A 56,619-nucleotide genomic window follows, 5' to 3' on the forward strand; every position below is an offset into this window, starting at 1 on the left:
GGTGTTGCCAGCCGGACCAAGCTGACGGCGGCGCGCCAGTTGGGGATTCCGGTGTTGATGATCGCGCGCCCTCCTGCTGGGAACTGGCCTGTCGTGTCGACCGTTGCGGAAGCCTTGGATTGGGTGGCTGGCCTGTGACCGAACGCGTGATCATAGGGCATGACTGCATTGAGGAAGGTGTCGATTACCTTTGCGCAAAAGAGCCGCGCTTTGCCGTTGTGATGCAGGATCTGCCGCCTTTGCCGCTGCGATTGAAACCCGACGGGTTCGCGGCCTTGCTCAGCGCGATCATCAGTCAGCAGGTCAGCGTGGCCTCGGCCAATGCGATCTGGGGGCGGATGGCGGATGCAGGGATGACCGACCCGGCCACTGTTGCCGCAGCTGATGTCACGGACCTGCGCGCATTGGGGCTGAGCCGCCAGAAAGCCCGCTATGCGCAGGCGCTGGCACGGGCCCGGATCGACTATGACGCCTTGCGGGACGCGCCCACAAGGGATGTCACCCGGACCCTGACCGCCGTACCTGGTATCGGCATCTGGACGGCGGAAATTTACGCGATGTTCTCGCTGGGCCGGGCCGATGTTTTCGCCCCCGGCGATCTGGCCCTGCAAGAAGCGGCAAGGCTTATTTTCGAACTGCCCGACAGGCCCGGGGAACGCGTATTACGTGATATGGCGCAGAATTGGTCGCCGTGGCGGTCGGTTGCAGCGCGGATCATGTGGGCCTACTACGGGCAGAGCAAACAAAGAGAAGGTATCCGATGACACGCGCGTTAGAAGCACAGCGGCGCGAGCCCGCATCCGGCGAAACACGATCCTGCGTGGTGTTTCTGCATGGCTACGGGGCCAATGCGGCTGACTTGATGGGTCTGGCCGATCCGCTGGCTGAGCATATGCCCGACACGCTGTTCATCGCCCCAGACGCGCCAGAGGCCTGCGCAGGTGCGCCGATGGGGTATCAATGGTTCCCGATCCCATGGATCGACGGGTCAAGCGAGGAAGAAAGCCGCACAGGCCTTGACCGGGCTGCGGCCGATCTGGATGCGTTTCTGGATGGTGTCATGGTCGACGAGGACCTGTTGCCCGAACAGGTCATGGTGCTGGGCTTTTCCCAAGGCACGATGATGGCGCTGCACGTGGTCCCCCGCCGCGAGGACCCGATTGCGGGTATCGTTGCGTTTTCAGGCCGCTTGCTGGAACCTGAATTGCTGTCCGAGTCTGTTGTCAGCCGGCCGCCTGTGCTGTTGATCCATGGCGATCAGGATGATGTCGTGCCGCCGCAGTCGCTGCCGCAAGCCGCCGAAGCGCTGCAAGAGGCCGGTTGGAAAGAGGTGTACGGCCACGTCATGAAAGGCACAGGCCACGGGATTGCGCCTGATGGGCTGTCTGTTGCGCTGGCGTTCATGCAACAGCGGCTGGGCCTGGCATAGGATTGCCGGGCCCGGTTTAACGGAATGGCAAGACGCAGAAGGGATAAGGGTCATGCTGCCCCCGTTTCCTTGCTATGCGAGCCACAAATTTGTCTGTCTGGTCCCGGAAATTTTTTGTGCCACGCCATGGAATCGGACCGGTGTGGCGGCTGGCCATCTTTACGGCCTGCGGGCTTGGGCTTTGGGCGATGCTGCATGCCGTCGCACCTGCGTGGATCAAGGGTGGAACAGGTCACGTGCTGCTGGCAATGGTGGCAGTGTGTTTCCCGATTGCGCTGGGCCTGTTCCGGACGTTCGCCCGCGCTGGCCGCATAGAGCGGCGGCTGATGTGCCTGCTTGATCGCGACGCGCTAACGTGCCTGCCCAACAGGGCGATGTTCATGGCCCGGACCCAGCGCGCCCTGCCGCAAAGCGGGGCACTGCTCTTGTTCGATATCGACGATTTCAAGTCATTCAATGCGGTGCATGGACACCGGGCAGGTGATATATGCCTGATGGCGCTGGCACTGCGGGTGCGCGAATTGACCAGCCCGACGGATATACCGGGGCGACTGGATGGGGCCGTCTTTGCGGTCTACCTGCCCGGTGCGCCGACGGAAATCGTCCACGATATCGGCGACCGGCTCAGCATGGGGCTGCACATCATACGGGACGGCGCCATCTTGCGGGTCACGGTGTCGGTCGGCGCGGTGTTGGCAGACGGGCGAACCCCGCTTGCGTGTCTTTTGCGCGATGCGGACAGGGCGCTGAACCGCGCAAAACAGCAGGGGCGCGCACGGCTGGTGCTGGACGGTTTGACAGCAGCTGCCTGACCGTCCGCGCCGGCCGGCATATTTTGACGCACATTGTGGGGCTTGTCACATTTCTGACGCGAGATATAGTGATATTCAACATGACTGCGGGAGCGCCGCGTTTGCACAGTTTCCGCACCTTGGGCGTGTAGGATGTAGGATATGACGCAGACTGAATTCAGAACTGATTTCGTGCGCGCGCCGGGGGCGCTCAAACACTATCCGGCGCTGGTCTTGAACGCCGATTACCGGCCTTTATCCTACTATCCCCTGTCGCTGTGGCCCTGGCAGGAAGCGGTCAAGGCGGCATGGCTGGACCGGGTCGATATCGTCAGCGAATACGACGAGCTCGTGAGGAGCCCTTCGACCGAGATCCGCATTCCTTCCGTGGTCGTCCTAAAGGACTATGTCAAACCGCAAAAACGGGTGGCGTTCACGCGCTTCAACCTGTTTCTGCGCGATGAATTCTGTTGCCAGTATTGTGGGGCCAAGGGCGATCTGACCTTTGACCATGTTGTGCCACGGGCCAGTGGCGGCGTCACGAGCTGGGAAAATGTTGTTGCGGCATGCAGCCCGTGCAACCTGCGCAAAGGGTCCAGGTCATTGCGACAGTGCGGTTTGTCCTTGCGCAAGCCGCCGCGTCAGCCAGCACCAGAGCAGTTGCACAACGTCGGCCGCAAGTTCCCCCCCAATCACCTGCATGAAAGCTGGCTTGATTTTCTGTATTGGGATGCAGAACTGGACGCCTAGGCTCTTGATCTTGCGAACCATCGCCCGCGCAGTCGCTTGTTGGATTGCACTGTCAGTTGCGCCGCTTTCGCACCAATGTTGCCATAGCGGCAGCGGCGTTTTGCGGCCTCTTTCGGCTGCGACATGATCCCGACGAGGAACTGTTCCAATGCGGGTATATACGGGTCCGCAGCATCGTGCCGGGGCGCTGCATTGACCATCGCAAGCCAGGCGTCATCGTCCGCATCGATGCGCATCACCTCATCGACCAGCGCGTCCAGGGTGTCAAAGTCATGACCGTTAATGAAGGCGCTTGGGTTGAAATCTTCGGTGACGCGGGGATTGCCAAGATAGATGGGCACTGCGCGCGCGGCCAATGGCTGCATGATCTTTTCAGTCGTGTAACCGGGATGTAGGGAATTTTCAAAGGCGATGCAGAACTTGCTGTTTTGCAGCAACGCCACTTTGGACTGCACAGGGGTCATCCCTGTGTCACTCTGCAGTTGTTCCAGGGCGTCGCTGTTGCGCAGGTGCCGCCCGGTAGAACACACGGGCTTGCGTGCGTTCAGCATATGGAAAAACCGGTCACGGTCCGGCATTGCATTGTTGTTTGAATAGGTGAAGTTGCAAAAACTGTCGCGCGCCGCAAGGTCCGTCAGGGTGACAGAAGGCCGTGGTCCGTGCAGCTGGGCATATTCCGCATAAACCACGAAATGCGGCAGCCTGAGATAGCGATCCCCGAAAGAAAGATGATCGCACGCAATGCCATAATCGCAAAAGTTCAGGTCGGGCAGAAAGTTTTCGCCCGAATACATGATGCGCACGGCATCGGGGTAACGGTGGTATTCTGCCGGCAGAAAACCGGATCTTTTGTCAAACTGCTCTCCGAAGACGGAACAAAACACATAATCAGGGTCTTGTGCTGTCACGATGACGTCGAAATTTCGGGTGATGATATCATGAAACATATTGCCCGTCGTCAGATCAAAGTCCGCCCACATGTCGCAATAGTTCAGCTTGATTTGTTTCATTGGCAAGAAATGTTACCCTTTTATACTCTCGCAGGTTTACCATGATGGGGCCAATGGACAATCGTTGAAATCGTGTGGACATGAGGGCGCGGATCAAGTAGCCAATGCATCGTTAGCGCTAACGCATTCAAACACACAGCGGAGTAAACCATGGTTTCGCGCGTCATTCCGGTTGAAACATTTGATCTGGTCATCTTCGGCGGGACGGGCGACCTTGCCCGGCGCAAGATTTTTCCGGGGTTGTTTCGGCGGTTCCTGTCAGGCCAGATGCCTGAAGAATCGCGGATTATCGGCGCTGCCCGCTCTGACTTGGACCAAGCCGGGTATCGCGACATGATTGCCAAGGCCATATCGGAATTCGGTGGTAAAGAGTCGCACGATAAGAAAGGGTTAGAATCCTTTCTTGATTGTCTTGACTACGTTTCCATCGACGCGAGGGGCGATGGCGGTTGGTCCGAATTGGGTGAAAAAGTCCGCCAGGATGTTGTGCAGGCATTTTATTTTTCAGTGGCTCCATCTTTGTTCGGCGATTTGGCAGAACGGCTCCACACCAACGAGATCGCAAACGCCAGCAGCCGGATCGTGGTCGAAAAACCCTTTGGCCGCGATCTGGAAACGGCGCGCGCCCTGAACGATACGCTTGCCGCCCATTTCCACGAAAGCCAGATCTACCGGATCGACCATTATCTGGGTAAGGAAACCGTGCAGAACCTGATGGCCGTGCGTTTCGGCAATATGCTGTTCGAACCCCTGTGGAACAATCACTACGTCGATCACATCCAGATCACCGTCGCTGAAACCGTCAGTGTCGAAGGGCGCGGCGCTTATTATGACAAGTCGGGCGCGATGCGCGACATGGTGCAGAACCACCTGATGCAGTTGTTGTGCCTGATTGCGATGGAACCACCCAGCCAGTTCGGCGCGGACGAGGTGCGAGATGAAAAGCTGAAAGTGATCCGCGCCTTGCAACCGGTAGAGCCGCACCACATCGTGCGCGGCCAATACGACGCCAGCGCCAGCGGTCCGAGCTATCGCGAGGATGCCGAAAACCCGCGCAGCTTTACCGAAAGCTTTATCGCGATGAAGTGTGAAATCGCCAACTGGCGGTGGGCGGGGGTGCCCTTCTACCTGCGCACGGGCAAGCGGATGAAGGCGCGGGTTTCTGAAATTTCGGTCGTTTTCAAGGATCTTGGCCATTCCATATTCGAAGGCGACAAGGCCCGCCATCGCAATATCCTGTCAATCCGCCTGCAACCCAACGAGGGCATGGATCTGCAGGTCACGATCAAGGAACCGGGTCCGGGCGGTATGCGCCTGATCGATGTGCCGCTTGACATGAGCTTTGCCGACGCGCTTGGTCCCGATGCCGAAGAGGTGCCGGATGCCTATGAGCGTCTGATCATGGACGTGATCCGCGGCAACCAGACGTTGTTCATGCGCGGCGATGAGGTCGAGGCCGCGTGGGCCTGGACCGACCCGTTGATTCAGGGTTGGGAGGCACGGGGTGATGTGCCAAAATTGTATGATGCCGGGTCGGCAGGGCCAGAGGATGCCATGATGCTGATGCACCGTGACGGTCGCAAGTGGCGCGAGATCAAGGGCTGATTGATCCTGTGCAGCGCATGCCGGTCTGGTGCTGATAGAGTGCTGAAACGTTTTGAGCTGAAACTGAAAAAGGGGGCTAACCGATGCAGATAATCGAATACCCTGATGCCGAATTGATGATGATGCGCATTGCCGATGTGCTGGCGGGTGAACTTCGGTTTGCACTGTCGGCCCAGGACCGAGTGTCCTTTGCCGTGCCGGGTGGGACGACGCCTGCGCCCATTTTTGACACGCTGTGTGCCGTCGATCTGGATTGGAGTCGCGTGCATGTCATGCTGACCGACGAACGCTGGGTGCCCGATACCCATGAACGGTCCAATACAAGGTTGCTGCGTACACATCTGCTGACCGAAAAGGCCGCGGCGGCGCATCTTGTGCCACTTTATGCCGATGCGGCCACACCCGAGGAGAAACTGGATGAGCTGTCCGCCGCCGTGGCTGCGGAACTGCCGCTTTCTGTGGTTCTTTTGGGGATGGGAACGGACATGCATACCGCGTCGATCTTTCCCGGTGCCGACCAGCTGGATCGCGCCTTGCAAGGCGATGATCCACTGGTTGCGATGCGCGCGCCCGGCGCACAGGAACCGCGCATCACCCTGTCGGCCAAGGTGCTGAAACAGGCGATGCATCGTCATATCGTGATCGTGGGGCCTCAGAAACGCGCGGCCCTTGAAAAAGCGCGTAACCTGCCCCCCGAAGAGGCGCCGGTCGCGGCGGTTCTGGGTGGCGCGACTGTGCATTGGGCGGAAAGTTAAGCAATGTGGCAAAACCTGAAGACGCATCACGCGCAGGTCGCAGACCGGCGGTTCGAGACTATGCTGGATGCATCCCGTGCGGCGGCGTTTTCCGCCCAGGCGGGGGATCTGCGGCTGGATTACGCCAAGACGAACATTGATGCGACGAGCCGTGCGCTGTTGATCGACCTTTTGGAACAGACCGGCGTGGCGGGCAAGCGTGACGCGATGTTCGCCGGTGCGGCTATCAATGAAACAGAAGGCCGCGCTGTGTTGCATACCGCGTTGCGCAATCTTGATGGCGGACCGGTCCTTGTTGACGGTGTCGATGTGATGCCAGAGGTGCTGGAGACGCTGGCGCGCATGGAACGCTTTGCCGCCAACGTGCGCGACGGCCGGTTCACGGGGCAGGGCGGCAGGATTACCGATGTGGTGAATATCGGCATCGGCGGGTCCGATCTGGGCCCGGCGATGGCGACGCTGGCGCTGGCACCATATCACGATGGTCCGCGCTGCCATTTCGTCAGCAACGTTGATCCGGCGGATATCGCTGGCGTGCTGCGGGTTTGTGACCCGGCAACGACGCTGGTGATCGTTGCCTCCAAGACATTCACGACGATCGAGACGATGACCAATGCGCGCACCGCGCTGGCGTGGATGGGCGAAAGCGTTGACAGCCCTGCCGCCCAGTTTGCGGCCCTGTCCACCGCTGCCGACAAGACCGCCGATTTCGGGATCGACCCGGGCCGCGTCTTTGGTTTTGCCGATTGGGTCGGGGGGCGCTATTCGATGTGGGGGCCGATTGGCTTGTCTTTGATGATCGCCATCGGACCGGATGCGTTTCGCGCGTTTCTGCGCGGCGCGCAGTCGATGGATGTGCATTTCAAGGCCGCCAAATGGGATGAAAACCTGCCCGCCTTGCTGGCGCTGGTGGGTATCTGGCACAATCAGGTCTGCGGTCATGCGACCCGGGCCGTGCTGCCTTATGACAATAATCTCAGCCGCTTGCCTGCGTATCTTCAACAGTTGGAGATGGAAAGCAACGGCAAGGGTGTCAGCATGGATGGGGCGCCACTGCAGGTGCATTCCGGCCCCGTTGTCTGGGGCGAACCGGGCACGAACGGGCAACATGCGTTCTATCAGCTGATCCATCAGGGCACGCGCGTTGTGCCGTGCGAATTTCTGGTCGCGGCCCGCGGGCACGAGGACGAACTGCACCACCAGCACCAGTTGTTGGTCGCAAATTGCCTTGCACAATCCGAGGCGCTGATGCGTGGCCGCACCTTGCAAGAGGCACGCTCAAAAGTGGCTGACACATTCTCGGGCGATGAACTGGATAGGCAGGCCAGGCATCGGGTTTTCCCCGGCAACCGGCCATCCATCACCATCGCCTATCCGCAGCTGACGCCGTTCACATTGGGCCAGATTGTGGCCCTTTATGAACACCGGGTGTTCGTCGAAGGTGTCGTGTTGGGGATCAATTCTTATGATCAATGGGGCGTTGAACTGGGCAAGGAACTGGCGACCGCCTTGCAGCCCGTCATCGAAGGGCAGGACGGGACAGCGGGCAAAGATGGCTCAACTGCCGCACTTGTTGGGTATTTGCAGGCGCATGGGGTGTAAGTTTCCCGGCAGCCTGCCATATCTTGCGCCGGTAACCCTCACAAAGAAAGACCTGAGATGATTGCGCAATATGTGCCCTATGCCATGGCCGCGGTTTTGGTGGCCGCGATAGTGATCGAACTGCGTACCGGGAAAATTCCTAATTGGCTGACGCTGGTGCCGTTCTTGCTGTTCATCGTTGTGGCAGCCAACACCGACGACCGCGCCGCACTCGGCTGGCAAATGGGATTGGCCGCCGCAGTTTTCGCGTTCGGCATCCTCGCTTTCATTTTCGCGGGTTTCGGCGCAGGGGCTGTCAAGCTGATGACCGGCATTGCGTTGTTTGTGCCGTTGAATTTGGGACTAAAGGCCATTTTCGTGTTCGTGCCGGCCCTGTTTGCCAGCACTTTCTTGATTGTGATGCTGCAAAAGATTGCCGGATCGGACGACAGCAATTGGCACGTTCTGTCCAAGCGGGTTCTGCCGATGAGCCTGCCCTTGGGCGTGACGGGGCTTGCTGTGCTTTTCCTTTTGTAGGGTGGGCCAAGACCCACCCAAAGCTCAGATTGCTGCGGTGACGATAATTTCGACGTGATAATCCGGGGTGGCAAGTTTCGCCTCGCCGGTCCAGCGGGCGGGGGTGTGGGCGGCAGGTATCCATGCCTCCCAAGCGGCGTTCATTTCGGCGAATTGTGCGCCGATGTCGGACAGCCATATCTGCGCGGTCAAAAGGTTGGCTTTGTCGGTGCCTGCTTCGGCAAGCAAGGCATCGATTTTTGCCAGAATGTCGTTCGTCTGCTCTGTGACCGATGCAGCAGGTGTGCCAACCTGACCAGCGAGATAGGCGATGCCATTGTGGATGACGCATTGACTCATGCGGGGTCCGCTTTGCAGACGTGTGATGGCGGGCATTGGGGATTCTCCGAAATGTGGTTACGATAGGGCCGTTATGCGGTCATTTTGACCCCAAACGCAATCTGGCCCCGGTTGCCCCGCACGTAAAGAAGGTGACTCTTCACTGCCAACATTATAAATTGCGATTTTAACCTGTCCTTTTGTCCAAGAACAACAAATCGTCCAATATCTGCCTAAAACGTAGTCGATGTCGGTCGCGTGAAGTACGAAACATTATAAGTTGGAGCAAGATATGCCCAGAGCATCAGATGAAGCGGCCAAGGCTTTCTATGGCCAAAAGGAATCAGAGTTTGCAGAACAGATCAGCCGTATTGCGGCATCGGACGAACGGCTGATTGCAATTTTCGAAAAAACGCGCGAGCGGTATTTGAACGGCGCTTACGCGACCAAGCACTGAAGTCAGATCAAATGGAAATTGGAGCGGGTAACGGGAATCGAACCCGTAACTGAAGCTTGGGAAGCTTTCGTGATACCTTTTCACCATACCCGCATCTCCAAGGCTGAGTTAATCTCGCCGCGTGATCGCGTCAAGGCGATATCGCAGGTGTCAGGTCCGCCTGCGCCTGCGTCGCCCGCCTTCGCCACCGCCGCCCTGATTGTGGTTGACTGCTGGCAGGGTCACGATGCTGTTGAGGATCGGGAAGGGCTCGACGGCGTTGGGGATGTTTGACGCATTGACGAAATGTTCCTGAAAGCGCGGCTCGATCGCGGTTTCGATCTTGTGGATCTTGTGGACGACCTGTTCGATTTCGCGTCGCGCGTCTGTGTTTAGCAGCGCGATCCGTGCACCTGTGCCGGCCGCGTTGCCCGCCGATGTGACCTTGTCCAGCGGGGCGTCGGGGATCATGCCCAGCACCATTGCGTGTTTGGGGCTGATATGCGCGCCGAACGCGCCGGCAAGCACCACACGGTCCACCTTGTCCACGCCGAATTTATCCATCAGCAGGCGCGCGCCGGAATAGAGTGCTGCCTTGGCCATCTGGATCTGCCGGATGTCGGTATTGGTGACGGTGATCAACGGCCCGCCATCCGCCGTGCCGTCATACAGCAGATAGGAATTGGTGCGCCCGTCGGCAAAGCAGTTGGGCGATCCGGTTTGTTCTGCGGATCCGATCAGCCCCGGCCCGTCAACGATGCCTGCCATGCGCATTTCGGCGATCACCTCGATGATCCCCGATCCGCAGATGCCGGTCACGCCGGTCTGCGCGATGGCTGCGTCAAAGCCGTCTTCGTCGGACCAAAGCTCTGACCCGATGACCTGAAAGCGGGGCAGTTTCGTGACCGGGTCGATCTGCACGTGTTCAATCGCGCCGGGTGCCGCGCGCTGGCCGCTGCTGATCTGTGCGCCTTCGAATGCGGGTCCGGTGGGGGATGAACAGGCCAGCACCTTGTCGCGGTTGCCAAGGATGATTTCGGCGTTCGTGCCCACATCCACGACCAGCACAAGGTCTTCGGATTTGTCAGGTGCTTCTGACAGGGCGACGGCGGCGGCATCGGCCCCCACATGGCCCGCGATGCAGGGCAGCAGATAGACACGGGCGGCCGGATGCAGGTTCAGATCCAGTTCCATCGCGCGCAACGACAGTGATTCCGACGTGGCCAGCGCAAAGGGGGCTTGCCCCAGCTCATAAGCATCAATGCCAAGAAACAGATGGTGCATGACGGGGTTACAGACGAATACCGCGTCCACGATAAACGAGGGGTCGATCGACGCCTCTGCCGCGATCTGCGTGAAAAGCGCGTTCATTCCGTCGCGCACGGCTGCGGTCATTTCGGCAGCCCCTGTGGGGTTCATCATGCCATAGCTGACCCTGCTCATCAGGTCTTCGCCATAGCGGATCTGCGGATTCATGATCCCCGACGATGCAACAACTTCGCCCGATTGCAGGTCGCAAAGATGAGCCGCGATGGTGGTCGAGCCAAGGTCCACCGCCAGCCCGTAGATCGTGCCTTCGTAGAACCCCGGCCAGACATGAATGATGCGGGGGCTGAACACCGCGTCGCCCAGATGCACCGCGACGGTGACTTTCCAGTCACCTTTGCGCAGCGCCTTTTGCAGGGTTTGCAGGACGGTCAGATCGGCCTCCAGATGCGGCAGGTTCCAATCGCGACGCAGCGCGTTCGTCAGCCGTTCCAGATCGCCGGACGGGTCGTGCATGTCCGGCTCTGCCACCTCGACATAATAGAGCCGTGTCGAGGGGTTCATGATGATCTCGCGCGCTTCGGCCCGTTTGCGCACAACCTGCTTGTGGACCTGGCTTTCGGCGGGCACGTCGATGACCACGTCCTTCTGGATGGTCGCCTGACAGCCCAGTCGCCGCCCCGGTTTCAGCCCGCGCTTTTCGTCATATCGCGCCTCGACCGCGTTCCAGTCTGACAGGGCATCGTTGGCGACGGTGACGCCGTGTTTGGAAAATTCCCCATAGGACGGCGTGATCTGGCATTTCGAACAGATTCCCCGCCCGCCGCAGACGCTGTCAAGGTCTACGCCAAGCTGGCGCGCCGCCGTCAGAACGGGGGTCCCTACGGGGAACCGCCCGCGCTTGCCGGAGGGCGTGAAGATAACGAGGGGATCGGTGCTCATGAACGCTGCCTGTCTTTGTTGCGGTGAACATAACGGCCATTGGCGCAGAGGGAAGGGCAGAACCCGTCATAATGATGATGCAAAACGTCTGGTTACTGCAGAATATCCGTACCCAAGAGCCAAACCGCCAGCGGCACGGGCAAGGTTGCAAGCAATACCGTCAGAAACGTCAGGCCGGGATGGAACAGGCGGCTGAAGCCCGCGACAAGCATGATCCCGCCTCCACCACCGATAACAATCGTGCCTGGGATGTTGATCAGCACGGCAAGCATTCCATAGCGATAGCGCACCAGCAAAGGCGCCAGCCAGCGCGGCAACCTGTCGTCGAGATCGGCAAGCCTGTCCTTGGGAGCACGGTCACGCATGTCTTCAAGAAGTGCCTTGACCCGATGCAACCGCAGGTCGCCGCAGATCCTGATCAGCCAGTTCAGCGCGACATAGCGCCCCGCAAAATAGGCAAGCGACATGCCCGTCACCGTGGCCAGATAGACAAAGGGGGCAGCGGCAGCCCCCTCGATCATCAGGATCGCGATGCCAAATTCCACACCGGGGATGAAGGGAATCGCCAGCAAGAGCGCATAGCCGACCAGGACCGTAATGATCATGCCGGTCATCGCACGGGCGGCGGCATCGTTTTCCATTACGGCCAGTCGCGCCGAAAATGCATCAAGGCCATATTTGACAGCCAGCACCAGCAGCAAGACAACAGCCAACCGCAGGCACATGCGTAACAGGCCCAGCCATTTGGGTGCTGAATTCGGGTCTTGTTCTGTGTTCATGCACCCTTGTGCGGTCGCCGCGCGCCCGCCGCAAGTCATGTTTGCCACGTTTTAGACTTTCGGATGCAGAAGAAGCATGCGATAGGGACGTGCCAACGAAGCCACCATTGGAGACGGGTTGATGGAGATTCGCGAGGCACTTACTTTTGATGATGTTTTGCTTGTGCCGGGGGCGTCCAGCGTGCTGCCGTCAACGGCCGATACACGCACCCGCGTGACGCAATCCATCAGTATGAACATTCCGCTGTTGTCCAGTGCAATGGATACCGTGACCGAAAGCCGTATGGCCATCGCCATGGCGCAGGCCGGTGGCATCGGCGTGGTCCACAAGAACCTGAGCGTCGATCAGCAGGCCCGCGAAATTCGCCGGGTCAAACGCTTTGTGTCGGGCACGGTCTATAGTCCCGTCACCCTGCGCCCCGATCAGACATTGGCCGATGCGCGTGCTTTGATGGAACGCTACCGCATCACCGGTTTTCCCGTGGTGGGCGAGGGCGGCAAGGTCGTGGGCATCGTGACCAATCGTGACATGCGTTTCGCACAGGATGACGATACACCCGTCAGTGTGATGATGACGACCGATGATCTGGCCATTCTTCACGAACCCGCCGATCTGGACGAGGCCCGTTCCCTGATGCAGGCCCGTCGCATCGAAAAGCTGTTGATCACTGACAAGTCCGGCAAGTTGACCGGCCTGTTGACACTGAAAGACAGTGAACAGGCCGTCCTGAACCCCAGCGCCTGCAAGGATGACCTGGGTCGTTTGCGGGTCGCCGCCGCTACGGGCGTGGGTGATGCTGGTTTCGAACGCGCGCAGGCGCTGATCGAGGCCGGGGTCGATCTGATCGTGGTCGACACCGCACATGGCCATTCCGACGGTGTGGCGCGGACGGTTGAACGGGTCAAGGCGGCGTCAAGTGCTGCACAGGTCGTCGCGGGCAACATCGCCACGGGCGAGGCTGTGCGCGCATTGGTCGGCGCGGGTGCCGATGCGGTCAAGGTCGGGATCGGTCCGGGGTCGATCTGCACCACGCGTATGGTCGCCGGTGTGGGTGTGCCGCAGCTGACCGCCGTGATGGATTGCGCGGCAGCCGCCGGTGACGTGCCGGTGATCGCCGATGGCGGCATCAAGCTGTCGGGTGATTTCGCCAAGGCGATTGCGGCGGGGGCTTCGTGTGCGATGGTCGGGTCCATGCTGGCGGGCACCGATGAAAGCCCGGGTGAGGTGATCCTTTATCAGGGCCGGTCGTTCAAATCCTATCGCGGCATGGGCAGCCTGAGTGCAATGGCCAGCGGATCGGCCGACCGCTATTTCCAGAAAGAAGCTGCCAGCGACAAACTGGTGCCCGAAGGGATCGAAGGTCAGGTGCCCTACAAGGGGTCGGTCCATGCTGTGATGCATCAACTTGTCGGCGGGCTGCGGGCCGCGATGGGGTATACCGGTTGTGCCACGGTGGACGAGATGCGCAAGAATTGCAATTTCGTGAAAATCACCGGCGCGGGCCTGAAGGAAAGTCATGTGCATGACGTGCAGATTACGCGGGAATCGCCAAACTATCGCATTGGGTAACGCGATATGACGCCCGGTGCGCGTGTTGCGGCGGCGGCCCAGATCCTTGACCGCATTCTTGAGGGTGCCGCGGCCGAGCAGGCGCTGACGGCATGGGCGCGCTCCAGCCGCTTTGCCGGGTCCAAGGATCGCGCGGCAGTGCGTGATCATGTGTTCGACGCATTGCGCGCCAAGCGCAGCCTTGCCGCGCGTGCAGGGGCGATGACGGGCCGTGGCCTGATGATGGGTCTGGCGCTGCGGGATGATCGGGGCCTTGATGTGCTGTTCGATGGCGCCGGCCATGCCCCGGAACCTTTGACCGACACGGAGCGCGCGCGCATCGCGCACCCCGCGGAAATGACCGCGCCAGAAGCGCATGATCTACCCGACTGGCTGTGGCCCGCGTGGTGCGACAGTCTGGGGGATCAGGCGGCAGAGACAGCATTGGCGCAACAAGCGAGGGCGGACGTGTTCGTGCGGGTCAACCGCAGGCGCGGGTCGGTGGCAGATGCGATCGCGGCTCTTGCCGCCGATGATATCACCTGCGCGCCGCACCCGACAGTCGCAACCTGTTTGCGCGTGACCGCCAATGCCCGTCGTATCAAACAGTCCGGCGCGTATCTGGACGGGTTGGCCGAATTGCAGGATGCCGCATCGCAATGGGCCGTTGCCAGGGTTCCTGTGCCGCAAGGTGCGCGCGTGCTGGACTATTGTGCAGGCGGCGGCGGCAAGGCGCTGGCGCTAGCCGACCAGTATGACGCCGCGGTCTTTGCCCATGATATCGTGTCCGCGCGCATGGCCGATCTGCCCGTGCGCGCCCGGCGCGCCGGTGTCGACATCACGCCCTTAAAGACCGACGCATTGGCGCAAACCGGCCCCTATGATGTGGTTTTTTGCGATGCTCCGTGCAGCGGGAGCGGCACATGGCGCCGCGCACCCGATGCCAAATGGCGGCTGACACAGGCTGATCTGGACCATCTGAACGGCACCCAGGAGGCCGTCATCAGCGCCGGTGCCCGCCTGACCGCACCGCAAGGCCTTCTGGTTTATGCAACCTGTTCTGTGCTGCGGGCCGAAAACGATGCAATCGTCGCGCGGTTTCAGGATCGCGCCCCGGACTGGCAGGTCGTATTTTCCGAGCAGCTCTTTCCTGACGCAAACGCAGACGGCTTTTTTCTCAGCGGCCTAAGACGACGCATCACAACCTGAGGGTGTTGCCATTAGGTGAAATGACATGCTTAAGTAAAAATTAATTGTTTTACGTTATCTCTGGCTAGAGGAAGCAAGAGGGCTGTTTCGTGCCGCAAGACCCGTCTTTACCAGTGACACGCGGTGCGCGCCTTTTGCGGTATGGCATTGCGGTACTTGCCGGTTTGGTTTCGATTTCTGTGGGTGGTTTGGCGTTTCCGGATCAGGGGGCGCCGGCCCTGCAAGGGGTGCTGATCGTTGTGGGCCTCTTCTGTCTGATCGTTCCACTTGCGCCAGTCATACACCGCCACTGGCAAAATCATCGCTTGAGGCACCTTGATGACGCGGTCGGGATGGTACTGTCCCATGATACAGATCATGCCTTTCTGACGGGTGCTGACGGGATTGTGCGCCGTGCCAATGCGATTGCCGATGGCAGGTTTGGGCCCAGTCAAGGCATTCAGCTCTCCGAGGTGCTGGGCACGATCATGGCTAACCCCGATGATGTGCTGGAACGCCTTCTGCAGGGGGCCGCATGCACCGGCGCCGTCAAAGAGGATGTCATCACCCGCAACGGTCACTTTCGGTTGGGGCTATCGCTGTTGGATGCCGATTGCCAAGTATGGCGGCTGGATGAACTGGGTGACATTGCGACGGCACGCGGCAGTGATGGCGCCACGCTGCCGGTCATGACCGTGGGGCGCAGCGATACGGTCATCCATACGAATAATGCATGCAGGTTGCTGCTTGGGCAGCGGCCCAAGACGCTTTCGGATGTGTTTGCTGACCTGCCGCTTGTTTCGGGCCAGGTGCATACGGTGCATGCCGAAAACGGGCGGATGCGGGCCATCGTCGCAATCATCGCGGGACGGGCCGGCACCCGCAACATTTTTGTCCTGCCGGGGGCCAACGTGCAGGGCGCCGCCCCGCCCATGCGCGCCGGATGGGATGAAATCGAGGACCTGCCGGTGCCGCTGATGAAGATTGCGCGTGACGGAGCGGTGCTCGGCTCGAACCGCGAGGCACGCCAGTTGCTCAGGATTACGGACACAGCCGGGATCCGGATGGGCGAATTGCTTGACGGGTTGGGGCGACCGATCAATGACTGGCTGAGAGAGGCCGCCGAAGGGCGTGGTGGTCAAACCTCACAGTTTCTGCGCGGGCGTGGCGAAAATCAGGATACATTCGTGCAAGTGACGCTGAGTGTCTCTGGCGATCCGACGGATCACCATCTGATTGCCGTTCTCAACGATGTCACCGAACTGAAAACACTGGAAGCGCAATTCGTCCAGAGCCAGAAAATGCAGGCGATCGGCCAGTTGGCGGGCGGGGTTGCCCACGATTTCAATAACCTTTTGACTGCAATTTCAGGCCATTGTGACCTGTTGTTGTTGCGCCATGATGAAGGCGATCAGAACTATGGTGATCTGATCCAAATTCACCAGAATGCAAATCGCGCGGCCAGCCTCGTGGGGCAGTTGTTGGCGTTTTCGCGCAAACAAAACCTGCAACCCGAAATCATTGACCTGCGCGATACATTGTCGGATCTGACGCATCTCTTGAACCGGCTGGTGGGGGAAAAAGTGACGCTGTCGCTTCATCATGATCCGGCACTTGCGCAGATCAAGGCCGACAAGCGGCAGTTGGAACAGGTATTGATGAACCTTGTGGTGAATGCCCGTGACGCCATGCCCGAGGGGGGGGAAATTCGCGTATCCACCGAAAATCTGGTTCTGAAAACGCAGATGACCAAGGATCGTGCGGTTGTGCCACCGGGGGAATATGTGGTCGTCAAGGTGATGGATTTCGGTCATGGGATACCACCCGAAAAGCTCCCAAAGATATTCGAACCATTTTATACGACCAAACGCACCGGCGAAGGAACCGGACTGGGCCTCTCGACCGCCTATGGCATCGTCAAGCAGACAGGCGGATTCATCTTTGCGGAAAGCGAAGTGAACCGCGGCACCCAGTTCTCGTTGCTGTTTCCCAGTTACGATTTGCCGGTTGCAGCACCCGTGGTGTGTCCGGAAGCCGCACCCCGCATCATGACCACCAATGCCGATGGCCTGGTCCTGTTGGTCGAGGACGAGGCACCGGTGCGCGCCTTTGCGTCACGCGCATTACGCCTGCACGGCTATACGGTGCTGGAGGCGGATTGCGCGGAAGCGGCGCTTGATCTTTTGGCCGATGATGATCTGAAAGTCGATATTTTCGTTACTGATGTGATCATGCCGGGCATGGACGGGCCGACATGGGTGCGCAAGGCATTGTTGAAACGGCCCGCAACCCAAGTGGTCTTTGTTTCGGGCTATGCGGAAGACGCCTTTGGTGACGGCCAGCCACCGATACCGAATTCGACATTCTTGCCAAAACCGTTTTCGCTGAACGCTCTGACACAGACTGTCCAGCAGCAATTACAGACCGAAAGCGCCGTCGCCTGACCGGCCAGGGTTCAGTCGGTCGTATCGCCGGTCAGCCCGACCAGATGGGCCGCAGAGCCGGTCAGGGCGGCATAATCGTCTTCGATCACACTCACCGGAAAATTCCCCATGAAGCCCGCAAAACGGCCCTTGTCGCGGAATGCATCACCAAAGCCAAAGCCGGACAGATGCGGCGCGAACGCGCGTGCAACCCCACCCACGAGGTACACCCCGCCAAACGGCAGCTGGATCAGCGAAAGGTTACCACAAACCGTGCCCAGCATCCGTGTAAACAGCCGTGCCGCGGCAATCGCACGGTCGTCGCGGCCATCGGCGCAGCCGGCCATGATATCCTTGGCCGCGCATTCGCGCGGGTCGTTTGCCTCGCGGCCAAGAAAGGCATAGACCCGTTCCAGCCCGCGCCCTGACAACACGTCCTCGACCGCTGGAAATCCATGGGCGGTCGATACGAACTGACACAGGCGCAATTCCATTTCATCGCGGATCGGCAGGTTTGCATGGCCGCTCTCGGATGGTGTTACGATCCGGCCTTGTTCCAGATCGAAAACAGGTGCGGCGTTGAACCCGGTGCCCACGCCGATAACCAGTTTGGCGGCATGGGGCTGTGCAGGCTGGCCGGGCAGGATATTGCGAATATTGGACGGGTCGATGTGTCCCAGGGCATGGCCCTGCGCTTGCAGATCGTTCAGGATCGCAACGGTCTCGGCACCTGTCGCACGCGCCAGCGTTTCCTTGTCGATGGTCCAGTCCAGATTGGTCATCGTCGCGCGCCCGTCGCGCACTGGCCCTGCCACCGCGACGCAGGCTGCCTTGGGATCGACCCCGCCTTCATCGGCGATAAAGCGTTGCAAAACGGATTCGAGCCCCGGAAAATCCGTGTTTGCATAGCGCCGGATCGTCGGGGCGATAATCCGCCTGCCGTCGGCCAGCGCGACGCGGGTATTGGTGCCGCCGATATCGGCCACGAGGGAATATATGTTCGCTGGATGACCCATGCCCGGCCCCTTATCTGGAAATTGCGGATTTCAGCGCGTGATAGGATGCCTTGGGCGTGCGCTTCAAGGTGTCAAAATCCACATGCACCATCCCGAACCGTTTTTCATAGCCGAAAGCCCATTCATAATTGTCCAGCAGCGACCAATAGAAAAAGCCCTGCACATTTGCGCCTTCGGCGATGGCCTGCTTGGCTGCCATGAAATGATCAGAGACAAAGGCCGTGCGCACAGGGTCGTAGACCGCACCGTTTTCAACGGTGTCATCCCATGCCATACCGTTTTCGGTCACATAGATCGGCAGATCACCCACGTAGTCCCGCGCCATACGCACCAGAACTTCACGCAGCCCATCTGGGTAGATCTCCCACCCCATCTGGGTCTTGTCGCCCGGTCCGGCGCTGCCGGTGATCTGTGGCCAAGGGGCACCTTGATCGGTGGTGACCATTTCGCGGGTATAATAGTTGACGCCCAGAAAATCCATCGGCTGGCTGATCAGCGCCATGTCATCCTGCCAGCCTGCGGGCATATGCGGCCCGAATCCTTCGAGCGCTTCGGCCGGGTAAGTGCCTTTGGTGATCGCCTCGATGAACCAACGGTTGTTGATCGCGTCCTGCCGTGTAGCGGCACGCGCCGCGCCTGCGCTGTCATCGGCGGGTTCGGTGTGGGCAAAGTTCAAGACGATACCGCAGTTTTCCATTCCTTTGGCGCGCAATCGCGACAGGCCGATCCCGTGCGCCAGTGTGATATGGTGCATCGCACGTGCAGCGGCGCGGATGTCGCGCAAACCTGGCGCGTGATGACCCAGAAAATGCGACAGATAGGCCACGCACCACGGTTCGTTGATCGTCGCGATCGACGTCACCCGGTCGCCGATCCGGTCGGTGATCACATCGGTGAAATCGCCAAAATATTCCGCCGTGTCGCGGTTCATCCAGCCACCCTTGTCCGCCAGCGCCGAAGGCAGTTCCCAATGATACAAGGTCTGGAACGGTTTCAGCCCGCGTTCCAGCATCGCATCGACCAGCCGATCGTAGAAATCCAACCCCGCGGGATTCACGGTGCGACCATCGGGCATGACCCGCGCCCAGGATGTGGAAAACCGGTAAGCATCCATGCCGGCGTCGCGCAGCAGATCAAGATCTTCGCCGTAGCGGTGGTAATGGTCACAGGCAATCGCACCATCCTCCGCCCGGACCACGTTGCCGGGGCCTTTGGCGAATGTATCCCAATGTGTCGGGCCGGCCCCGCCAAAGCTGTGCCCTTCGATCTGATAGGCGGCGGTTGCGGCCCCGAACAGAAAACCATCGGGGAAATCGGCGCGTGTAAATTTCATCTTTTTCCTTTCATAGCCCTATCTGGGGGCCGGGCCGGTCGAGCGACCGATCACGAGTTCAGCAGTCAACAGTTTGTTTTGCGGCGGTTCATCGGGATGGGTGATGGCATAAAGAAGCATGTCGGCCAACAGCCGGCCTGCATCGCGCACTGATGACCGTGTTGCGGTGAAAATCGGTGTGTCGCCGCCGTTTTGCAGATACGACAGCGCATCGTCATGGGTGATGATCGACACATCGCGCCCCATGACAAGGCCCTGTTCCTCGACTGCGCGGCGCACCCCCAGGGCCGAAACAAGCGAGGCGCAAATAATGGCGGTCGGCGGGGCGGTCAGTGCCAGCATCTGGCAGGTGCTTTCATAACCGATGACTTCGGTCATCTGGTTGGAATGCATCAGCGCCGGATCAGGCACGATGCCGCGTGATGTTAGCGCCGCCACATAACCGGCACGTCGCCGGTGCGCAAAATCCAGTTTTTCCTGTCCGTTGACCAGCCCGATCCGCCGATGGCCCAGGTCGAGAAGATAACCTGTCGCTTCGGCAAAGGCCTCCTCGTTATTCACGTCCAGCCACGTAAACGGTTTTTCAACGTGGCCGGTCCGCCCGTGAACAGCAAAAGGCAGATCGATTTCTTGCAAAAGTTCCACCCGCGGTTCCGAAATGCGCGGGCCGTGAACGATCACCCCGTCCACCGCACGCCGTGCCTTTAACCCACGATAAATGTTGTCTTCGTTGCGACCGTCAATGATCGAAAGGATCATTTCATAGCCATTGCGGGAATAGGTTTCACCGGCACCGGCAATGAAATCACCAAAGACCGGATTGACCATTTCCGGTGTCGTGCCAATTGGTATCACGTGACCAATGGCCAGCGCCTGCCCGGTGGCAAGCCCTTTGGCGCGGATGTTCGGGCGGTAGCCGAACTGCTGCGCGGCTCGCTCGACCCGTTGACGGGTCGCGCTGTTCACCTCTGGATATCCATTGAGCGCACGGCTGACGGTTGTTTGGCTAAGCCCCAGATTTTGCGATAGTTCTTTAAGGTTCATGGCGTTATTCGCAGTTTCCGGTGCAGTTTGCAGCGGCCCTTTCCTGTGCCGCCTGACGGACGACGATCTGATCCCGTAATCGTTTTCGTATCTGCTTCGACATCAAAAACCAATAGGCGTTTGCGCTAACAGTCCGTTGTTGACAGAACGGGCAACTTGAACAACTGTAGCCATAGTCAAAGCGCTTTGGGAAGTGATTCCGAAGGTGTTAGTGATGAAAACGAACGCATTTTGAGTGCAAACGATAGTTGCGCAAGTTGCGCGATAGGGAGGAATACCAATGAAAACCAAACTGTATGCCACCGCGGCAGCAGTCGCCCTTTGTGCGGGCGCTGTCCACGCAGAGGGGCACCTGAGCGGGGTTGATATCACCGTTTCGGGCACCTGGCTTAGCCCCGAAGCAGAAATCGTGAATGAAATCTTTGACCTGTTCGAGGCGCAAACCGGCGCCAACGTCAGCTATGTCGGGTCCGACAGCTTTGAGCAGCAGGTCATCATTGATGCCGAAGCTGGTTCTGCCGCGAACATCTCGGTCTTTCCGCAGCCCGGTCTGGCCTCTGACCTTGCCTCGCGCGGGTTCCTGACGCCGCTGGAGGAAGGGTCGGCAGAATGGATTGCGGAAAACTATGCCGCCGGGCAATCCTGGGTCGATCTGGGGACATATGCGGACGAAAACGGCGATCCGCAGCTTTACGGCATGTTCTTTCGCGTCGATTTGAAATCGCTGGTCTGGTATAGCCCAGAAAACTTTGAGGATGCCGGATACGAGATTCCGCAGACCATGGAAGAGCTGAAGGCGTTGTCCGATCAGATCGTGGCCGATGGTGAAACACCATGGTGCATCGGTCTGGGGTCGGGTGCGGCGACAGGCTGGCCTGCGACCGACTGGGTCGAGGATATGATGCTGCGCACGCAGCCGCCTGAAATCTATGACGCATGGGTCACGAACGAACTGCCATTCGACAGCCCGGAAGTGATTGCGGCAATCGACGAATTCGGCGCATTCGCCCGGAACGACGATTACGTTGCCGGTGGTGCCGGTGCCGTTGCCACGACTGATTTCCGTGACAGCCCCAAGGGCATGTTCTCGAGCCCGCCACAGTGCTACATGCACCGCCAGGCATCGTTCATCCCGGCGTTTTTCCCTGAAGGCACCGAAATTGGCGAAGACGTCGATTTCTTCTACTTCCCTGCTTACGAAAGCAAGGATCTGGGATCGCCGGTTCTGGGCGCGGGCACCTTGTTCGCCATCACAAACCCCGGCCCCGGTGTGCAAGAGTTGATCGCATTCCTGCGCCAGCCCGAAGCGCATGAAGTGTGGATGTCTTACGGCGGCTTCCTGACACCACACAAAGGTGTCGATACTGCCAAGTTCATCGACGATACTTCGCGCGGGTTGAACGACATTCTGCTGGGTGCGACAACCTTCCGGTTTGACGGATCCGACCTGATGCCGGGTGCGATCGGTGCCGGTGCATTCTGGACCGGCATGGTCGATTATGCCGGTGGCACACCCGCAGCCGAGGTGGCCGCATCCGTGCAGGATGCCTGGGACGCGATCAAGTAAGCGTCTGCTTTGATGACATGATGGATCAGTCCGGGCCACGTCCCGGGCTGATCCCACCAGACACATCGTTTCGGGGAGGGGACTATGGACGCTGCACTGCTGGGACTTGCAACGATCATTATCGGCGTCGGTGGATGCCTCGGGTATTTTTATTTTTCCAACCAGTTGCTGGACAAGGTGCTGTTCCCGGCCAAGGGTGAACATGCCGGGCGCAATATCAATCGCGCCAACCTGATCCGGCCCTGGATTTTCCTGTTTCCCGCGATTTTCGCGCTGGGTCTTTACCTAGCTTATCCGGTGTTTGCGACGCTGTGGTATTCCGTGACCGACCGGGATCAGGGCGGTGCCTTTGTCGGGTTCGCAAATTACAGCCAGATGTTCGACGAACCCAAGTTCTGGGAAGCATTGCGCAACAACATTCTGTGGCTGATCGTGGTGCCGGCGGCATCCACCGCCTTTGGGCTGCTGGCCGCACAGCTGACCGACCGGATCAAATGGGGCAGCATCGCCAAGTCGATGATTTTCATGCCGATGGCGATTTCCTTTGTCGGGGCCTCTGTGATTTTCAAACTCATTTATGACACCCGGCCTGTCGATCAAAACCAGATCGGTGTGCTGAATGCAGTCTGGTTGCAATTTGATGGTGGCGCGGGGTCGTTCCTGATCCTGCGGCTGGTGCCGATCTGTATCCTGCTGATCTTTGCCATGGTTGCGGCCTACGTCGGGTGGAGCCTGATGCGCCCGGTGATCAAGCCCGAAGGACAAAAGGTCAGCACCCTGAGTATCCCGCTGCGTATCGTGGCAGGGCTGGGTGCCGCCTTTTTGATTGTGCAGTCTGTGCAGTCCATCTTGGGGCTTGGCACCGCGTCATTCCCTTACGGCGTGCCGCAGACATGGCTGACCATTCCATTCTGGAACTCGTTCTTTCTGATGATCGTCCTGATCTGGATCCAGACCGGTTTTGCAATGGTGATCCTGTCGGCGGCCCTGCGTGGTATCCCCGAGGAAACCATCGAGGCCGCGATTGTCGATGGCGCAAACCCGTTTCAGGTCTTTTTCAAAATCAAGATGCCGCAGATCGCCAGCACCATCGTCGTGGTCTGGACAACGATCACGCTGGTCGTTCTCAAGGTGTTCGACATTGTGTTTGCCATGACCAACGGCCAGTGGGAAACGCAGGTTCTGGCAAATTACATGTATGACAAGCTGTTCCGTGCGAACGACTGGGGTGTTGGTTCTGCCAGTGCGATGGTGATCATGCTGCTGGTCAGCCCGATCCTGATCTGGAACGTCTATAACGCCCGCAAGGAAATGCGTTGATATGGCCCGCGACTGCATAGGAGCAAATCATGGATAACATTGCCGGCACGAAATCAAGCCTGACCTGGGCGGTGCATATCTCGGTCGTTCTATTGGTGGCGCTATGGCTGTTTCCGACGGTCGGGTTGCTGGTGTCGTCCTTTCGCACCGCCGATCAGATCGCCAGTTCCGGCTGGTGGCAGGCCCTGTTTCCGACCGAACAGAACCTGACGCTGCGCACTGCCGATCCCGATGACGACGGCGTGCAGCAACTGGTGGATGGTGTTTACACCGTCAGCGGCAACCTGTTCGTCGTCGAAGGGATGGCGGCATCCGCCGACGCGAGCGAGGCGGAAATCAGCGTCTGGGGCACATCCAGCCGCGCGATTGCCGATTATCAGCCCGGAGAGACCGCAGATCTGGGTGATGGTGAAACGATCACGGTGCAGGCAAATGGCGATTACGTCTGGACGGGAACGGATGAACTTTCGGGGCGTGGTCAGCGTGCGTTTGTAACGGCGACAACACCGCCGGAATTCACGCTTGGCAATTATGAGACCGTTCTGGCCAGCGAGGCCAGCACCGACAGCATGGCCAAGGCGTTTTTCAACACCATGACCGTGACGATCCCGGCGACGATCATTCCCATCGTGATCGCGGCATTTGCCGCCTATGCGTTGGCATGGATGGATTTTGCAGGTCGTGCAATCCTGATTGCCTGTGTTGTCGCGCTTTTGGTAGTGCCGCTGCAACTGGCGCTGATCCCGCTGTTGCGGCTGCATCTGGGAATCGGCATCGGCAAGGGGTATTTGGGGGTCTGGCTGGCGCATACCGGGTTCGGGCTGCCACTCGCGGTTTATCTGTTACGCAATTACATGGTCGGGCTGCCGCGCGATATCATCGAAAATGCGCGCGTGGATGGCGCGACCGAATTTCAGATTTTCACCAAGATAATCCTGCCTCTGTCCTTTCCGGCGCTGGCATCCTTCGCGATCTTCCAGTTTCTGTGGACATGGAACGATCTGCTTGTGGCCAAGGTATTCCTGATCGACAGTTCGGGGCAAACGACCGTCATGACCAACCAGATCGTCGAGTTGCTGGGCACGCGGGGCGGGAATTGGGAAATTCTGGCAACGGCTGCCTTTGTGTCGATCTCGGTGCCGTTGGTGGTGTTCTTTGCGATGCAGAAATACCTTGTGCGCGGTCTGCTGGCCGGGTCGGTGAAATAAGAGCTTCGGCCCCGGGGGTGATCCGGGGCAGGGTATAACAGGCCCAGGGCCAAATAAGGAAAACGACAATGAATGTGGCGCTCGCGCAGCAACCCCAGACAGTAATTGACAAGGATTGGTGGCGCGGTGCGGTGATCTATCAGATCTATCCGCGCAGCTATCAGGACAGCAATGGCGATGGCATTGGCGATCTGTTGGGGATCGTTCAGCGGCTGCCCTATATCGCTTCGCTTGGTGTGGACGCGATCTGGATTTCACCCTTCTTCATGTCGCCGATGAAGGACTTCGGTTATGACGTCAGCGACTATTGCGACGTGGACCCGATGTTCGGTTCCATCGCTGATTTCGATGCGGTCGTGGATACCGCGCACCGGCTGGGCCTGAAAGTGATGATCGATCTGGTGCTGAGCCATACCAGCGACCAGCACCCGTGGTTCGTGCAAAGCCGCGTCGACCGCACCAATGACAAGGCCAATTGGTACGTCTGGGCCGACCCCAAGCCTGACGGCACCCCGCCCAATAACTGGCTGTCGATCTTTGGCGGGTCCGCATGGCAGTGGGATGCGCGGCGCGAACAGTATTTCATGCATAATTTTCTTGTCTCGCAACCGGACCTGAACTTTCACGAACCGCAGGTGCAAGAGGCGCTGCTGGATGTTGCCCTTTTCTGGCTGCATCGCGGTGTCGATGGGTTTCGGCTGGATACGATCAACTTTTATATTCACGACAAGCAGTTGCGCGACAATCCACCACTGGCCAAGGAAAAGCGCAATGCCACCATTGCGCCGTCGGTGAACCCCTATAACCATCAGGAACATCTGTACGACAAGAACCAGCCGGAAAATCTGGAATTTCTGCGCCGGTTGCGGGCGGTAATGGAACCCTTTGGTGCCGCCGCCGTCGGCGAGGTGGGCGATGCGCAGCGCGGACTGGAGATCATGGGCCAGTACACCAAAGGCGACGATCTGATGCAGATGTGTTATGCCTTTGAATTTCTGGCCAAGGACCAGCCCACCGCCAAACGGATCGTCACCGTGATGGAGGAGGTGGATGAGGTCGCATCGGATGGCTGGGCCTGCTGGGCGTTTTCGAACCACGATGTCGCCCGGCACACCACCCGCTGGGATATGACACCGGCAGCACAGCGTATGTTCGCAACGCTGATCATGTGCCTGCGTGGCTCGGTCTGCCTCTATCAGGGCGAAGAACTGGGCCTGCCAGAGGCAGACGTGGCGTTCGAGGACCTGCAAGATCCCTACGGCATTGAATTCTGGCCCGAATACAAGGGCCGCGATGGCTGCCGCACCCCGATGGTCTGGGAAAGCGACAATCTGAACGGTGGTTTTTCGACGCATAAACCGTGGTTGCCGGTCGCACCCGAGCACTATCACCTGTCGGTTGCCAGCCAAGAGGACGAGCCGGGCGCGATCCTGCACCATTACCGCAAGGCGATCGCATTCCGCCGCAACCATCCTGCGTTGATGCAGGGTGATCTGGACAAGATCCGCGCTAGGGGCGACGTGGTTTATTTCACACGTTCGCTGGGCGATCAGGCGATATTCTGTGCCTTCAACGTCAGCGAAACACCGTCTGACATAGATTTGCCCGCCGGTGACTGGACCCCGATCGGGGCCGAGCTGGGCAGTGCGCATCCTTCGGCGGATGGGCGGCTGTATCTGGGACCGTGGCAAGTCTGTCTTGCGCTGAAGACATAAAAATAAAAGGGGAGTGAGACATGGCCGATCTGAAACTGACGGATGTTGCCAAGACCTATGGCGGCACTGTCGATGTGCTCAAACATATCAACCTGGACATCAAGAAAGGTGAATTGATCGTCTTTGTCGGGCCGTCCGGCTGTGGCAAATCCACGCTGTTGCGGATGATCGCAGGGCTGGAAAAGATCACTGGCGGCACGCTGGAAATCGACGGGCAGGTCGTGAACGACGTGCCACCGGCGCAGCGCGGGATCGCGATGGTTTTCCAATCATACGCGCTCTATCCGCATATGACGGTGCGCGACAACATGGCGTTCGCGCTCAAACTCGCCAAGAAATCGCCCCAAGAGATCGAACAGGCCGTTGCCCGCGCCGCAAAGATCCTGCAACTGGACGAATACCTTGACCGGCTGCCCAAGGCCCTGTCGGGCGGGCAGCGGCAACGTGTCGCCATCGGGCGGAGCATCGTGCGTGATCCCAAGGTCTATCTGTTCGATGAACCGCTGTCGAACCTTGATGCGGCCCTGCGCGTGGCGACCCGGATCGAGATTGCGCAACTCAAGGAATCAATGCCGGACAGCACGATGATCTATGTCACTCATGACCAGGTCGAGGCGATGACGCTGGCGACCCGCATCGTGGTGCTGGCAAACAAGGGCATCGCACAGGTCGGCACCCCGCTGGAGTTGTATGAACGTCCCGAAAATGAATTCGTGGCCCAGTTCATCGGCAGCCCGGCGATGAACCTCTTGTCTGGCGAAATCGTTGAAACGGGCGGCATGACAACCGTGAAACTTGATGGGGGCGGATTGGTCAAATCCGCTGTGCCCACCCAGGCCTCTGACAAGGGGCTTAAGGTCAACGTGGGTATACGCCCCGAAGATATGATCGAAAGCGACGGTGATGATTACGCCTTTGAAGGCAAGGTCAATATCACCGAAGCACTGGGCGAGGTGACGCTTTTGTATTTCGACAAGGTAGGCGGCAATAACGCAGTGATCGGCAAGTTGCCGGGGATTCATGGCGAACTGAGGGGAAAATCGGTGCGTATGGCGGCGGACCCCGAGAAAGTGCAAATATTTCAAAATGGTCAGTCGCTTTATTACCGCTAGCCGGTTTCCGGCTTGCAGGGATCGCGCCGATGTGGTGGCATCGGCGTGGTAATCACCTGCGAGGCTCAAGAGATGCAAAACCCTGAAAATAAACTAAAAACCGCTTTGAGGGCCGGGCAATCACAGTATGGGTTGTGGCTGGCTGGCGCATCGCCTGTTGTGGCTGAACTGGCCGGTGGGGTCGGGTTTGACTGGTGCCTGATCGACGGGGAACATGGCCCGAATACCGTCGCACAGATGCTCCCGCAGTTGCAGGCACTTGCGGCGGCGGGCACGGCTGCCGTGGTGCGGGTTGCCGCACCAGAGGTATGGATGGTCAAGCAGGCGCTGGACCTTGGTGTGCAAACGGTGCTGGTGCCAATGGTCGATGATGCGGCCAAGGCTGCCGAAATGGCCCGCGCCATGCGGTATCCTCCCGACGGGATACGGGGCATGGGCGCGGTGCTGGCGCGTGCGTCACGCTATGGGGCAATTGCCGATTATCCACACACTGCCAATGCACAGGTTTGCCTGATGGTGCAGGCCGAAAGTGCTGTGGCGGTGGAAAATATTGATTCCATTGCCACGACGCCGGGGGTTGATGGCATCTTTGTCGGGCCAGCGGACCTGTCGGCGGATATGGGATATCCAGGTCAACCCGATCATCCAGAGGTGGAGGCCGCGATTGACCATATGATCGCACGCACGCTTGCCGCAGGCAAGATCGCGGGGATCATCACCTTTGACCGGGCACGTTTTGCGGATTATTCCAGAAAAGGTGTCACCTTTCTTGGGCTGGGGGGTGACATGGTGGTGCTGCGATCAGCGCTGGAAGATCTGCTGCAAAGCGCCAGACCGTGATCTGTTGGCCGAGAATTTTCGCGAAAATTCTTTTTCAGAAAACCAGCCGGATGTATCCCGGATTGCAGATGACGACCAGCTGTTGTGTTGTCTCAATCAGATGAAACCCGCGTTTGCGGACCTCATCCTCGAACCGGGCACGCCCTATTTCACGCGCGACCCAGATCTTGTTGCGCCGGACGACGCCGCCGGACTGGGCCGCCTTGGCTGAAAAAAGCTGATCGATCCATAGCTGGGGGTCATGGGGGCGGAGAGGCATATGCATGCCCCCATCCGACCCCATAAAGGTTAACTCCGGGTTTATGCCCGGCGGCGGCGACCTGTCCGCGCGCGGCCTTCGCCCTCTTTCACGGGGGCGCGGTTGAAACGGATCCAGTCGGCACCCGACGGGTCGTTGTTGGTCAAGAAATTGGCTGCACGGATGGCTTCCATTTCCGATCCCGCGCGCGGTTTGGTCGATCCCATTCCCAGCAGCGCCACAAATGTTTCATCGTCGATATCATCGGGCAGGATAATCCCGGCGGCCGCAAGTTCTGCCTTTTTCTCGGCGATCTTGATGGGGCCGACGGGCAGGGCGACAGGGTTCATGATCGCGCTTGTCATGCCCGCGGCCATCGCCATGGGAAGGAACGCATTGTTGATCCCGTGGCGGTTGGGCAGACCAAAGCTGATGTTGGAGGCCCCACAAGTCGTGTTGACACCCAATTCTTCGCGCAACCGGCGCACCAGCGTGAAAACCTGCAAACCGGCAGTGGACATTGCACCAATTGGCATGACAAGCGGGTCAACCACGATGTCATGCGCGGGGATTCCATAGTCAGCCGCACGCTCGACGATCTTCTTGGCGACGGCGAAGCGCACGTCGGGGTCTTCGGAAATGCCGGTGTCGTCGTTGGAAATAGCCACCACGGGCACGTTGTATTTCTTGACCAGCGGCAGCACCAGTTCCATCCGCTCTTCTTCGCCGGTGACGGAATTCAGCAGCGGGCGGCCTTCGCATGCGGCCAGGCCGTTTTCCAGCGCGCCGGGCACAGAGCTGTCGATGCACAGCGGCACATCGACAACGGCCTGCACCCGCTTGACCAGTTCGGTCATCAGCGGCGGTTCAACAAAGTTGTTGTCGGCGTAACGCGGGTCTTCGGCCATCTTGTTGGAAAAAACCGCACCAGAGTTTATATCCAGCACATTCGCACCTGCGGCGACCTGTGCAATCGCGTCTGCCTCGACCCGGCTGAAATCACCCTGTTCCAGTTCGGCGGCCAGAATCTTGCGGCCTGTGGGGTTGATCCGTTCACCGATCACGCAAAACGGCTGGTCAAAGCCGATGATGGCGGTCTTGGTCTTGGATTCGACGATGGTGCGGGTCATGAGCGGTCCTTGAGGTGAGAGGCAGGCACAGCGGATGCGCCGCCGTGTGCGATGGCCCAGTTGGCGTTGGTCTTGATGCCGCCAAGCGGGAAAAAGTGGACGTTGGTGATGTTGAAATCCGGGTTTTCGGCCTTGTGGGCGGCCAGCTCGGCGATCACGTCGTTGGGTTCATATGGCAGTAACAGCTTGGTCACATCCATCGCACGCTTTTGCAACACCTTCAACGACGGGCCGACACCACAGGCGATGGCGAATTTGATCAGCGTTTGCAGCTTGGCGGGCCCGGCGATGCCGATATGGATCGGCAGAGTGATGCCTGCATATTTCAGGCTGTCGGCCCATTCGATGATCGGCTGTGCTTCAAATGCGAATTGCGTGGCGATCGCCATTTTCGCATCGGTGCGCGACTGGAAATCGTTTTTCCAACGCAGGGCCGCGTCCACTTTCAGGCGCTTGCCGTCCGTGTCGATGTCGCGGTTGCCTTCGGGGTGGCCGGCGACGTGCAGGCGTGTGAACCCGGCCTTGTCGAACAGCCCGGTTTCCATCAACTGCATGGAATCGCTGAAATCGCCGTGCGGCGTCGTGACGCCGCCGGCCAGCAGCAGCGCCTGTTTCACATTCGCCTCGCCCTGGTAACGGGCGATCCAGTCGGCCAGCGTTGCGCGGTCCTTGATGATGCGGGCGGGGAAATGCGGCATGACGTTATAGCCATCGGCGGCAAGCCGTTTTGCGGTGGCGACCATGTCGTCAATCGGCGTGCCCTCGATATGGGCGATATAGACGCGGGTGCCTGCGGGCAGTAGGTCGCGGAAATCATCGACCTTTTCGGCGGTGCGCGGCATCACCTCGATCGAATAATCCTTCAGGAACGCCTCGACCTGCGGATTGACCGGCGTGGTGGTTTCTTCCTTGGGTTTGCGAAAATTAAGCAGGGACATGATGGCCTCCGTGATGCGGGCGGGGAAAGGGCGCGGTGTTTTCAATTCCAACCGTCGTTGGCGATCAACGCCTTGATCCGGTCGGTGTCGTATTCAGCATCGATTTGCGCAACAGCCGCGGCTGCGGCCTCTGCGTCGGTGCCGTCGGCGGGAAAGGGGTCAGCCTTGCGGAACCCGGCCATGTAATCATCGGATTCCGCAGCGCCCGATTTCATCGCGGCGCGGTCGATCGCCTGTTCGAACCGTTCGGGCAGGGGCAACTTCGTGCCACGCCGACCACGGCCAACGATGACCTGCGCTGGCATGTCGCGCCAGTAAACAATGGTGACGTCGGGCATCTGATTCCCCCTGCTTGCGTTGCAATCCTTCTAGCACCCGCTCTTGCGTCCCGATGTCGGATTTCGACATGCCGGACGCATTCAGCGACTGCATCCGCATATCCAACCCGGCAACGTCCCGCCAGTGCGGCGCAGGCCCAAATTCCTCATATCCAAGATGCGACCTATTCACCTTCGCGTTGACAAGGCTTGCACGTGACAGCGCGCCGACATAGCTTGAACGCAACTCGAAATGGAGGGCGTAACAGATGGCGCCCAAGCGTCCCACTGGTGCGGGCGCGTTCCCCAAAGTGGTCGCAACCCCCGCGCCAACCCCGCCTGATCCGGCAACGCTTTATGCGGCATTGGATTTGGGCACGAATAGCTGTCGCATGTTGATTGCCCAACCCAAGGGCAGCCAATTTCATGTGGTGGACAGTTTTGCCAAGTCAGTGCAGCTTGGCGCCGGTCTGGAAAGCACCGGGCGGTTGTCGCGCGCGTCGATGAACCGCACGATTGCGGCCCTGCGTATCTGTCGTGACAAATTGCGCCGCCACGGTGTGAAACGGATGCGTCTTGTCGCGACCGAGGCGTGCAGGCGCGCGTTGAACGGTGACAACTTCATCGCGCAGGTGCGGCGTGAAACGGGCCTCCAGCTTGAAATCATCAAGCCAGAGGAAGAGGCGCGACTGGCCGTCATTTCCTGTGCTCCGCTGGTCAGCGTGAATACCGAACAATTGCTGGTGGTCGATATCGGGGGCGGGTCGACAGAACTGGTCTGGATCGACCTGACCAATGTGCCCAAACGCGAACGCCCCCGCGCGATCATGCGGCTGCATGCCGGGTTCAAGTCCGATCCTGGCCCCTTTGCTGCCGCCAAGGTGGTGGACTGGATTTCGGTGCCGCTGGGTGTCGCGACACTGCGTGACCAATTCCATGATGTCGAAGATGACGCCGCCCGCTTTGCCCTGATGAGCTGGTTTTTCGAGGAAAACCTTGAGGAATTTGCACCATACGCCGCAGCGCAGGCACGCGAGGGGTTCCAGATCATCGGCACCAGCGGGACCGTGACCACCGTCGCGGCCAGCTATCTGGGGCTGAAACGCTATGACAGGACCAAGGTGGACGGGTTGCGCATGACATCCGACCAGATTGACACGGTGATCCGGGATTACCTGTCGCTGGGGCCGGCGGGCCGCCGGGCCGACCCGCGTATCGGGCGCGACAGGCAGGCACTTATCATGTCAGGCTCGGCGATCTTGCAGGCGCTGATGCGGCTTTGGCCCACCGACCGGCTGTCGGTCGCGGACCGTGGTCTGCGCGAAGGCTTGCTTTATGCGCAGATGTCGGCGGATGGGGTCTTGGAAGATACACCTTTTTAGACGATAGCAGGAACATGGCCAGGAAACCGACAAAGAATACATCCGGACGCGGACAGCGCGACCTGACCGTCAAGGTCAAGACCGCCCGCGGCCGCAAGCTCAGCTCGACCCAATGGTTGCAGCGGCAGTTGAACGACCCTTATGTCAAACGTGCCAAGGCCGAAGGGTATCGCGGCAGGGCCGCTTACAAGATATTGGAGCTTGACGACAAATACCGCTTTCTGGTGCCAGGTGCCCGGATCGTAGACTTGGGCTGTGCGCCCGGTGGCTGGTTGCAGGTGGCGGTCAAGCGCGCCAATACGCTGGGTGACCGCAAGAGCAAGGCACAGGGCTATGTGCTGGGCGTTGATCTGCAAGAGGTTGAACCGATCGCGGGCGCGGAAATTCACCAGTTGGATTTTCTGGAAAATGACGCCGATGAAAAGGTCAAGACGTGGCTGGGCGGCAAGGCTAATGTTGTGATGTCCGACATGGCCGCATCGGCATCGGGGCACAAGCAGACCGACCACAACCGCATTATCGCGCTGTGCGAGGCTGCGGCCTATTTCGCATTTGACGTGCTGGAGGACGGTGGGACATTCGTGGCCAAGGTGCTGGCCGGCGGCGCCGAGGGTGAGCTGCAAAAGCTGCTCAAATCCCGCTTTGCCAAGGTCGCGAATGTCAAACCACCCGCGTCCCGGTCGGACAGTTCTGAAAAATTCGTGGTGGCGACGGGTTTCAAGGGCGAACAGGGCGCATCAGACGAAGGTTAATCGCGTGCCCCAGTCGGCACAGCGGTTTATCAACGCCTCTGACGGTATGCGGTCGGTCACGAAATGATCAACCTGCGCCAATGACGCGATCTTGACAGGGGCCTTGCGGGTGAACTTGCTGCTGTCGGCGACCAGGATCGTTGCGCGGGCAGCGGCGATGATCTGTTGGCTGACGCGGACTTCCTCTGGGTCGAAATCAAGCAGGTCGCCGGACAGGTCGATGGCAGAGGTCCCGATCACTGCGAAATCGACCTTGAAGCGGTCAATCGCCATGGCCGCCAGATCACCGACCAGCCCGCCATCGGACCGGCGCAGACTGCCACCTGCCACCACCACATCACAGCCGGGATTGCCGGCAAGGATATTGGCCACATTCAGATTGTTGGTGACCACCAGCAAATTGCGATGAGCATGCAGGGCGTGGGCCACCGCCTCTGTCGTGGTACCAATATTAAGGAAAAGCGACGCATGATCGGGGATCAGCCGCGCTGTGCGGCGTGCGATGCGGATCTTGATATCACGGTTCAACGCTCGCCGGTCGCCATAGCCGATATTGCTGACGCCCGACGGCAGAACCGCGCCCCCATGCACCCGTTCCAAAAGACCGGCGGCGCAAAGCTGCCGCAGATCGCGGCGGATCGTCTGAACGGCCATGCCGGTTTCTGCGGCCAGGTCTGTGGCGATGACCTTGCCGCTCGCTTGTGCCTGCGCGCGGATCAGGCTGTGGCGTGCATCGGTATCCATGTGTTCGTTCTTTCGCATAACCGAAAAGATGACAGGAATTTTGTATTGAATATATAGCCAAATGGCAATTCGGATCAGGTTCGCTTGATGAATGGCGAACAGGAACAGAGCAATAGGTTGCCGCCCCTTGGAGGTGCGCCTAGCACCTTTGGCAAATCAAGAGGTGGATCATGGCAACGGATTTCGATCTTTTTATCATTGGCGGTGGGATCAACGGTTGCGGCATTGCGCGTGATGCGGCGGGCCGGGGGTTGAAGGTCGGGCTGGCCGAGATGAATGATCTGGCGTCGGCCACGTCGTCCGCCTCGACCAAGCTGTTTCACGGCGGGCTGCGGTATCTGGAGTTTTTCGAATTCGGGTTGGTCCGCAAGGCGCTGATCGAACGCGAGGTGCTGTTGCGCAACATGCCGCATATCAGTTGGCCAATGCGGTTTGTGTTGCCCTATCACCCCGATATGCGGTTCGAAAACGACACACCGACATCGCGGCTGCTGTCAACGGTCATGCCGTGGATGAAGGGCCGCCGCCCGGCCTGGCTGATCCGCCTGGGATTGTTCATGTATGATAACCTTGGCGGGCGGAAAATCCTGCCCGCGACGCGTGTGGTCGACCTGACCAGGCGGCCCGTCGGTGCGCCCCTGAAGGACAAGTTCAAGCAGGCTTATGAATATTCCGATTGCTGGGTTGAGGATGCGCGCCTTGTCGTGCTGAACGCCCGTGACGCCGCCGAACATGGCGCACGGATCATGACCCGCACCAAAGTCATCAGCGCCGACCGTGTCAAAGGACATTGGCAGATCGTTACGGAAACCAATGGCAAGCAATCCACACATACCGCACGCGCGCTGGTCAATGCCGGCGGCCCCTGGGTCGAAAATGTCGTGCGCCAGGTGGCGCATCAAAACACGTCCGAAGGCGTGCGACTGGTGCGCGGCAGCCATATCGTGACCAAAAAGCTGTTCGATCACGACAAGGCCTATTTCTTTCAGGGGGAAGATGGCCGGATCATCTTTGCCATTCCATACGAGACGGATTTTACCCTGATCGGGACGACAGATCAGGAACATGATGATCTGAATACAAAACCCGTCGCAACCGAGGCCGAGCAGGATTATCTGTGCGCTTTTGCCTCGCAATACTTTGAAAAACCGGTGACGCGGGACGATATCGTGTGGACTTATTCCGGGGTGCGTCCGCTTTATGATGATGGTGCGAAATCGGCGACGGCGGCGACACGGGACTATGTACTTTCGCTGGATGACAATGGTGCGCCTTTGCTGAACGTCTTTGGTGGCAAGATCACGACCTATCGCAAACTGGCAGAAAACGCGCTGGGGAAACTGACACCGCTGATCGGCGGGACCTCGCCCTGGACAGAGGATGCGCCACTGCCCGGCGGGAATTTCAAGGTTGGTGACCGCGACAGGCTGGTATCTGACCTGCTGGCTGACTATCCGTTTCTGACCCCTGCATGGGCGTTGCGCCTGATAAAGGGGTATGGAACCGAAGCCCGCAGCATTCTTGGCGACGCGAAAAACTCTGCCGATCTGGGCCGAGATTTCGGCGCGACCCTGACCGAGGCAGAGGTCAAGTGGCTGATGGCGCGCGAATATGCGAAGACCGCCGAAGATGTCGTTTGGCGGCGCAGCAAGCTGGGCCTGCGGCTGACGCCCGATCAGATTGCGGCGCTTGACGCCCATATGGCGGGTTGAGGCCTGCGGCAAAAAACCACTATGCTGCGACGAAAAGCGGGGACAACATGACCTATATTCTGGCCATCGACCAAGGCACCACATCCAGCCGTGCGATCCTGTTTGATAAGGACATGCGTGTCAAAGCCACCGCACAAGAGGAATTTCCCCAGCATTTCCCTCAGTCGGGCTGGGTCGAACATGATCCGGCGGATATCTGGAACTCGGTCGTGGCGACCTGCAAGGCGGTGCTGGACAAGGCGGAGCTGTCCGCCGCCGACGTGGTCGCCATTGGCATCACCAACCAGCGCGAAACCACAGTGGTCTGGGACAAGACCACGGGTAAACCTGTGCACAATGCGATTGTGTGGCAGGACCGGCGCACATCGGGTTTCTGTCAGGAATTGCGCAAGGAAGGGTTCGAAGCCACGATTACCCACAAGACCGGCCTGCTGGCTGATCCTTATTTTTCCGGGACCAAGCTGCGCCATATCCTGCAAACCGTCGACGGTGCGCGGGAACGGGCCGAAGCTGGCGAACTGCTGTTCGGGACGGTGGACAGCTACCTGATCTGGAAGCTGACCGGCGGGGCCAACCATGTGACAGATGCGACCAACGCGGCGCGCACCATGCTCTATGATATCCGCAAAGGGCAATGGAGCAGCACGATCTGCGCCCGTTTCGGGATCCCGATGGCAATGCTGCCAAAGGTCAAGGATTGCGCCGCCGATTTCGGCATGACCGCACCAGAGCTGTTTGGCAAGGCGCTGCCCATTCTGGGCGTCGCGGGGGACCAGCAGGCGGCGACGCTTGGTCAGGCTTGTTTCCGGCCGGGCATGTTGAAATCGACGTATGGGACGGGGTGTTTTGCCCTGCTCAACACTGGCGAAACACTTGTCGAAAGCAAGAATCGCCTGTTGGGTACGATCGCCTATCAGTTCGATGGCAAGCCGACATATGCGCTGGAAGGGTCAATCTTTATCGCGGGGGCCGTCGTCCAATGGCTGCGCGACGGGCTGCATTTGATCCGCGACGCTGCCGAAACGCAAACGCTGGCCGAAAGTGCGGATTTCGGGCACGAACTCTATCTGGTGCCTGCCTTTACAGGGCTTGGCGCGCCCTATTGGGACGCCGAAGCACGCGGCGCGATCTATGGTCTGACCCGCAATTCGGGACCTGCCGAATTCGCGCGTGCCGCGCTTGAAAGCGTCGGTTTCCAGACCCGCGATCTGTTGGAGGCGATGAAGAGCGACTGGCAAAGCTCTGGTAAAGATGGTGTTTTACGGGTCGATGGCGGGATGAGCGCATCAGACTGGACGATGCAGTTCCTGTCAGACATCATCGGTGCGCCAGTGGACCGCCCCAAAGTGCTGGAGACGACAGCAATGGGCGTGGCCTGGCTGGCGGGGATGCGGGCCGGGGTCTATCCCGATCAGAAAGGGTTTGCCGCCGAATGGGCGCTTGATCGGCGGTTCAAGCCCCAGATGGACGAGGTAACGCGCGAACGCCGCTACGAAGGCTGGCAGGACGCGGTTGCGCGCACGCTGAGCAAGCCAGACGTCTAGATCACGCTTGCGCTGCATGCCATACGGCAAATTCATCGGGGTGTATGTCGCGCAGTTGCGCCGCTACTGTGGCTGAAAGGGTCAGGTCCATGCTGGGCGAAACATTCTTTTGCTGCGGTGCGACCCGCATATGCAGTCGTTGGTCCAGAAAACGGATTACCTTGTCCCACGCCTCGTAGCGAAACAAATGGTCAACACCAATTTCCCCGTCAGCGGTGCGCAGGAATTTCGCCTGTGATCCCACAGTGGCAAACGGGGCCGGTTGCGCCTTGCAATATTCCAGCACGAAATCGTCAAAAGTGACATCGCGGGTGCTGTTGGGATGACCTGCCAGCGCATCGCGGGTGCGGTAACGAAACCAGCTTCCCAGCCAGTCAACCGGGTGGCGCACAACGGCCATAAGTTCGGGCGCTTGCCCGCCTGGTTGCATCAACAAGGGGCGCAGGAATCGGTTGTAGCGACGGCAGGGCGTATGTTTCAGATGCGGCGGGTCACGTAAAACCATGCTGGCACGCGGGGCCAATGCACCTGCCAACGCGGTCGTTCCGGTCTTTGGAACCGCTAGAATGACAAGATTTTCCTTCGAAAAAACAAGCATTTGGATCGCGACCTTTGTATCTGTCGAGGTAAGCCATCTGGTGTAAACCAATCTTTAACCAGTCTTGGGCGAAGATGAACCCGTAAAATTCTGGTTGCAATGTTCCTGTTTTGATCCCATGAATAATGAGAACACAATAAGAACAAAAGCAATGATTGCCGCCCGGTCGGGCGCATGAAATAAGGACGGGAAACATGGCAACGGCAGAACTTCTCAAAATGGCAGACAAGAAATCCGCGGACAAGGAAAAGGCGCTGGAAAGCGCGCTGGCACAGATCGAACGTCAGTTCGGCAAAGGCTCCATCATGAAGCTGGGTGGCCAGAACCAGATGGCCGATATCGAGGCGACATCGACAGGGTCGCTTGGCCTTGATATCGCGCTTGGCATTGGTGGTCTGCCAAAGGGGCGCGTGATTGAAATTTATGGCCCTGAATCGTCGGGTAAGACAACGCTGACGCTGCATTCAATCGCGGAAGAACAAAAAAAGGGCGGCGTTTGCGCCTTTGTTGACGCAGAGCACGCACTGGACCCGCAGTATGCGAAAAAACTAGGCGTCAATCTGGATGAATTGCTGATTTCGCAGCCTGATACCGGGGAACAGGCGCTGGAAATCGTCGATACGCTGGTGCGGTCGGGTGCTGTGTCGTTGGTGGTGGTCGATTCCGTTGCTGCCCTGACCCCCAAATCAGAACTTGAGGGCGACATGGGCGACAGCTCTGTCGGCGTCCATGCTCGCTTGATGAGCCAGGCCATGCGCAAGCTGACCGGGTCGATCAACCGATCTGGCTGCATGGTGATTTTTATCAACCAGATCCGCATGAAGATCGGCGTCATGTTCGGCAGTCCCGAAACGACGACAGGCGGCAATGCGTTGAAATTCTATGCCTCTGTCCGCCTTGATATTCGCCGGATCGGCGCGATCAAGGACCGCGACGAGATTGTGGGCAATGCGACCCGCGTGAAAGTCGTGAAAAACAAGGTTGCCCCACCGTTCAAGCAAGTGGAATTCGACATCATGTATGGCGAGGGTATTTCCAAGACCGGCGAATTGTTGGACCTGGGCGTCAAGGCCGGTGTGGTCGAAAAGTCCGGTGCATGGTTTAGCTATGGCGACGAACGGATCGGCCAGGGGCGTGAAAACTCTAAACTGTTCCTCAAGGAAAACCCGAATATCGCCAATGAGATCGAGGATAAGATCCGCGCGGCACACGGCCTTGAATTTGACATGGCAGGCAGCGCGGGTGGATCCGGGGATGATCTGGTCGAGGTATGACATTCACAGATGGCGCCTGCAACAAACGCCCGCATCGCTGATCGCGGTGGAGAATATTCCGGGAAAGGGTGCTGAAAGTGCGGCACCCTTTTTCGTTGCGCGCCTGTGGACAGTGGCGGGGCGCATGTCTATTTCTCAGCGGAACGAACCCATGTGTTGAAAGTGCGCCATGTCCAGCCTTGCTGATATCCGATCCACCTTTCTGTCCTACTTTGAAAAGCAGGGGCACGCAGTCGTGCCGTCCGGCCCTCTGGTGCCGCGCAACGACCCGACGCTCATGTTCACCAATTCGGGCATGGTCCAGTTCAAGAATTTGTTCACAGGGATCGAAACCCGAGATTATACCCGCGCGACCAGCAGCCAGAAATGTGTGCGCGCGGGCGGCAAGCACAACGACCTTGATAACGTTGGATATACCGCGCGCCACCACACGTTTTTCGAAATGCTGGGAAACTTCAGCTTTGGTGATTATTTCAAAGCCGAGGCGATTGCCTTTGCTTGGGAATTGCTGACCAGGGATTTCGGCATCGACAAGAACCGCCTGTTGGTCACCGTCTATCACACCGATGACGAAGCCGCCGCGATCTGGAAGAAAGTCGCCGGGCTGAGCGATGACAAGATCATCCGCATCCCCACCGATGACAATTTCTGGCGCATGGGCCCGACCGGCCCCTGTGGCCCCTGCACCGAGATTTTCTATGATCACGGCGAACATATCTGGGGTGGTCCGCCGGGATCACCCGAGGAGGATGGCGACCGTTTCATCGAGATATGGAACATCGTTTTCATGCAAAACGAACAGTTCGAGGATGGCAGCATGAAGCCGCTGCACATGCAGTCGATCGATACCGGCATGGGGCTGGAACGGATCGGCGCGCTGTTGCAAGGCAAGCATGACAATTATGACACGGACCTGATGCGTGCCCTGATTGAGGCATCGGCGCAGGCAACATCGACCGACCCCGACGGTCCTGGCAACACCCACCACAGGGTGATTGCCGACCATTTGCGTTCGACCTCTTTCCTGATTGCGGAAGGCGTGCTGCCCTCGAACGAAGGGCGCGGCTATGTGCTGCGCCGGATCATGCGCCGCGCGATGCGCCATGCGCATTTGCTGGGGGCCAAGGACCCGGTGATGCACCGCTTGGTGCCTGCACTGATCCAGCAGATGGGGGGGGCCTATCCCGAACTGGGGCAGGGTAAGCGCCTGATCGAAGAAACATTATTGAACGAAGAAGTCCGCTTCAAGCAGACCCTTGATCGTGGCCTGAAGCTGCTTGACGAAGAGATGTCGCATCTGCCCGAGGGGGCCGAGCTGCCCGGACAAGCGGCGTTCAAGCTCTATGACACCTACGGTTTCCCGCTGGATTTGACGCAAGATGCGCTCCGTGAACAAGGCCGCGCGGTGGATACCGCAGGGTTTGATGCCGCCATGGCCGAACAAAAGGCAAAGGCGCGTGCCGCTTGGTCCGGCACCGGCGAGGCTGCGGACAGCGCGGTTTGGTTCGACATTGCCGATAAACACGGCACGACCGATTTTCTGGGATATGACACGCTGACAGCCGAAGGCCAGATCAAGGCGCTGGTGGTGAGCGGCACCTTGGCCGATCAGGCGGATGCGGATGTGCAGATCGTCCTCAACCAGACACCGTTCTACGCAGAGGCCGGTGGCCAGGTTGGTGATGCTGGAACGCTGAAAACCGATACCGGAACGGCGCAGATCACCGATACCAGGAAAGTGGCGGGCGTCTATGTGCATTTCGCCAAGGTGATCGCGGGCACAATCAGCACGGGACAGGGCGCCGAATTGTCGGTTGATCCTTTGCGCCGCGCCAGGATCATGGCGAACCATTCCGCGACGCATTTGCTGAACGAGGCACTGCGCGAAAGGTTGGGTGACCATATCGCGCAGCGCGGCTCGTTGAATGCGCCCGACCGGCTGCGGTTCGATTTCAGCCACACCAAGCCGCTGTCGGCAGATGAATTGGCCCGGATCGAACATGACGTGAACGCGGTGATCCGCCAGAACACGCCGGTCGAAACCCGCATCATGACCCCGGACGATGCCCGCGCCTTGGGCGCGCAGGCGCTGTTTGGCGAAAAATACGGTGACGAGGTGCGGGTGGTATCCATGGGCAAGCAGGCCGGGTCCGGCAAGGGCACTGGTGGCGACACATATTCGCTGGAACTCTGCGGTGGCACGCATGTTAAACAGCTTGGTGAAATCGGCACGTTCGTTTTGTTGGGTGACAGCGCATCCAGCGCCGGTGTCCGCCGGGTCGAGGCGCTGACAGGCGAGGCCGCGCTTGATTATCTGCGCGAACAGGATGCGCGGCTGGCGCAAGTGGCTGCCACGCTCAAAGCGCCGTCAAGCGAGGTGGCGGATCGCGTCAGGGCGCTGATGGACGAACGGCGCGCCTTGACGAATGAAGTCGCGCAACTGCGCCGCGAACTGGCCTTGGGCGGTGGCGCACAAAAGGCCGCCCCTGTCGAGGTAATCAACGGCGTGCCGTTTCAGGCGCAGGTGCTTTCAGGTGTGTCCGGCAAGGATCTGCCAGCGCTGATTGACGAAATCAAGACGCAGATGGGCAGCGGGGCGGTCTTGCTGATTGCCGATACCGGCGGCAAGGCGGCGGTTGCGGTGGGTGTGACAGATGATTTGACTGCACGTGTCTCTGCGGTGGATATCCTGCGCGCTGTGACGCCTGAACTGGGCGGCAAGGGTGGCGGTGGCCGCCCTGATATGGCGCAGGGGGGCGGCGCGTCGGCTGACAATGCTGACGCTGCGATTTCGGCTGCGAAAAACGTAATGGAGGGCTTGGAATGAGCGCACTTTGGATTGCACACGTTACTGTCACGGATGATGTGGCCTATAAGAAATACGCCGAACTTGCCGGCCCTGCCATTGCCGATCATGGCGGTCAGTTCATCGCCCGTGGCGGCCGCTATGTGCAGTTGGAAGGCACTGACCGCCCGCGCAACGTCGTTGCGCGTTTTCCATCGGTTGATGATGCAGTGGCCTGCTATAACTCCGCCGCCTATCAGGCTGCGTTGGATCATGCACGCGGGGCGTCAGAGCGTGAATTGGTTGTTGTTGAAATAGCAGATTGAAAAAAGGCGCGGTTTTAAACCGCGCCTTTTTCTCAGGCCTTGTCTGACAGGGTGTTGGTGTTTTCTGCGATCAGATCCTCGATCGCGTCGGCCAGATGGGATTTGTCGATGTTGTAATCCCCTGCCTTGACCCGGATCAGGTGCGCGCGGTGCAGCACATCGGTGTGGGTCAACCCGGCAGGTGGTTCAAACCGATAGCTGGCCATCTCGATCAGCATGCCGCAGGGATCCTTGAAATAGATGCTGTCCATAAAGCCCCGGTCCTTGGGGCCGGAATTGGCGATGCCGCGTTCTTTCAGGCGTCCGACCAGTTGATCGAATGTTACTTTTGATACGTTGAACGCCAGATGGTGCAGATACCCTTGCCCTTGATCCACGCTCTTGCGTTCCGGTTTGCGGTCTTCGGATGTGAACACAGTGATCAGACGCCCGTCGCCGGGGTCGAAATACAGATGCCCCTGTGACGGATCATCAAGGTTGGGCTGGTCAAAGACAAAGGGCATGCCCAGCACGCCTTCCCAGAAATCAATGGTGGACTGCCGGTCGGCACCGGTAATCGTGATGTGGTGAACCCCTTGGGTCTGTAGTTTACGCATGGTCATCCTCCTTTGTTAAAAAGGAAACTAGTGTCCATGCGCCAATGTGGAAAGGGCAGCCCATGCGGACTGCCCTGTGCAAAAATGCAGATGTGTGGCCGGATCAGGACGCGCGGGATTGCCGTTTGCGTTCATGCGGATCAAGGAACCGCTTGCGCAGGCGGATCGCGTTGGGCGTCACCTCCACCAGTTCATCATCGTCAATATAGGCGATGGCCTGTTCCAGTGACATGGTGACAGGCGTCGTCAGGCGCACGGCTTCGTCCGTGCCGGACGCGCGCACGTTGGTCAGCTGCTTGCCCTTCAGCGGGTTCACTTCCAGATCGTTGTCACGGCTGTGTTCGCCAATAATCATGCCCTGATAGACGGCTTCCTGCGCGCCGATGAAAAACTTGCCCCGGTCTTCCAGCTTCCACAGGGCAAAGGCCACCGATGTGCCGTTTTCCATCGAAATCAGAACGCCCTGACGACGGCCCTGGATCTTGCCCTTATAGGGGGCCCAGCCGTGAAACAGACGGTTCAGAATGCCCGAACCGCGCGTATCGGTCAGGAATTCACCATGATACCCGATCAGCCCGCGCGATGGCACGTGGGCGATGATCCGGGTCTTGCCAGCACCGGCGGGCTTCATTTCCACCAGCTCGCCCTTGCGGGGGCCGGTCAGCTTTTCCACAACGACGCCGGTGTATTCGTCATCAACGTCGATCGTGGCTTCTTCGATCGGCTCCATTCGGACGCCGTCGATGTCCTTGTAGATCACCTGCGGACGCGAGATCGAAAGCTCGAACCCTTCGCGGCGCATGTTTTCGATCAGAACGCCCATCTGCAATTCGCCCCGGCCCGATACCTCGAATGCATCGCCCATTGGTGTATCGGCGATCTTGATCGCGACGTTGACTTCGGCTTCTTTCATCAGGCGATCACGGATCACACGGGACTGGACCTTTTTGCCGTCACGGCCAGCCAGCGGGCTGTCGTTGATGCCAAAGGTCACGGTGATTGTCGGCGGGTCGATGGGCTGGGCGGGAATGGCCGCGTCCACCGATGGATCACAGATCGTATCGGCCACGGTCGCCTTGGTCATGCCTGCCAGCGTGACGATATCGCCAGCTTCGGCCACGTCGATTGCGGTTTGCGACAGGCCACGGAACGCGAGGATCTTGGACACGCGGAACTGTTCCAGCTTTTCACCCTTGCGCGACAGCGCCTTGACGGTTTCGCCTGCGCGCAGCGTGCCGGCCTCGACCCGGCCGGTCAGGATACGGCCGATGAAGGGGTCAGCGGACAGGGTGGTCGCCAGCATCTGGAACGGCTCGTCCTTGCGGCTGATCTGTGCGGGGGTGGGGACGTGCTTGACGATCAGGTCGAACAGCGCGGAAAGATCCTTGCGCGGTCCGTCCAGTTGTTCATCACACCAGCCGGCGCGGCCGGACGCATACATCACAGGAAAATCGAGCTGATCGTCATCCGCTTCCAGTGCTGCAAAAAGGTCGAAGACATCGTCGACGGCGCGGTCGGGTTCGCCATCGGCCTTGTCTACCTTGTTGACAACCACGATGGGCCGCAGCCCCAGCGCCAACGCCTTGGAGGTCACGAATTTGGTCTGCGGCATCGGCCCTTCGGCGGCGTCAACCAGCAGGACAACACCATCGACCATCGACAGGATGCGCTCCACTTCGCCACCGAAATCGGCGTGGCCGGGGGTATCAACGATGTTGATCCGCGTGCCCTTCCATTCGACGGATGTGCATTTTGCAAGAATGGTGATGCCGCGTTCGCGCTCGATGTCATTGCTGTCCATCGCGCGTTCGGTTGTCGCCTCGTTCTCGCGGTATACGCCGGATTGCTTCAAAAGTTCATCGACAAGAGTCGTCTTGCCGTGGTCAACGTGCGCGATGATCGCGATATTGCGGATATCCATGGGTCTGCCTTATGGGTAAGTTGACGCGCGAATACCGTGCAATCGCAGCAAATGCCACCCCATAAACGCGCGGCTGGCGCTTAGTGGGTAGCGGAAGCTGAAAATAGCTGGATCACAACGATCCCTGCGATGATCATTCCCATGCCAAGGACCGCCGCCAGATCGAGCTTTTGTCCGAAAATGGCATATCCGATGATCGCGATGCAGACGATCCCTAGGCCGGACCAGATCGCATAAAGAACGCCCACCGGCATGACCCGTAGCGCAAGCGCCAACAGGTAGAACGACGCGGCATAGGCCAAAACACACAGCACCGATGGCCAGAAACGCGTGAACTGCGCGCTGGCCTGCAATGCGCTGGTGCCGATGGTTTCGGTGATGATGGCCAGAATGAGGTGGATGTAATGGGGTGGCATCGGATGGTCCTTGTGCAGAAATGCGATGTCGCGGCCTGACAACATCATCACAAAGAAAGTGATGGTCGGCTTCGTCGATGTGCAGTGGCGTGGCGCAGGCAACGCACAGACAAATATTAAATCTATCCGAATACGTCCACTGCCTTGATGAAGGCGGGAAATTATGTGACGAGAAATGATTAATGCACGTTAAAGGAGAATTATTTGTGCTGAATAAAGTGTTGATCGCCTTCTGTATTTTGAGCGTCTCGGCAGCCTGATCATCGGTGACTGCAACAGACAGCCGCGCGGTGACTGGACTTGTGCTGGCTTCCTTGCAAAGGATTGGCGAAGAAAACCTGCTGGTCACGATTGACGGTCAGGAAATCGAGTTGGCGCCGCGTGGCGGAACTGGCACCGGTGGTGGACCACCTGAATATTCGCTGGACGAAGAACTGCCGGGGACCAATACAGCGGTTTATTCTTTTGCCAGCACCATCGCGGGCAGCGAGAGTCTTGGCGTCTTTGTCTTGGGGCATGAAACCAGTCCCGCGGGCTTGGGTGAAATCGGTGCGGTCACATATCGCATCGGCATCGTCGGCGGTGGAGTGCAGACCATTAATGGTGCTGATCCCCTGGGCCTGGAGATCATGGGTGACGGCACAATTGATGTCAGCTTTGATTCGTCAACGATCAGCGGGCGTGGCACCATTGGCTCGGATATTGGCGCAGGAACTGCCCCTGACGCGTTCTCGATCGTTGGCGGCCAGATCGTGGGTAATGGGTTCACTGCAAATATTGTCCGCGAGTGTCCAACCGGTTCCACCTGCACCTCGGACTCGAAAATTGGCGGGGCATTCTTTGGTGAAAATGCGGCAGAGATCGCTGGCATCGGAACAATCGCCGAAACACAGCAAACGAACGGTGACGTGGCGAAAATTGACGGGGTCATCGGTTTCAGTGGTGCGAAGGACGTGTCAACACAGTGACACTGCATATCGACGGGGCAGAGGAGGCGACCCTCTGCCTTTTTGATCCTTTTGATACCGGACTGCGGCCAGCCGTTGGTTTTTTCACACCGCGATATGGACCTGCCGTGGTTTTGGTGCAAATCATGATCGCACCACAAATGGCCAATGCGCAACTGGAGCCGCAGATGCAGGCATATTTTATGCGATCCGGCATCTTTTTGATGTTCTGCGCGATTGCTGCCTGCGGGGGCAGTGGTGGTGATGTTGTCCCTGCGCCACCGGTCACCGACCCAACGCCGGGTGGGGGGGCTGATCCACTGACGACGTTAGAGGGCACAGCGTTGTCATTGGCCGCTGCCACCTACATGCGCGCGGACGGTGCAGGTATCACACAAGGCATAAGCGTGACGCTGGATGATGGCTTTCTATCGGGTGGGCCACCAAGCGGCTCTTTTGAGGTATTCGGCGAAACGGTGCGCATCACCAATGGTGAGGCCACGCTGCCCGACCAGTCATTGCGAGTGATTTATGAACCGGTCCGGTCGGGTGACTATGCTGGCGCGATTGAACTGATTGCCTTTGACACGGCGACGGGAACGATCACCGGAGAGGCGCATTATGTCGTCGGCATTCAGACCGAGCCGGGTGCAATGCCGTCCGGGACGGCCATCTACTGGGGCGATTTTCAGGTGGCGGGGTTGCTGAACGGGGCAGCGGCCGAATACGAGGGCGGGATTTCATTTGACGTCGATTTTGGTGGCAATGTCATCGGCGGACTTGACGGGCGTCTGGATGCGGCAACCGATGTCGATCTTTCGCTTGCGGCCGTCCCGGTTGTCGGCAACGGTTTCACCGGCACGCTGGGCTGCAATGTGGGCTGTAGCGGCGATGCCGGAACCATTGACGCCACTTTCTATGGCCCAGCCGCGGCCGAGCTGGGGGGCGTTATTGCTGTCGGTTTCAACAGCTATATCGGCGCGGGCACATTCGTTATTCCCAAGCAATAGCGCCGCCTTAACGCGCCGTATACCTGTCCGGGCGGTGGTTCACACCGACGATCAGGTTGGTGACCACGGCCCCCGCCAGCGACAACAGGATCGGCGTGCCGCCGATAATGAACAGCGCCGCCGTGAATAGTACCAGATCAAACGCCAGTTGTGTCCAGCCCGCGCGGAACCCTGTCCTGTCTTGCAGGTATAACGCCAGAACCCCGATCCCGCCCAGCGATCCGCCATGCCGGAACAGCACCAACAGCCCGATCCCGATCATGCCGCCCGCAATGGCCGCCCCTACCAGCGGCTGCAATGTCTCGAACCGGATCAGGTCGGGCAGCACAATCGCGATCAGCGACAGCATCGCCACGGCGACAAAGCTCTTGATCGTGAAGACGGCCCCCTTTCGGGTCCAGGCCAGCAGGTAAAAGGGCAGGTTGACCACAAAGAACACCGCGCCAAAGCTCCACCCGGTGATATAGGACAACAGCACCGCCAGCCCTGCGGTCTGTCCTGTGATCAGCCCCAGATGGTTCAGCATCAACACACCATAGGCACACAGCGTCGTTGACAGCACAAAGGCCTGTGCATCCTCGGATACCGTGTGGGATTTGTCGATCATACGTGGGGTCCAATCAAAACGGGCCGCCCGTTGCGGGGCGGCCCTTTATTGCTTTGTAACAGTCGCTTACATTGCGGCGTTCAGGTTTTCGTCGATCTTTTCAAGGAAGCCTTCGGTGGTCAGCCATTTCTGATCGGGTCCGACCAGCAGGGCCAGATCCTTGGTCATGAAGCCGCTTTCGACAGTGTCCACGACGACCTTTTCCAGCGTTTCGGCGAATTTCAACAGTTCGGCGTTGCTGTCCAGCTTGGCCCGGTGCTTTAGCCCCCCGGTCCAGGCAAAGATCGACGCGATGGAGTTGGTCGACGTCGCCTTACCCGCCTGATGTTGGCGATAGTGGCGGGTGACGGTGCCGTGGGCGGCCTCGGCCTCTACGATCTTGCCATCGGGGGTCATCAGTTGGCTGGTCATCAGACCGAGCGAGCCAAAGCCCTGTGCCACGGTGTCGGACTGGACGTCACCGTCGTAGTTTTTACACGCCCAGACATAACCACCCGACCATTTCATCGCGGATGCGACCATGTCGTCGATCAGGCGGTGTTCGTATGTCAGGCCAGCCGCATCGAACTGGTCCTTGAATTCAGCGTCAAAGATGCGCTGGAAGATCAGCATGAACTGACCGTCATATTGTTTGAGGATCGTGTTCTTGGTGGACAGGTAGACTGGGTAATTCCGCTTGAGGCCATAGTTGAAGGAAGCGCGCGCGAAATCCTCGATGGATTTATCAAGGTTATACATCGACATGAACACGCCCGATGATGGCGCATCGAACACTTCTTCTTCCATCACGGTGCCGTCTTCACCGACGAATTTCATCGACAGCTTGCCGGGGCCGGGGAATTTCATGTCGGTCGCGCGATACTGGTCGCCGAATGCGTGGCGGCCAATGACGATCGGCTGGGTCCAGCCGGGCACAAGGCGCGGGACGTTGGAACAGATGATCGGTTCGCGGAACACCACGCCGCCAAGAATGTTGCGGATTGTGCCGTTGGGGCTGCGCCACATCTTCTTGAGGCCAAACTCTTCAACCCGGGCTTCATCGGGGGTAATGGTCGCGCATTTCACGCCAACGCCGACTTCCTTGATCTTTTCAGCAGCGTCGATTGTGATCTGGTCGTTGGTTTCATCACGGGATTCGATGCCCAGATCATAATAAAGCAGATCAACATCCACGTAGGGCAGGATCAGCTTTTTCTTGATGAAATCCCAGATGATCCGGGTCATTTCGTCGCCGTCAAGCTCGACGATGGGGTTCTCTACCTTGATCTTGGACATCCGTCCCTCCGATTGGTTCGCCAGTGTTTGGGGTGCAATAGCGTATTTTCAACGTGACGAAAAGGCTGTATGCACTTGTATACTAAAAACTGCCCAGTGGGCCGCAGAGGCCAGACCCGGCAGGACATGAACCTGCATCGACAGCGTTGCGGGCGTGTGTTTTCCGCCAGCCTGTTGAGTAGCCCTTGTAACTGAACCGACATGCCACCGAAATTCGCCTTGATCAGCCGTTACGATGTCCGCGCCGCGATGTCGGCAACGATGGCGTCATCTTGCGTTTTTATTGCACAATCCCGGGGCTGGCCCCGTGGTCAAAGCTATCGCACCCGCCCCCCCGTGATGGGGGAACGGGCTGTGATGCGGCAAAGCAGGGTGGTGCGCACATCATGACCTGCCGCCGCCCACGGGGCCCTTTAACAAGCTGGGCAGCGGGGGCCGTCTGTGGCGGTCAGATGCTGGCGAAATCAGTAAAAACAGGTTTTTCGGGCTTGCCCTTGGGCTGTTGCGCCGCAAGCGATGCGGGTGAAGGCGTAGAGGTTGTCTTGGTGTGATCCGCGATGGGCTTTGCTGTTGCCATCTTGCTTTATCCTGATGTTCCTTCTTTCCAACCATAGCCTTTGCAAAGGTTTGCAGGTTAGACAGGCTGTTTTTGTGTGGGTCACGGCTGTGATAAAAATATGACCTTGGGATTCCGTGTCAGGGTTTTCCGCGCCGGGGGGCACCGTGACCGGCTTTGCCCGGGCCCTTGCCCGCGCCCCTGGCGGGCCCTTTGCCGGGGCCTTTACCTGCGCCAGCACGGGGGCTTGCCTTGCCACCGGGGGGCACAAACCGCTTTGACGTGTCGCGGGCATTGCCGGCGGGTTTGCCGCTGCTGGCAGGATCACGCGGCTTTGCGTCAGGTTTGTAACCGGGTTTGCCGGTTTTCTTGCCATCCGGTTTGCCTTTGTATGGGGGCTTGCCCGGACGTTTTTCAACCAAGGCATCGCCATGATCGCGGCGTTCCTTTTTCTGGGCAGGGTTCTGGCGCGGCTTGCGCGGCGCGGGCCTGTCATCGGCGGCACCGGGGATCGGCCTGATCGGGGCAAGATCATCCTGCGCCGAGGGGGGCGGTGGCGCCTGATGGCGCGGCGCGTGGCGCTTCGGTTTGTTGTCAGCGGCACTGTCGTCATAATCGTGCTTGGTCTTGCGCGGGCCGCGTTCGCCCAGTTGAGGCGGGCCATCAAGTGCGGATAAAGTCGCCTGATTTTCCAGCTTCATGTCACCGCCGATCGCCCTGAGAAACCCTGCCACGGCAGGTTCAGAGATTTCGACGTAGGTTTCGTTGGGCTGGATGCGGATCGCGCCGATTTCGTTCTTGGTAATGCCGCCGGCCTTGCAGATCATCGGCAAAAGCCAGCGTGCCTCGGCCTTGCCGATCCGGCCCACATCGACGCTGAACCACTTGGACGGGCCAAAGGATTTATGTTCGCGCGGCGCACGTTCCTTAGTAGCTGCGGCAGGCCCATCCTTGTAATCGCTCAGATCTTCGGGCGCGGATTGCTTGCCGGCATAAAGCCGCAGGTAGGCGGCGGCGATTTTTTCCGGCGCGTGGGTGGCCAGCAGACGCGTTGCAAAGGCCTGTTCGTTTTCAGTAAATTCCTCGGTCCAGACAGGATCGGTCAGCAGGCGTTCTTCGTCGCGGGCTGTCACCTCTTCTGCGGTGGGGGGCAGGGCCCATGTAGCTTGCAGTTTGCCCCATGTCAGCAAATTTTGCGCGCGCCGCTTCATCTTGGCGGGCACGATCATGGCCGAAATCCCCTTGCGGCCCGCGCGGCCCGTCCGGCCGGATCGGTGCAGCAGTGTTTCGGCGTTGGTCGGCAATTCGGCGTGAATAACCAGTTCCAGATTGGGAAGGTCGATGCCGCGCGCGGCAACATCTGTGGCAACGCACACGCGCGCACGCCCGTCGCGCATGGCTTGCAGGGCGTGCGACCGTTCGGTTTGCGACAACTCGCCAGACAGCGCCACGGTGGCAAAACCACGGTTGGCCAGCCGCGTCGTCAAGCGTGTGACGGACGCACGGGTGTTGCAGAACACGATGGCATTCGGTGCATCGTAAAAGCGCAGGACGTTGATGATGGCGGCGTCAATATCATGGTTGGCCACCGACAGCGCGCGATATTCGATATCGGCGTGCTGGCTTTCCTTGGCTGTGGTCGCCACGCGCACCGCATCGCGCTGATAGGATTTCGCCAGTTTGGCGATCATCGGCGGCACGGTGGCCGAAAACATCAACGTGCGGCGGGTGTCGGGGGCCTCGCCGAGGATGTATTCGAGGTCTTCGCGAAAGCCCAGATCGAGCATTTCGTCAGCTTCGTCCAGCACGATGGCGCGGATATCTGACATATCAAGGCTGCCGCGCATGATATGATCCTTGAGCCGCCCGGGCGTTGCGACGACCACATGTGCCCCGCGATCAAGGGCCCGCCGTTCGTCGCGCATGTCCATGCCACCGACACAGGATGCCATGGTCACGCCTGCGCCTGCGTAAAGCCACTGCAATTCGCGTTTTACCTGCAGCGCAAGTTCGCGGGTCGGCGCGATCACCAGCGCAAGCGGGCGACCGGCGGGGCCGAATGTGCCATCCTCGGCCAGGATCGTCGGCCCGATCGCCAGACCAAAGCCCACGGTCTTGCCCGATCCGGTCTGCGCCGAAACCAGCAGATCCTGCCCTTCCAGCGCGGGGTCGGTCACGGCCTCCTGGACAGGGGTCAGGTCAGTGTAGCCCTGTTTGGCTAGGGCATCGGCAAGGGTCGGGATCATCGTGGTCATTTTTGGCTTTCCGGGCGAATAAGCCCTGCGCACTACGCTTGTCGTGGGCATTTGTATAGGGGCAAAGCGCGTTGTTTCAAAGGGTGCGGTATTGTGGTGTCAGGTCGCAAACCAGGCGTCGATCTGGTCGCGCAGGGCATGCCAGATTGCGGGTGCGCCGCGTTCGACCTTGACGCCGACGCGGCTGTGCAACTGCGTGGCGGTGACGTTGTATTCAGGCCAGGTGCCGCCATCTGTTTCAAGATTGGCGATCACCGGCTGCACCCGGTCGATGGATTTGGCGAAAATGGCGTCATCGGTTTCGGCCGCTTCGAATTCATCCCACAGGGCGCGTAGCATCGCAGCCTGGTCGGTGGGCAGCAGGCCAAAGATCCGGTCCGCTGCGGCCTGTTCGATGGTGGCCGTCCTGGCCGGGTCATGGGTGCCATGGATCGGGGTATCGCCAGCGTCGATTTCCACCAGATCGTGGACCAGCAGCATTTGGATCACGCGGCTGATGTTCACAGGCCGGGTTGCATGTTCAGCCATCACCAGCGCGTACAGCGCAATATGCCAGCTGTGTTCGCCGGAGTTTTCACGCCGCGACCCATCGCAGAGCGTTGTGGCCCGCAGGGTGGATTTCAGCTTGTCAGCCTCGATCAGAAAGGCCAGCTGTGCTGCAATTCGTTCCGTCATTCAGCGGGTGACACGCCGCGGCATGGTGCCGCTTGGTGGCGTGGCAGGGGCGGCCTGCGTTGCGGGGTCTTCGGGGGCATCGCTGGCATCTTCTGCAGCGGCTTCGCCGGTCTGCGCAGTGTCGTCCGGCAAGGTGGCCGAATTTGTTTTGACAGGCGCCTGGTACCCGCTGGCCGCCCGTTCGGCAAGGATCGTGCGGGCGCGTTCCTCGGCCCGGCGAACCCTGATCGCGGTCAGGTATGTTTCTTGCAAGGTCTGCGAAGATGCGCCCAGCACATCGCCGATCATGTCCACGATACCAATATCGCCGGATGCCTTTTGATCTGCCAGCGCCATGTCGGCCAATTCATTGGCGACCTTGTCAACATATGCGTTGGCCATCCGCTACCTCGTGGATTCAGTCAGTCGGCGTTTGACATATGTTTTCACGGTGTCGATCATCGGATCCATGTGTGGATCCTCGAAGAAGTGACCGGCCCCTTCCATTTGGTCATGGGTAATGGTGATACCCTTCTGCTCATGCAGCTTGTTGACAAGATTGACAGTGTCCTGCGGGGGCGCGACCCGGTCATTCGATCCGTTGATCACCAGACCGGAGGCGGGGCAGGGGGCAAGGAAGCTGAAATCATACATATTGGCGGGGGGTGACACGGAAATGAAGCCGGTGATTTCCGGCCGCCGCATGAGCAGTTGCATGCCGATCCACGCGCCAAAGGAAAATCCCGCGACCCAGCAATGTTTGGAGTTGCTGTTCATCGATTGCAGATAGTCCAGAGCCGATGCCGCATCCGAAAGCTCGCCTACGCCCTGGTCATACTCGCCCTGCGACCGGCCGACCCCCCGGAAATTGAACCGCAAGACGGTGAACCCCATGTTATAGAATGCGTAGTGCAGGTTGTAGACCACCCGGTTGTTCATCGTTCCGCCGAATTGCGGGTGCGGGTGCAAAACGATCGCGATGGGTGCGTCGCGGTCTTTTTGTGGATGATAGCGCCCTTCAAGGCGCCCTTCGGGTCCGGGAAAGATGACTTCGGGCATACGGGTTCCGTTATTATTGCGGCCATGCAAATTCTTGACGAAAATGCTCAGGCACATTAGAAAGATTCTAAATCGGGGCGCGTGTCCCAATCTTTGGCTTGGGCTGAAGTAATCACGCGGCCGCGCCACGTCAATGGAGTCACGCGTTTTCGTGGCCGGGGAGTGTCTATGAAACTGAGCACCAAAGGGCGATATGCCATGGTCGCGCTGGCTGATCTTGCTTTGCAGCCTGCGGATACGCTGGTGAACCTGACCGAGATTTCGAGGCGGCAGGATATTTCCCTGCCCTATCTGGAACAGCTGTTCGTCAAGTTGCGCCGTGCGGGGCTGGTGGAATCGGTACGTGGCCCCGGTGGCGGATACCGGCTGGCGCGCCCGGCATCGGATATTCGCGTTGTTGATATTCTTGCGGCAGTCGATGAAACCGTATCGGCCATGCACAAAGGTGCGGGTGCGTCGGGCGGCGCGTCGGGCAGCCGTGCACAATCGTTGACAAACCGCCTGTGGGAAGGGCTGAGCGCGCATGTCTATGTGTTTTTGCATCAGGCACGTCTTTCTGATGTCGTCGGCAATGGATTGGCCCCTTGTCCGGCGGTGCCGGCCCTGTTCGAGGTTGTCGATGATGAGTGATGGTATCGGGGCGCTGCCCCCGGCCCTGGCGGGCCTCCCCCGAGGTATTTTTGAACAGAAGAAGCGATGAGGGCCTATCTGGATCATAACGCAACGACCCCGCTGCGGGCCGAGGCGCGTGCGGCCATGCTGGCGGCGATGGACGTCGTGGGGAACCCGTCTTCCGTGCATGCCGAGGGCCGGGCGGCCAAGGCCGTTGTCGAGCGCGCCCGCGCGCAGGTCGCTGAAGCGGTGGGGGCGTCGGGTGCGGATGTTGTGTTTACCTCGGGTGCGACAGAGGCGGCAGCGCTGGCACTGGCTGGGCGCGGGTTGAAGGCGGCCCCGATCGAGCATGACGCGGTCCATGCCTGGGTTGATCCGGTCTTGCCGGTTCATGGCGGACGGGTTGTGGTGAAAGACCCTGCGGTATCGGTGGTGCAGATGGCCAATTCAGAGACCGGGATTTTGCAGGATCTGCCCGCCGGATTGGCTGTGTCGGATATAACGCAGGGGTTCGGGCGCGTGCCCTTTGCATTTTCCTGGTCCGGCGTCGGCATGGTGTTTCTGTCGGCCCACAAGTTCGGAGGGCCAAAGGGCGTGGGCGCCTTGATTTTCCCTCAAGGCACTGATGTCGCGTCACAAATACGTGGGGGCGGTCAGGAAATGGGGCGCCGTTCGGGAACTGAAAACGTGATCGCAATCGCGGGTATGGGCGCCGCGGCAGTTGCGGCACAGGCCGATCTGGCTGCCGGACACTGGGAACGGGTTGCACAACTTAGAAATATTCTAGAAAAGGCCATTGAGGCCGCCGAGAAGCGCACTATTTTTGTCGGGAAAGGCAATGATCGTTTGCCGAACACCAGTTGTTTCGTGACCCCAGGCTGGAAGGGCGAAACACAGGTGATGGCGATGGATCTCGCGGGGTTTGCCGTATCGGCAGGCTCTGCCTGTTCCAGCGGCAAGGTCAAGACAAGTCGCGTGCTGCGCGCTTTGGGTTTGAATGACGGGGATGCGGCCTGCGCTTTGCGCGTGTCGCTGGGGACCCGGACGACAGAGGAAGAGGTTCTGCGTTTCGCAGAAGCCTGGACGAAAAAACGGGCGCGTATGGCCGCCTGATGGAAGGATGAACAATGGCTGCTTTGGATGATGTGGACGTCAAGGAAGGTGTCGATCAGGAAACGGTAGATGCTGTTTCGAAACTGTCGGGCACATACAAGCATGGCTGGAATACCGAGATCGAGATGGATTATGCCCCCAAGGGCGTGAACACCGATATCGTGCGGTTGATTTCGTCCAAGAACAACGACCCCGCGTGGATGACCGACTGGCGGCTGTCTGCCTTTGCCCGTTGGGGCCAGATGAAAGAACCGGAATGGGCGATGGTCAGCTATCCCAAGATCGACTTTCAGGACATATATTACTACGCCCGCCCGAAAAGCATGGAGACCAAGCCCAAGTCGCTGGACGAGGTGGACCCCAAGCTGCTGGCCACTTATGAAAAGCTGGGTATCCCGCTGAAGGAACAGATGATCCTTGCCGGTGTCGAGGGTGCCGAGAATGTGCCTGCCGAGGGCCGCAAGGTGGCCGTGGATGCGGTATTCGATTCCGTGTCGGTCGGAACCACGTTCCAGAAAGAACTGGAAAAGGCCGGTGTGATTTTCTGCTCGATCTCGGAAGCGATCGAAAAGCACCCTGAGCTGGTCAAGAAATATCTGGGTTCGGTCGTGCCGCCTTCGGATAACTTTTACGCCACGCTGAACTCTGCCGTGTTTTCAGACGGGTCGTTCGTTTACGTCCCCCCCGGGGTCCGCTGCCCGATGGAGCTGTCCACTTATTTCCGCATCAACGCGGAAAACACTGGCCAGTTCGAACGCACGCTGATCATCGCCGACAAAGGGTCGTATGTGTCTTATCTGGAGGGCTGCACCGCGCCCAAACGCGATACGGCCCAGTTGCATGCGGCGGTGGTGGAAATCATCATCGAAGAAGACGCCGAGGTGAAATATTCCACCGTTCAAAACTGGTATCCCGGTGATGAAGACGGCAAGGGCGGGATCTATAATTTTGTGACCAAACGTGCCGATTGCCGGGGCGACCGTGCCAAGGTGATGTGGACGCAGGTCGAAACCGGGTCTGCCGTCACGTGGAAATACCCAAGCTGCATTCTGCGTGGTGATGACAGCCAGGGCGAGTTCTATTCGATTGCCATCGCCAACAACATGCAGCAGGCCGATACCGGCACCAAGATGATCCATCTGGGAAAGAACACCAAGTCACGCATCGTGTCCAAGGGGATCAGTGCCGGGCGCGCCCAGAACACCTATCGCGGTCTGGTGTCGATGCATCCAAAAGCCAAGAACAGCCGCAACTATACGCAATGTGACAGCCTGTTGATCGGCGATAAATGCGGAGCGCACACCGTGCCTTACATCGAGGTCAAGAACAACTCTAGCCGGGTCG

At 59.2% G+C, this 56,619-nt stretch carries 54 protein-coding genes and 1 tRNA gene (1 of these 55 only partly in view); 31 read left to right on the forward strand and 24 right to left on the reverse strand.

Annotated features, from left to right (window positions below; all coding sequences use genetic code 11):
- Positions 1–57: 57 nt before the first annotated feature.
- The 5 genes from ACTG4B_RS06630 to ACTG4B_RS06650 all read left to right on the forward strand — a co-directional run bounded on the left by ACTG4B_RS06630 (position 58) and on the right by ACTG4B_RS06650 (position 2,970).
- Positions 58–138, forward strand: a complete 81-nt coding sequence (locus tag ACTG4B_RS06630) for a hypothetical protein (RefSeq protein ID WP_439154964.1) — start codon at positions 58–60, stop codon at positions 136–138.
- Complete coding sequence (locus ACTG4B_RS06635; RefSeq protein ID WP_439154906.1) at positions 135–764, forward strand: DNA-3-methyladenine glycosylase family protein; 630 nt, start codon at positions 135–137, stop codon at positions 762–764. Before ACTG4B_RS06630 ends, ACTG4B_RS06635 begins: the two co-directional genes overlap by 4 nt.
- Entirely contained in the window at positions 761–1,429 is a 669-nt protein-coding gene (locus ACTG4B_RS06640; RefSeq protein WP_439154907.1) for an alpha/beta hydrolase, read from the forward strand. The genes ACTG4B_RS06635 and ACTG4B_RS06640 overlap by 4 nt, the downstream gene beginning before the upstream one ends.
- 116 nt (positions 1,430–1,545) lie before the next feature.
- Positions 1,546–2,241: a GGDEF domain-containing protein gene (locus ACTG4B_RS06645; protein WP_439154908.1), complete on the forward strand. Its 696-nt coding sequence runs from the start codon at positions 1,546–1,548 to the stop codon at positions 2,239–2,241.
- A 141-nt stretch (positions 2,242–2,382) separates the two neighbouring features.
- A complete protein-coding gene (locus tag ACTG4B_RS06650; RefSeq protein WP_439154909.1) occupies positions 2,383–2,970 on the forward strand; it encodes an HNH endonuclease in 588 nt (195 codons plus the stop codon).
- Here ACTG4B_RS06650 and ACTG4B_RS06655 read toward each other — a convergent pair.
- Positions 2,967–3,980: a glycosyltransferase family 10 domain-containing protein gene (locus ACTG4B_RS06655; RefSeq protein WP_439154965.1), complete on the reverse strand. Its 1,014-nt coding sequence runs from the start codon at positions 3,978–3,980 to the stop codon at positions 2,967–2,969. The two genes, ACTG4B_RS06650 and ACTG4B_RS06655, sit on opposite strands and share 4 nt — an antisense overlap.
- Before the next feature lie 150 nt (positions 3,981–4,130).
- Between ACTG4B_RS06655 and zwf the strand changes: the two genes are divergently transcribed.
- The 4 genes from zwf to ACTG4B_RS06675 all read left to right on the forward strand — a co-directional run bounded on the left by zwf (position 4,131) and on the right by ACTG4B_RS06675 (position 8,458).
- Positions 4,131–5,585: a glucose-6-phosphate dehydrogenase gene (gene zwf, locus ACTG4B_RS06660; protein ID WP_439154910.1), complete on the forward strand. Its 1,455-nt coding sequence runs from the start codon at positions 4,131–4,133 to the stop codon at positions 5,583–5,585.
- Positions 5,586–5,668: 83 nt separating this feature from the next.
- Complete coding sequence (gene pgl, locus ACTG4B_RS06665) at positions 5,669–6,340, forward strand: 6-phosphogluconolactonase (protein WP_439154911.1); 672 nt, start codon at positions 5,669–5,671, stop codon at positions 6,338–6,340.
- Between the two features lie 3 nt (positions 6,341–6,343).
- Positions 6,344–7,942, forward strand: coding sequence for a glucose-6-phosphate isomerase (gene pgi, locus ACTG4B_RS06670; RefSeq protein ID WP_439154912.1), 1,599 nt, complete (start codon positions 6,344–6,346; stop codon positions 7,940–7,942).
- 57 nt (positions 7,943–7,999) lie between these two features.
- Positions 8,000–8,458, forward strand: a complete 459-nt coding sequence (locus ACTG4B_RS06675) for a prepilin peptidase (RefSeq protein WP_439154913.1) — start codon at positions 8,000–8,002, stop codon at positions 8,456–8,458.
- A gap of 24 nt (positions 8,459–8,482) precedes the next feature.
- Here ACTG4B_RS06675 and ACTG4B_RS06680 read toward each other — a convergent pair whose 3' ends face one another.
- A complete protein-coding gene (locus ACTG4B_RS06680) occupies positions 8,483–8,833 on the reverse strand; it encodes a RidA family protein (RefSeq protein ID WP_439154914.1) in 351 nt (116 codons plus the stop codon).
- A gap of 235 nt (positions 8,834–9,068) precedes the next feature.
- Here ACTG4B_RS06680 and ACTG4B_RS06685 point away from each other — a divergent pair, with 235 nt between their 5' ends.
- Complete coding sequence (locus tag ACTG4B_RS06685; protein ID WP_439154915.1) at positions 9,069–9,233, forward strand: hypothetical protein; 165 nt, start codon at positions 9,069–9,071, stop codon at positions 9,231–9,233.
- Between the two features lie 19 nt (positions 9,234–9,252).
- Here the strand turns inward: ACTG4B_RS06685 and ACTG4B_RS06690 are convergent.
- The 3 genes from ACTG4B_RS06690 to ACTG4B_RS06700 form a co-directional block, all read right to left on the reverse strand.
- Positions 9,253–9,326: transfer RNA gene (locus ACTG4B_RS06690), tRNA-Gly, on the reverse strand.
- Positions 9,327–9,383: 57 nt separating this feature from the next.
- Positions 9,384–11,420, reverse strand: coding sequence for an ASKHA domain-containing protein (locus ACTG4B_RS06695; protein WP_439154916.1), 2,037 nt, complete (start codon positions 11,418–11,420; stop codon positions 9,384–9,386).
- 92 nt (positions 11,421–11,512) lie between these two features.
- Positions 11,513–12,199 (reverse strand): hypothetical protein, encoded by a 687-nt coding sequence (locus ACTG4B_RS06700; protein ID WP_439154917.1) that lies wholly within the window; start codon positions 12,197–12,199, stop codon positions 11,513–11,515.
- A gap of 121 nt (positions 12,200–12,320) precedes the next feature.
- Here ACTG4B_RS06700 and guaB point away from each other — a divergent pair, with 121 nt between their 5' ends.
- The 3 genes from guaB to ACTG4B_RS06715 all read left to right on the forward strand — a co-directional run bounded on the left by guaB (position 12,321) and on the right by ACTG4B_RS06715 (position 17,380).
- Entirely contained in the window at positions 12,321–13,769 is a 1,449-nt protein-coding gene (gene guaB, locus ACTG4B_RS06705; RefSeq protein WP_439154966.1) for an IMP dehydrogenase, read from the forward strand.
- Between the two features lie 6 nt (positions 13,770–13,775).
- A complete protein-coding gene (locus ACTG4B_RS06710; RefSeq protein WP_439154918.1) occupies positions 13,776–14,957 on the forward strand; it encodes an RsmB/NOP family class I SAM-dependent RNA methyltransferase in 1,182 nt (393 codons plus the stop codon).
- Positions 14,958–15,262: 305 nt separating this feature from the next.
- Positions 15,263–17,380: an ATP-binding protein gene (locus ACTG4B_RS06715; protein WP_439154919.1), complete on the forward strand. Its 2,118-nt coding sequence runs from the start codon at positions 15,263–15,265 to the stop codon at positions 17,378–17,380.
- An 11-nt stretch (positions 17,381–17,391) separates the two neighbouring features.
- Here the strand turns inward: ACTG4B_RS06715 and ACTG4B_RS06720 are convergent, their stop codons facing one another.
- Genes ACTG4B_RS06720 through ACTG4B_RS06730 form a run of 3 tightly spaced genes read right to left on the reverse strand, consistent with a single transcriptional unit; the run spans position 17,392 to position 20,752 of the window.
- A complete protein-coding gene (locus tag ACTG4B_RS06720) occupies positions 17,392–18,375 on the reverse strand; it encodes a glucokinase (protein ID WP_439154920.1) in 984 nt (327 codons plus the stop codon).
- 10 nt (positions 18,376–18,385) lie between these two features.
- The gene (locus ACTG4B_RS06725; protein WP_439154921.1) at positions 18,386–19,708 is read right to left on the reverse strand and encodes a GH1 family beta-glucosidase; all 1,323 of its coding nucleotides are present in this window, start codon (positions 19,706–19,708) and stop codon (positions 18,386–18,388) included.
- A gap of 18 nt (positions 19,709–19,726) precedes the next feature.
- Positions 19,727–20,752: a LacI family DNA-binding transcriptional regulator gene (locus tag ACTG4B_RS06730; protein ID WP_439154922.1), complete on the reverse strand. Its 1,026-nt coding sequence runs from the start codon at positions 20,750–20,752 to the stop codon at positions 19,727–19,729.
- Between the two features lie 280 nt (positions 20,753–21,032).
- Here ACTG4B_RS06730 and ACTG4B_RS06735 point away from each other — a divergent pair, with 280 nt between their 5' ends.
- The 6 genes from ACTG4B_RS06735 (at position 21,033) to ACTG4B_RS06760 (ending at position 28,514) form a co-directional block, all read left to right on the forward strand.
- Positions 21,033–22,319: an ABC transporter substrate-binding protein gene (locus tag ACTG4B_RS06735; RefSeq protein ID WP_439154923.1), complete on the forward strand. Its 1,287-nt coding sequence runs from the start codon at positions 21,033–21,035 to the stop codon at positions 22,317–22,319.
- 84 nt (positions 22,320–22,403) lie between these two features.
- A complete protein-coding gene (locus tag ACTG4B_RS06740; protein ID WP_439154924.1) occupies positions 22,404–23,639 on the forward strand; it encodes a carbohydrate ABC transporter permease in 1,236 nt (411 codons plus the stop codon).
- Between the two features lie 29 nt (positions 23,640–23,668).
- Positions 23,669–24,847 carry a carbohydrate ABC transporter permease gene (locus ACTG4B_RS06745; protein ID WP_439154925.1) on the forward strand — a complete coding sequence of 393 codons (1,179 nt, stop codon included), beginning with the start codon at positions 23,669–23,671 and terminating at the stop codon, positions 24,845–24,847.
- 68 nt (positions 24,848–24,915) lie between these two features.
- Positions 24,916–26,562: an alpha-glucosidase gene (locus ACTG4B_RS06750; RefSeq protein ID WP_439154926.1), complete on the forward strand. Its 1,647-nt coding sequence runs from the start codon at positions 24,916–24,918 to the stop codon at positions 26,560–26,562.
- A 20-nt stretch (positions 26,563–26,582) separates the two neighbouring features.
- Positions 26,583–27,674, forward strand: coding sequence for an ABC transporter ATP-binding protein (locus ACTG4B_RS06755; protein WP_439154927.1), 1,092 nt, complete (start codon positions 26,583–26,585; stop codon positions 27,672–27,674).
- A 72-nt stretch (positions 27,675–27,746) separates the two neighbouring features.
- On the forward strand, positions 27,747–28,514 hold the full coding sequence (locus ACTG4B_RS06760; protein ID WP_439154928.1) for an HpcH/HpaI aldolase family protein: 768 nt from the start codon (positions 27,747–27,749) through the stop codon (positions 28,512–28,514).
- A gap of 34 nt (positions 28,515–28,548) precedes the next feature.
- On the opposite strand, the gene ACTG4B_RS06765 is transcribed toward ACTG4B_RS06760, so the two are convergent.
- From ACTG4B_RS06765 to ACTG4B_RS06780, 4 genes are read right to left on the reverse strand one after another with little or no spacing between them, the layout of a single operon-like run.
- Positions 28,549–28,779, reverse strand: a complete 231-nt coding sequence (locus ACTG4B_RS06765) for an N-(5'-phosphoribosyl)anthranilate isomerase (RefSeq protein WP_439154929.1) — start codon at positions 28,777–28,779, stop codon at positions 28,549–28,551.
- Positions 28,780–28,814: 35 nt separating this feature from the next.
- Entirely contained in the window at positions 28,815–29,882 is a 1,068-nt protein-coding gene (locus ACTG4B_RS06770) for a methyltetrahydrofolate cobalamin methyltransferase (protein WP_439154930.1), read from the reverse strand.
- A complete protein-coding gene (locus tag ACTG4B_RS06775) occupies positions 29,879–30,820 on the reverse strand; it encodes a methylenetetrahydrofolate reductase (RefSeq protein WP_439154931.1) in 942 nt (313 codons plus the stop codon). The genes ACTG4B_RS06770 and ACTG4B_RS06775 overlap by 4 nt, the downstream gene beginning before the upstream one ends.
- Before the next feature lie 41 nt (positions 30,821–30,861).
- Positions 30,862–31,158, reverse strand: a complete 297-nt coding sequence (locus ACTG4B_RS06780) for a virulence factor (RefSeq protein WP_439154932.1) — start codon at positions 31,156–31,158, stop codon at positions 30,862–30,864.
- 248 nt (positions 31,159–31,406) lie between these two features.
- Here ACTG4B_RS06780 and ACTG4B_RS06785 point away from each other — a divergent pair, with 248 nt between their 5' ends.
- Together ACTG4B_RS06785 and ACTG4B_RS06790 are read left to right on the forward strand one after the other, a co-directional pair.
- Complete coding sequence (locus ACTG4B_RS06785; protein WP_439154933.1) at positions 31,407–32,519, forward strand: Ppx/GppA phosphatase family protein; 1,113 nt, start codon at positions 31,407–31,409, stop codon at positions 32,517–32,519.
- Between the two features lie 14 nt (positions 32,520–32,533).
- Complete coding sequence (locus ACTG4B_RS06790) at positions 32,534–33,271, forward strand: RlmE family RNA methyltransferase (RefSeq protein ID WP_439154934.1); 738 nt, start codon at positions 32,534–32,536, stop codon at positions 33,269–33,271.
- Here ACTG4B_RS06790 and ACTG4B_RS06795 read toward each other — a convergent pair.
- A complete protein-coding gene (locus ACTG4B_RS06795; RefSeq protein ID WP_439154935.1) occupies positions 33,257–34,015 on the reverse strand; it encodes a DeoR/GlpR family DNA-binding transcription regulator in 759 nt (252 codons plus the stop codon). The two genes, ACTG4B_RS06790 and ACTG4B_RS06795, sit on opposite strands and share 15 nt — an antisense overlap.
- Positions 34,016–34,185: 170 nt before the next feature.
- Here ACTG4B_RS06795 and glpD point away from each other — a divergent pair, with 170 nt between their 5' ends.
- Together glpD and glpK are read left to right on the forward strand one after the other, a co-directional pair.
- Positions 34,186–35,727: a glycerol-3-phosphate dehydrogenase gene (gene glpD, locus ACTG4B_RS06800; RefSeq protein WP_439154936.1), complete on the forward strand. Its 1,542-nt coding sequence runs from the start codon at positions 34,186–34,188 to the stop codon at positions 35,725–35,727.
- Positions 35,728–35,774: 47 nt separating this feature from the next.
- A complete protein-coding gene (gene glpK, locus ACTG4B_RS06805) occupies positions 35,775–37,271 on the forward strand; it encodes a glycerol kinase GlpK (protein ID WP_439154937.1) in 1,497 nt (498 codons plus the stop codon).
- Position 37,272: 1 nt separating this feature from the next.
- On the opposite strand, the gene ACTG4B_RS06810 is transcribed toward glpK, so the two are convergent.
- The gene (locus ACTG4B_RS06810; protein ID WP_439154938.1) at positions 37,273–37,869 is read right to left on the reverse strand and encodes a gamma-glutamyl kinase; all 597 of its coding nucleotides are present in this window, start codon (positions 37,867–37,869) and stop codon (positions 37,273–37,275) included.
- Between the two features lie 194 nt (positions 37,870–38,063).
- Between ACTG4B_RS06810 and recA the strand changes: the two genes are divergently transcribed.
- The 3 genes from recA to ACTG4B_RS06825 all read left to right on the forward strand — a co-directional run bounded on the left by recA (position 38,064) and on the right by ACTG4B_RS06825 (position 42,254).
- Positions 38,064–39,143, forward strand: a complete 1,080-nt coding sequence (recA, locus tag ACTG4B_RS06815) for a recombinase RecA (protein WP_439154939.1) — start codon at positions 38,064–38,066, stop codon at positions 39,141–39,143.
- Between the two features lie 169 nt (positions 39,144–39,312).
- Positions 39,313–41,970 (forward strand): alanine--tRNA ligase, encoded by a 2,658-nt coding sequence (alaS, locus tag ACTG4B_RS06820; protein WP_439154940.1) that lies wholly within the window; start codon positions 39,313–39,315, stop codon positions 41,968–41,970.
- Positions 41,967–42,254: a DUF1330 domain-containing protein gene (locus ACTG4B_RS06825; RefSeq protein ID WP_439154941.1), complete on the forward strand. Its 288-nt coding sequence runs from the start codon at positions 41,967–41,969 to the stop codon at positions 42,252–42,254. Before alaS ends, ACTG4B_RS06825 begins: the two co-directional genes overlap by 4 nt.
- Before the next feature lie 32 nt (positions 42,255–42,286).
- On the opposite strand, the gene ACTG4B_RS06830 is transcribed toward ACTG4B_RS06825, so the two are convergent.
- From ACTG4B_RS06830 to ACTG4B_RS06840, 3 genes are all read right to left on the reverse strand, one after another.
- On the reverse strand, positions 42,287–42,850 hold the full coding sequence (locus tag ACTG4B_RS06830) for a VOC family protein (RefSeq protein WP_439154942.1): 564 nt from the start codon (positions 42,848–42,850) through the stop codon (positions 42,287–42,289).
- 103 nt (positions 42,851–42,953) lie between these two features.
- Positions 42,954–44,771, reverse strand: a complete 1,818-nt coding sequence (typA, locus tag ACTG4B_RS06835) for a translational GTPase TypA (RefSeq protein ID WP_439154943.1) — start codon at positions 44,769–44,771, stop codon at positions 42,954–42,956.
- A gap of 80 nt (positions 44,772–44,851) precedes the next feature.
- Positions 44,852–45,187 carry a DMT family transporter gene (locus ACTG4B_RS06840; RefSeq protein ID WP_439154944.1) on the reverse strand — a complete coding sequence of 112 codons (336 nt, stop codon included), beginning with the start codon at positions 45,185–45,187 and terminating at the stop codon, positions 44,852–44,854.
- Between the two features lie 266 nt (positions 45,188–45,453).
- Between ACTG4B_RS06840 and ACTG4B_RS06845 the strand changes: the two genes are divergently transcribed.
- Positions 45,454–46,155: a transferrin-binding protein-like solute binding protein gene (locus ACTG4B_RS06845; protein WP_439154945.1), complete on the forward strand. Its 702-nt coding sequence runs from the start codon at positions 45,454–45,456 to the stop codon at positions 46,153–46,155.
- A 125-nt stretch (positions 46,156–46,280) separates the two neighbouring features.
- Positions 46,281–47,144 carry a transferrin-binding protein-like solute binding protein gene (locus tag ACTG4B_RS06850; protein WP_439154946.1) on the forward strand — a complete coding sequence of 288 codons (864 nt, stop codon included), beginning with the start codon at positions 46,281–46,283 and terminating at the stop codon, positions 47,142–47,144.
- A gap of 7 nt (positions 47,145–47,151) precedes the next feature.
- Here ACTG4B_RS06850 and ACTG4B_RS06855 read toward each other — a convergent pair whose 3' ends face one another.
- The 7 genes from ACTG4B_RS06855 to ACTG4B_RS06885 form a co-directional block, all read right to left on the reverse strand.
- A complete protein-coding gene (locus ACTG4B_RS06855) occupies positions 47,152–47,751 on the reverse strand; it encodes a YitT family protein (protein WP_439154947.1) in 600 nt (199 codons plus the stop codon).
- A 66-nt stretch (positions 47,752–47,817) separates the two neighbouring features.
- Positions 47,818–49,026 (reverse strand): NADP-dependent isocitrate dehydrogenase, encoded by a 1,209-nt coding sequence (locus ACTG4B_RS06860; RefSeq protein WP_439154948.1) that lies wholly within the window; start codon positions 49,024–49,026, stop codon positions 47,818–47,820.
- Between the two features lie 448 nt (positions 49,027–49,474).
- Positions 49,475–49,603, reverse strand: coding sequence for a hypothetical protein (locus tag ACTG4B_RS06865; protein ID WP_439154949.1), 129 nt, complete (start codon positions 49,601–49,603; stop codon positions 49,475–49,477).
- 119 nt (positions 49,604–49,722) lie between these two features.
- Positions 49,723–51,837 carry a DEAD/DEAH box helicase gene (locus ACTG4B_RS06870; protein WP_439154950.1) on the reverse strand — a complete coding sequence of 705 codons (2,115 nt, stop codon included), beginning with the start codon at positions 51,835–51,837 and terminating at the stop codon, positions 49,723–49,725.
- Positions 51,838–51,936: 99 nt separating this feature from the next.
- Positions 51,937–52,512 carry an HD domain-containing protein gene (locus tag ACTG4B_RS06875; RefSeq protein ID WP_439154951.1) on the reverse strand — a complete coding sequence of 192 codons (576 nt, stop codon included), beginning with the start codon at positions 52,510–52,512 and terminating at the stop codon, positions 51,937–51,939.
- Entirely contained in the window at positions 52,513–52,893 is a 381-nt protein-coding gene (locus tag ACTG4B_RS06880) for a hypothetical protein (protein WP_439154952.1), read from the reverse strand.
- Between the two features lie 3 nt (positions 52,894–52,896).
- A complete protein-coding gene (locus ACTG4B_RS06885; RefSeq protein ID WP_439154953.1) occupies positions 52,897–53,550 on the reverse strand; it encodes an alpha/beta hydrolase in 654 nt (217 codons plus the stop codon).
- 168 nt (positions 53,551–53,718) lie between these two features.
- On the opposite strand from ACTG4B_RS06885, the gene ACTG4B_RS06890 reads away from it, so the two are divergent.
- From ACTG4B_RS06890 to sufB, 3 genes are all read left to right on the forward strand, one after another.
- Entirely contained in the window at positions 53,719–54,180 is a 462-nt protein-coding gene (locus ACTG4B_RS06890; RefSeq protein WP_439154954.1) for an Rrf2 family transcriptional regulator, read from the forward strand.
- Between the two features lie 66 nt (positions 54,181–54,246).
- Entirely contained in the window at positions 54,247–55,275 is a 1,029-nt protein-coding gene (locus ACTG4B_RS06895) for a cysteine desulfurase family protein (RefSeq protein ID WP_439154955.1), read from the forward strand.
- A 14-nt stretch (positions 55,276–55,289) separates the two neighbouring features.
- Positions 55,290–56,619, forward strand: the 5' portion of a protein-coding gene (gene sufB, locus ACTG4B_RS06900; protein WP_439154956.1) for a Fe-S cluster assembly protein SufB. 194 nt of this gene lie beyond the right edge of the window; only the first 1,330 of its 1,524 coding nucleotides appear in the window; it begins with the start codon at positions 55,290–55,292; the stop codon falls past the right edge of the window.

The organism is Yoonia sp., from assembly GCF_965660735.1.
Lineage (GTDB): Bacteria > Pseudomonadota > Alphaproteobacteria > Rhodobacterales > Rhodobacteraceae > Yoonia.

Coding starts and splice junctions, on each gene's coding strand:
- ACTG4B_RS06780 (WP_439154932.1), bottom strand. CDS start 31,158: ATGCCCGACGTCACCATTGTTTACTGGCGCGACATGCCAGCGCAGGTC.
- zwf (WP_439154910.1), top strand. CDS start 4,131: ATGGTTTCGCGCGTCATTCCGGTTGAAACATTTGATCTGGTCATCTTC.
- ACTG4B_RS06710 (WP_439154918.1), top strand. CDS start 13,776: ATGACGCCCGGTGCGCGTGTTGCGGCGGCGGCCCAGATCCTTGACCGC.
- ACTG4B_RS06850 (WP_439154946.1), top strand. CDS start 46,281: ATGATCGCACCACAAATGGCCAATGCGCAACTGGAGCCGCAGATGCAG.
- ACTG4B_RS06725 (WP_439154921.1), bottom strand. CDS start 19,708: ATGAAATTTACACGCGCCGATTTCCCCGATGGTTTTCTGTTCGGGGCC.
- recA (WP_439154939.1), top strand. CDS start 38,064: ATGGCAACGGCAGAACTTCTCAAAATGGCAGACAAGAAATCCGCGGAC.
- ACTG4B_RS06700 (WP_439154917.1), bottom strand. CDS start 12,199: ATGAACACAGAACAAGACCCGAATTCAGCACCCAAATGGCTGGGCCTG.
- ACTG4B_RS06880 (WP_439154952.1), bottom strand. CDS start 52,893: ATGGCCAACGCATATGTTGACAAGGTCGCCAATGAATTGGCCGACATG.
- ACTG4B_RS06840 (WP_439154944.1), bottom strand. CDS start 45,187: ATGCCACCCCATTACATCCACCTCATTCTGGCCATCATCACCGAAACC.
- ACTG4B_RS06795 (WP_439154935.1), bottom strand. CDS start 34,015: ATGGATACCGATGCACGCCACAGCCTGATCCGCGCGCAGGCACAAGCG.
- ACTG4B_RS06720 (WP_439154920.1), bottom strand. CDS start 18,375: ATGGGTCATCCAGCGAACATATATTCCCTCGTGGCCGATATCGGCGGC.
- ACTG4B_RS06680 (WP_439154914.1), bottom strand. CDS start 8,833: ATGCCCGCCATCACACGTCTGCAAAGCGGACCCCGCATGAGTCAATGC.
- ACTG4B_RS06765 (WP_439154929.1), bottom strand. CDS start 28,779: ATGCATATGCCTCTCCGCCCCCATGACCCCCAGCTATGGATCGATCAG.
- ACTG4B_RS06870 (WP_439154950.1), bottom strand. CDS start 51,837: ATGACCACGATGATCCCGACCCTTGCCGATGCCCTAGCCAAACAGGGC.
- ACTG4B_RS06830 (WP_439154942.1), bottom strand. CDS start 42,850: ATGCGTAAACTACAGACCCAAGGGGTTCACCACATCACGATTACCGGT.
- ACTG4B_RS06810 (WP_439154938.1), bottom strand. CDS start 37,869: ATGCTTGTTTTTTCGAAGGAAAATCTTGTCATTCTAGCGGTTCCAAAG.
- ACTG4B_RS06785 (WP_439154933.1), top strand. CDS start 31,407: ATGGCGCCCAAGCGTCCCACTGGTGCGGGCGCGTTCCCCAAAGTGGTC.
- pgi (WP_439154912.1), top strand. CDS start 6,344: ATGTGGCAAAACCTGAAGACGCATCACGCGCAGGTCGCAGACCGGCGG.
- ACTG4B_RS06730 (WP_439154922.1), bottom strand. CDS start 20,752: ATGAACCTTAAAGAACTATCGCAAAATCTGGGGCTTAGCCAAACAACC.
- ACTG4B_RS06630 (WP_439154964.1), top strand. CDS start 58: ATGATCGCGCGCCCTCCTGCTGGGAACTGGCCTGTCGTGTCGACCGTT.
- ACTG4B_RS06875 (WP_439154951.1), bottom strand. CDS start 52,512: ATGACGGAACGAATTGCAGCACAGCTGGCCTTTCTGATCGAGGCTGAC.
- ACTG4B_RS06740 (WP_439154924.1), top strand. CDS start 22,404: ATGGACGCTGCACTGCTGGGACTTGCAACGATCATTATCGGCGTCGGT.
- ACTG4B_RS06890 (WP_439154954.1), top strand. CDS start 53,719: ATGAAACTGAGCACCAAAGGGCGATATGCCATGGTCGCGCTGGCTGAT.
- ACTG4B_RS06775 (WP_439154931.1), bottom strand. CDS start 30,820: ATGTCCCTGCTTAATTTTCGCAAACCCAAGGAAGAAACCACCACGCCG.
- ACTG4B_RS06655 (WP_439154965.1), bottom strand. CDS start 3,980: ATGAAACAAATCAAGCTGAACTATTGCGACATGTGGGCGGACTTTGAT.
- ACTG4B_RS06745 (WP_439154925.1), top strand. CDS start 23,669: ATGGATAACATTGCCGGCACGAAATCAAGCCTGACCTGGGCGGTGCAT.
- ACTG4B_RS06640 (WP_439154907.1), top strand. CDS start 761: ATGACACGCGCGTTAGAAGCACAGCGGCGCGAGCCCGCATCCGGCGAA.
- alaS (WP_439154940.1), top strand. CDS start 39,313: ATGTCCAGCCTTGCTGATATCCGATCCACCTTTCTGTCCTACTTTGAA.
- ACTG4B_RS06825 (WP_439154941.1), top strand. CDS start 41,967: ATGAGCGCACTTTGGATTGCACACGTTACTGTCACGGATGATGTGGCC.
- pgl (WP_439154911.1), top strand. CDS start 5,669: ATGCAGATAATCGAATACCCTGATGCCGAATTGATGATGATGCGCATT.
- guaB (WP_439154966.1), top strand. CDS start 12,321: ATGGAGATTCGCGAGGCACTTACTTTTGATGATGTTTTGCTTGTGCCG.
- ACTG4B_RS06790 (WP_439154934.1), top strand. CDS start 32,534: ATGGCCAGGAAACCGACAAAGAATACATCCGGACGCGGACAGCGCGAC.
- ACTG4B_RS06695 (WP_439154916.1), bottom strand. CDS start 11,420: ATGAGCACCGATCCCCTCGTTATCTTCACGCCCTCCGGCAAGCGCGGG.
- ACTG4B_RS06750 (WP_439154926.1), top strand. CDS start 24,916: ATGAATGTGGCGCTCGCGCAGCAACCCCAGACAGTAATTGACAAGGAT.
- ACTG4B_RS06735 (WP_439154923.1), top strand. CDS start 21,033: ATGAAAACCAAACTGTATGCCACCGCGGCAGCAGTCGCCCTTTGTGCG.
- glpD (WP_439154936.1), top strand. CDS start 34,186: ATGGCAACGGATTTCGATCTTTTTATCATTGGCGGTGGGATCAACGGT.
- ACTG4B_RS06895 (WP_439154955.1), top strand. CDS start 54,247: ATGAGGGCCTATCTGGATCATAACGCAACGACCCCGCTGCGGGCCGAG.
- glpK (WP_439154937.1), top strand. CDS start 35,775: ATGACCTATATTCTGGCCATCGACCAAGGCACCACATCCAGCCGTGCG.
- ACTG4B_RS06770 (WP_439154930.1), bottom strand. CDS start 29,882: ATGACCCGCACCATCGTCGAATCCAAGACCAAGACCGCCATCATCGGC.
- ACTG4B_RS06860 (WP_439154948.1), bottom strand. CDS start 49,026: ATGTCCAAGATCAAGGTAGAGAACCCCATCGTCGAGCTTGACGGCGAC.
- ACTG4B_RS06675 (WP_439154913.1), top strand. CDS start 8,000: ATGATTGCGCAATATGTGCCCTATGCCATGGCCGCGGTTTTGGTGGCC.
- ACTG4B_RS06865 (WP_439154949.1), bottom strand. CDS start 49,603: ATGGCAACAGCAAAGCCCATCGCGGATCACACCAAGACAACCTCTACG.
- ACTG4B_RS06760 (WP_439154928.1), top strand. CDS start 27,747: ATGCAAAACCCTGAAAATAAACTAAAAACCGCTTTGAGGGCCGGGCAA.
- ACTG4B_RS06755 (WP_439154927.1), top strand. CDS start 26,583: ATGGCCGATCTGAAACTGACGGATGTTGCCAAGACCTATGGCGGCACT.
- ACTG4B_RS06885 (WP_439154953.1), bottom strand. CDS start 53,550: ATGCCCGAAGTCATCTTTCCCGGACCCGAAGGGCGCCTTGAAGGGCGC.
- typA (WP_439154943.1), bottom strand. CDS start 44,771: ATGGATATCCGCAATATCGCGATCATCGCGCACGTTGACCACGGCAAG.
- ACTG4B_RS06685 (WP_439154915.1), top strand. CDS start 9,069: ATGCCCAGAGCATCAGATGAAGCGGCCAAGGCTTTCTATGGCCAAAAG.
- ACTG4B_RS06855 (WP_439154947.1), bottom strand. CDS start 47,751: ATGATCGACAAATCCCACACGGTATCCGAGGATGCACAGGCCTTTGTG.
- ACTG4B_RS06650 (WP_439154909.1), top strand. CDS start 2,383: ATGACGCAGACTGAATTCAGAACTGATTTCGTGCGCGCGCCGGGGGCG.